This is a genomic window from uncultured Fibrobacter sp. (assembly GCF_947166265.1).
Taxonomy (GTDB): Bacteria; Fibrobacterota; Fibrobacteria; order Fibrobacterales; family Fibrobacteraceae; genus Fibrobacter.
The window spans coordinates 1-44,983 of the sequence record NZ_CAMVDO010000024.1 but is presented as its reverse complement, the minus strand read 5'-3'; the positions used below and the strand labels follow the sequence as shown (position 1 = coordinate 44,983).

At 47.9% G+C, this 44,983-nt stretch carries 36 protein-coding genes; 16 read left to right on the top strand and 20 right to left on the bottom strand.

Annotated elements, in window-relative coordinates; all coding sequences use genetic code 11:
- On the top strand, positions 1 to 257 hold a 257-nt coding region (locus Q0W37_RS11425; protein ID WP_297701694.1), incomplete at its 5' end, for a 3-methyl-2-oxobutanoate hydroxymethyltransferase.
- On the opposite strand, the gene Q0W37_RS11420 is transcribed toward Q0W37_RS11425, so the two are convergent.
- Positions 246 to 2,225: an immune inhibitor A domain-containing protein gene (locus Q0W37_RS11420; RefSeq protein WP_297701693.1), complete on the bottom strand. Its 1,980-nt coding sequence runs from the start codon at positions 2,223 to 2,225 to the stop codon at positions 246 to 248. The two genes, Q0W37_RS11425 and Q0W37_RS11420, sit on opposite strands and share 12 nt — an antisense overlap.
- Before the next feature lie 215 nt (positions 2,226 to 2,440).
- Here Q0W37_RS11420 and Q0W37_RS11415 point away from each other — a divergent pair, with 215 nt between their 5' ends.
- From Q0W37_RS11415 to Q0W37_RS11405, 3 genes are all read left to right on the top strand, one after another.
- Positions 2,441 to 3,265, top strand: a complete 825-nt coding sequence (locus tag Q0W37_RS11415) for a TIGR02147 family protein (protein ID WP_297701692.1) — start codon at positions 2,441 to 2,443, stop codon at positions 3,263 to 3,265.
- Positions 3,266 to 3,403: 138 nt separating this feature from the next.
- Positions 3,404 to 5,044, top strand: a complete 1,641-nt coding sequence (locus Q0W37_RS11410; protein WP_297701691.1) for a carboxypeptidase-like regulatory domain-containing protein — start codon at positions 3,404 to 3,406, stop codon at positions 5,042 to 5,044.
- 129 nt (positions 5,045 to 5,173) lie between these two features.
- Positions 5,174 to 6,565, top strand: a complete 1,392-nt coding sequence (locus tag Q0W37_RS11405) for a sugar porter family MFS transporter (protein ID WP_297701690.1) — start codon at positions 5,174 to 5,176, stop codon at positions 6,563 to 6,565.
- Positions 6,566 to 6,657: 92 nt separating this feature from the next.
- On the opposite strand, the gene Q0W37_RS11400 is transcribed toward Q0W37_RS11405, so the two are convergent.
- The 6 genes from Q0W37_RS11400 to Q0W37_RS11375 all read right to left on the bottom strand — a co-directional run bounded on the left by Q0W37_RS11400 (position 6,658) and on the right by Q0W37_RS11375 (position 14,124).
- Positions 6,658 to 7,776 (bottom strand): histidine phosphatase family protein, encoded by a 1,119-nt coding sequence (locus Q0W37_RS11400; RefSeq protein WP_297701689.1) that lies wholly within the window; start codon positions 7,774 to 7,776, stop codon positions 6,658 to 6,660.
- 64 nt (positions 7,777 to 7,840) lie between these two features.
- Entirely contained in the window at positions 7,841 to 8,989 is a 1,149-nt protein-coding gene (locus Q0W37_RS11395; RefSeq protein WP_297701688.1) for an acyltransferase, read from the bottom strand.
- 25 nt (positions 8,990 to 9,014) lie between these two features.
- Complete coding sequence (locus Q0W37_RS11390; RefSeq protein WP_297701687.1) at positions 9,015 to 10,091, bottom strand: CNNM domain-containing protein; 1,077 nt, start codon at positions 10,089 to 10,091, stop codon at positions 9,015 to 9,017.
- A complete protein-coding gene (gene sppA, locus Q0W37_RS11385) occupies positions 10,091 to 12,436 on the bottom strand; it encodes a signal peptide peptidase SppA (RefSeq protein WP_297701686.1) in 2,346 nt (781 codons plus the stop codon). Before sppA ends, Q0W37_RS11390 begins: the two co-directional genes overlap by 1 nt.
- The gene (locus Q0W37_RS11380) at positions 12,417 to 13,364 is read right to left on the bottom strand and encodes a Gfo/Idh/MocA family oxidoreductase (RefSeq protein WP_297701685.1); all 948 of its coding nucleotides are present in this window, start codon (positions 13,362 to 13,364) and stop codon (positions 12,417 to 12,419) included. The genes sppA and Q0W37_RS11380 overlap by 20 nt, the downstream gene beginning before the upstream one ends.
- Positions 13,342 to 14,124 carry a hypothetical protein gene (locus Q0W37_RS11375; RefSeq protein ID WP_297701684.1) on the bottom strand — a complete coding sequence of 261 codons (783 nt, stop codon included), beginning with the start codon at positions 14,122 to 14,124 and terminating at the stop codon, positions 13,342 to 13,344. The genes Q0W37_RS11380 and Q0W37_RS11375 overlap by 23 nt, the downstream gene beginning before the upstream one ends.
- Before the next feature lie 138 nt (positions 14,125 to 14,262).
- Here Q0W37_RS11375 and tagD point away from each other — a divergent pair, with 138 nt between their 5' ends.
- From tagD to Q0W37_RS11315, 12 genes are read left to right on the top strand one after another with little or no spacing between them, the layout of a single operon-like run.
- Positions 14,263 to 14,661 carry a glycerol-3-phosphate cytidylyltransferase gene (gene tagD, locus Q0W37_RS11370; RefSeq protein WP_297701683.1) on the top strand — a complete coding sequence of 133 codons (399 nt, stop codon included), beginning with the start codon at positions 14,263 to 14,265 and terminating at the stop codon, positions 14,659 to 14,661.
- 10 nt (positions 14,662 to 14,671) lie between these two features.
- Entirely contained in the window at positions 14,672 to 15,937 is a 1,266-nt protein-coding gene (locus Q0W37_RS11365; RefSeq protein WP_297701682.1) for a CotH kinase family protein, read from the top strand.
- A 21-nt stretch (positions 15,938 to 15,958) separates the two neighbouring features.
- Entirely contained in the window at positions 15,959 to 17,404 is a 1,446-nt protein-coding gene (locus tag Q0W37_RS11360; RefSeq protein ID WP_297701681.1) for a lipopolysaccharide biosynthesis protein, read from the top strand.
- Positions 17,405 to 17,410: 6 nt separating this feature from the next.
- Positions 17,411 to 18,520, top strand: coding sequence for a DegT/DnrJ/EryC1/StrS aminotransferase family protein (locus Q0W37_RS11355; protein ID WP_297701680.1), 1,110 nt, complete (start codon positions 17,411 to 17,413; stop codon positions 18,518 to 18,520).
- A gap of 18 nt (positions 18,521 to 18,538) precedes the next feature.
- On the top strand, positions 18,539 to 19,627 hold the full coding sequence (locus Q0W37_RS15445) for an acyltransferase family protein (RefSeq protein WP_367186275.1): 1,089 nt from the start codon (positions 18,539 to 18,541) through the stop codon (positions 19,625 to 19,627).
- Positions 19,627 to 20,829: an ATP-grasp domain-containing protein gene (locus tag Q0W37_RS11345; RefSeq protein WP_297701678.1), complete on the top strand. Its 1,203-nt coding sequence runs from the start codon at positions 19,627 to 19,629 to the stop codon at positions 20,827 to 20,829. Before Q0W37_RS15445 ends, Q0W37_RS11345 begins: the two co-directional genes overlap by 1 nt.
- Positions 20,830 to 20,833: 4 nt before the next feature.
- Positions 20,834 to 22,036: an ATP-grasp domain-containing protein gene (locus Q0W37_RS11340; protein ID WP_297701677.1), complete on the top strand. Its 1,203-nt coding sequence runs from the start codon at positions 20,834 to 20,836 to the stop codon at positions 22,034 to 22,036.
- Positions 22,026 to 23,252: a hypothetical protein gene (locus Q0W37_RS11335; protein WP_297701676.1), complete on the top strand. Its 1,227-nt coding sequence runs from the start codon at positions 22,026 to 22,028 to the stop codon at positions 23,250 to 23,252. The genes Q0W37_RS11340 and Q0W37_RS11335 overlap by 11 nt, the downstream gene beginning before the upstream one ends.
- A gap of 22 nt (positions 23,253 to 23,274) precedes the next feature.
- Positions 23,275 to 24,987 (top strand): glycosyltransferase, encoded by a 1,713-nt coding sequence (locus Q0W37_RS11330; RefSeq protein ID WP_297701675.1) that lies wholly within the window; start codon positions 23,275 to 23,277, stop codon positions 24,985 to 24,987.
- Between the two features lie 10 nt (positions 24,988 to 24,997).
- Entirely contained in the window at positions 24,998 to 25,954 is a 957-nt protein-coding gene (locus Q0W37_RS11325) for a putative nucleotide-diphospho-sugar transferase (protein WP_297701673.1), read from the top strand.
- Positions 25,951 to 26,793: an endonuclease/exonuclease/phosphatase family protein gene (locus Q0W37_RS11320; protein WP_297701671.1), complete on the top strand. Its 843-nt coding sequence runs from the start codon at positions 25,951 to 25,953 to the stop codon at positions 26,791 to 26,793. The genes Q0W37_RS11325 and Q0W37_RS11320 overlap by 4 nt, the downstream gene beginning before the upstream one ends.
- 12 nt (positions 26,794 to 26,805) lie before the next feature.
- Positions 26,806 to 28,143 (top strand): O-antigen ligase family protein, encoded by a 1,338-nt coding sequence (locus Q0W37_RS11315; protein ID WP_297701669.1) that lies wholly within the window; start codon positions 26,806 to 26,808, stop codon positions 28,141 to 28,143.
- On the opposite strand, the gene Q0W37_RS11310 is transcribed toward Q0W37_RS11315, so the two are convergent.
- The 13 genes from Q0W37_RS11310 to Q0W37_RS11250 form a co-directional block, all read right to left on the bottom strand.
- Positions 28,118 to 29,155 (bottom strand): glycosyltransferase family 2 protein, encoded by a 1,038-nt coding sequence (locus Q0W37_RS11310; protein ID WP_297701695.1) that lies wholly within the window; start codon positions 29,153 to 29,155, stop codon positions 28,118 to 28,120. The two genes, Q0W37_RS11315 and Q0W37_RS11310, sit on opposite strands and share 26 nt — an antisense overlap.
- Before the next feature lie 8 nt (positions 29,156 to 29,163).
- A complete protein-coding gene (locus Q0W37_RS11305) occupies positions 29,164 to 30,003 on the bottom strand; it encodes a phosphorylcholine transferase LicD (RefSeq protein ID WP_297701667.1) in 840 nt (279 codons plus the stop codon).
- Complete coding sequence (locus Q0W37_RS11300; RefSeq protein WP_297701665.1) at positions 29,987 to 30,859, bottom strand: phosphorylcholine transferase LicD; 873 nt, start codon at positions 30,857 to 30,859, stop codon at positions 29,987 to 29,989. Before Q0W37_RS11300 ends, Q0W37_RS11305 begins: the two co-directional genes overlap by 17 nt.
- 2 nt (positions 30,860 to 30,861) lie before the next feature.
- The gene (locus tag Q0W37_RS11295) at positions 30,862 to 32,232 is read right to left on the bottom strand and encodes a nucleotide sugar dehydrogenase (RefSeq protein WP_297701664.1); all 1,371 of its coding nucleotides are present in this window, start codon (positions 32,230 to 32,232) and stop codon (positions 30,862 to 30,864) included.
- Positions 32,233 to 32,371: 139 nt separating this feature from the next.
- A complete protein-coding gene (locus Q0W37_RS11290; RefSeq protein WP_297701662.1) occupies positions 32,372 to 35,152 on the bottom strand; it encodes a CotH kinase family protein in 2,781 nt (926 codons plus the stop codon).
- A 27-nt stretch (positions 35,153 to 35,179) separates the two neighbouring features.
- Entirely contained in the window at positions 35,180 to 36,019 is an 840-nt protein-coding gene (locus Q0W37_RS11285; RefSeq protein ID WP_297701660.1) for an EamA family transporter, read from the bottom strand.
- Between the two features lie 3 nt (positions 36,020 to 36,022).
- A complete protein-coding gene (locus Q0W37_RS11280) occupies positions 36,023 to 38,395 on the bottom strand; it encodes a lytic transglycosylase domain-containing protein (protein WP_297701658.1) in 2,373 nt (790 codons plus the stop codon).
- Positions 38,396 to 38,466: 71 nt separating this feature from the next.
- Positions 38,467 to 40,299, bottom strand: a complete 1,833-nt coding sequence (gene ptsP / locus Q0W37_RS11275; protein WP_297701657.1) for a phosphoenolpyruvate--protein phosphotransferase — start codon at positions 40,297 to 40,299, stop codon at positions 38,467 to 38,469.
- A complete protein-coding gene (locus Q0W37_RS11270) occupies positions 40,271 to 40,543 on the bottom strand; it encodes an HPr family phosphocarrier protein (RefSeq protein ID WP_072979301.1) in 273 nt (90 codons plus the stop codon). The genes ptsP and Q0W37_RS11270 overlap by 29 nt, the downstream gene beginning before the upstream one ends.
- 7 nt (positions 40,544 to 40,550) lie before the next feature.
- Positions 40,551 to 41,387 carry an MlaD family protein gene (locus tag Q0W37_RS11265; RefSeq protein ID WP_297701654.1) on the bottom strand — a complete coding sequence of 279 codons (837 nt, stop codon included), beginning with the start codon at positions 41,385 to 41,387 and terminating at the stop codon, positions 40,551 to 40,553.
- Between the two features lie 189 nt (positions 41,388 to 41,576).
- The gene (locus Q0W37_RS11260) at positions 41,577 to 42,236 is read right to left on the bottom strand and encodes an RNA methyltransferase (RefSeq protein ID WP_297701652.1); all 660 of its coding nucleotides are present in this window, start codon (positions 42,234 to 42,236) and stop codon (positions 41,577 to 41,579) included.
- Positions 42,233 to 43,279, bottom strand: coding sequence for a hypothetical protein (locus Q0W37_RS11255; protein ID WP_297701650.1), 1,047 nt, complete (start codon positions 43,277 to 43,279; stop codon positions 42,233 to 42,235). Before Q0W37_RS11255 ends, Q0W37_RS11260 begins: the two co-directional genes overlap by 4 nt.
- Positions 43,280 to 43,296: 17 nt before the next feature.
- Complete coding sequence (locus Q0W37_RS11250; protein ID WP_297701648.1) at positions 43,297 to 44,871, bottom strand: pitrilysin family protein; 1,575 nt, start codon at positions 44,869 to 44,871, stop codon at positions 43,297 to 43,299.
- Positions 44,872 to 44,983 lie beyond the last annotated feature (112 nt).

Sequence of the window (44,983 nt, the reverse complement as noted above, 5' to 3'; positions counted from 1 at the left end):
ACAGCCTGGGATGCTTCGAGATGGTGCTGGAACACATTCCCGAAGAGCTCGGCACCAAGATTACCGGCATGGTGAACGCGGTGACGATCGGTATTGGCGGCGGAAAGTTCACCGACGGCCAGGTGTTGGTGATGCACGACGCTTTGGGCATGCACCCGCGCAAGCTGCCACCGTTCGCAACGAAGTTCGTCGACATGTACAGCCTAGGTGTCGAAGGCTTCAAGAAGTACATCGAAAGCGTTAAATCACCGATGTAGGCGTATTTTAGAGCTTTCCAGAAGACGATTATCCGCCATAACGCGGACGACATAAATTCCACTGGGAATAAAGCTCAAATCAAACGACATCTGCGCGTCTGAGAAGGCGTTCGTATAGACAAGGTTCCCCTGAAGATCGAAGAGCTTCAGTTCCTTGCACCCCGCCAATGGTGTCGAGACGTTGAGCCTATGTCCATCCAAGGCTATTTGCACATAGGACAGAGTATGCCGCATGGTTCCCCGTACAAATTGCAGACTATCCGAAGAATTCGGGCCATCATCATCAACACTCGAAGAAGATTCCGGCACGAACTCACTCGAACTTGATTCCTCACTACTCGAGCTTTCCTCTTCTAGAGTGGAATCGAACGGGCACTCACTCAGGGGAATATCGCTTGAAGTCGTAAAGCACGCCCGCCGGTGTCCGTCGAGCACCACATTGTAAATCCCAGACACTTTCGGGACTCCTCTACGATTCACGTAGGAAAAGTCCGCATAATAGCCCTCAGAAAGAGCCGCATTGACCGCCACACGCTGATGAGTGGTATCACGATTCGCCTCATTCATCATAAAGACCGTTCTGTCGTAATCGATATACCAGATGTATACCCCGTTCGCAGTTTTCCCGGCATCGACATTTACACAGGATTCGTACTTTTCGGCAGGACGATATTCAATGATATAGTATTCATCCGTTTTATTCGGATTCGTGACAGAATAGGCCTCCATCTTACTGAGCTTACGAAGCGAATAAACGCTATCGGGAGCAAGCTCCCTTAGCGTCATCCACCCAAGAGCCTCTTTTTCGAAGGCAGAATATCCCATGGGAACATTTCCTTCATTCAGGGTCGTTCCATTGTACATTCCAAGCGACATGATGTCGTATTCGGCAGGACCGTCGATCTGATTTTTATTCTTATCCTTGCTGTAATGGTCCATCAACCCCATAATGTGACTAAACTCGTGTATGACAGTCCCCATCCTGCAAATTTTCTTGTTGTTGGACTTGTTTGCAAACTGCGATGTAAAAAGGTACTTGTCAAAATAGTAGCCCCCCACATTGTACGGCATACCGCTCTCCGAAGAACCGTTTGTCTGCATATAGTACTGATGGCTCCAAAAATCAGAGCTCTGCTTCATTGCATCCTCTTCCATGCCGGGGTAGAGGAAAACAAACCCATCCACTTGTCTTCGATTGTAACAGTACTTCGAGGCGTTCTTCAAAAAATCCTCGCGCTTCGCAAGTTCATCGAGAACCATCGAGGTGAATTTTCCCTCGTCATAATTATCGCCAGAACCAAAGCTTTCAAGAGTCGCATCGATCTTTATAGGATACACGTCAAAATGCGGTATAAATTGGCTATCCGACTGGTAAACAAAGTAATCCCGTACGCTTCCGATATTTCGATTTACGTTGTAGCCCGGCTTGTTGAAATAGTCATAAAACGCAGCCGAATCTCCATAATCCATGTCCGACGTTCCGACCAGCAGCACGGGGAACCAACGCTCCCCCTTTGTCCAACTTGCGGGAGTCGGACGCATCAACATCGAGGATCCCTCCTGATTGTACGATATCAGGGGCACATGATTGAATTCCAGGTCACCGTTCAATCCAGCTTCATCGGGAAATCGTTCCCCTTTCAGTTCTTGGTACTTCTGATGAACCGCCTCCTGATTTAACTGTTTCAAGAAAGACTTTTCTTCGGGACTGCGATCAGCGACATTTTTTGCAATAACCCCGCTCGCAAGACCATCTTCACCGACGTAAACATAGTTTCCAAGGCTATCCAATGTTACAAGAATTCCGTCGGAAGTTTCGGCATAATGATAGTGTTCGTCACCAAAATAACGAATAGAAACGGAGCTTCCGTCGCGACTAGTTACCGACTGAAAACCCGGCTCAGCCGGAGCCGCCACAATAAGCGAAGCGCAAAAGCCGATCAGGGCCAGAATAAATTTAAGTTTCAACGGAGCCCCCATATTACTGTTACAAAAATAGCCCTTTTTCAAGCAAATATTCCAAATTGGAATAGTAAAAAAGCGTTATCATCGTGCAAAAAAGCGGGCTTCAACCAGTAAATGGACTAGCCGCGGAACAAATGTTCTCACATTTTCAACATTTACTCTTAAATTTTCAATAACCTCCCCTTTCATGTTCTCAAAAATTTATGTATATTAAGAACGTGAATCGCTTTTTAGACATATACCAGTTTACACACTTTCGCAAGTTTCTGGAAGAATACCAGGCCGTTCGCGTAAAGGCGGAGCCTAGTTTTACACGTACCGAAATCTGCAACTTGCTCGGCCTCGAAAAAAGCCGCAGTTACTTCGCCGATGTTCTCAGAGGGAAAAAGGTCAGCCCCCGCATGGCGCAAAAGTTTATCGAGATTCTTGAACTCGACAAGAAAGAAGCCAAATATTTTGAAACTCTGGTGGAATTCGACCAAGCTAAAAGCGATTCGGCACGCCAGACGGCGATGCAAGAAATACTGAAACAGCACCCGAACCCGCAGCACATCGTCAACGAAGACGCCTACGAATACTACAGCCACTGGTACAACAGCGCCCTATTCGCAATACTCGACGCGATGGACGTAGATGACGACATGACTCCCGTGCAAAAGAGAATCTTTCCGAAAGTCCCGCTCGGCAAGCTTAAGGAATCGCTCTCCCTGCTAGAGAGGCTCGGACTTATCCGCAAAAACGAAGCGGGTTTCTGGAAACCTACACAGGAAAGCATTAGCAGCGGACCTTACAACAATGCGGAACTCATCAAGCAATACCAGCTACAGTGTTTCGAGCTTTCGAAACAGGCCCTGATGACGCCTCCGAAAAGACCAACTGTCATGAGCACACTCACCTTCAGCATTTCAAGCGAAGCGTACAAGAAACTCGAAGAGGAATTACAGGAATTCAAGAAGAAGGCAAGACAGATTATCGCTGGCGACAAGGAAAAAGCCGACGGAGTTTACCAGATGAACATCCACCTGTTCTCAAATCTTGAATAGAAATTAAAAATGAAGAATTAAGAATGAACAGAAGCTAGAGCATCCTAAGCAAGGTTCGACAAGCTCCCCAACCTTATTAAGGTCCCTGAGCAAGCGAAGCGCGTCGAAGGGCGAAGTCGAAGGATCCAAGAGGTTTTTATGTTTAGACGAAAGACGAGAGACGAAAGACGAGAGAATACATCAGGAATTATCCTCTTTATCGCGGCTACATTCCTGGTATTCCTTGCGGCCTGTAGCGACAGCACGAGTACCGCGGGCGTAATATCCGAAACCGAATCGGGGCAGACGGCCTCGACAGACACCCTTAGCGGGCACATTTACAACAACTTCGACTATTCTATCGAAGCCAAGAAATACCCCCACGCTATTGTCGCCCTCACCAAGGTCGTCAACGGCCGCACTATCATCGTCGACTCCACTACCTCGGATGACAACGGAGATTTTACCTTTGTGGCAGCCCCCACCGATGCCTACAGCGTTGTAGCGACCTTTGAACGTCACGACACCACCTGGGCAGGCATGACGCGCCTGACGCCGGAAAACAAATACAATTCCATCGCCATCGGTCCGGCAGGGACCATTCTGCTATCGCCCCGTTACAACGGACTTTCCGTCGGTGACACGCTCTGCATCACCGGAACACTTTCGTGCGCCGCCATCACCGAAGAAAACAAAGACGAGGAATACATCACCATCACCGGAATTCCCGCCAATCACGACGGATACACCTACACCACGATTACACAAATTGAAATTGCCAACGAAAGCGGAGTAAAGAGCATTCCCGTCGAATGGGACCTGTACTCCGACGGAACACTCGTCGTAAAAGACAGCGTTCTTGCAAAAGTCATCGGCGAAGAAGTCATTTCGCTTCCCAAGATAAGCGAGATGGATTCCCTTGACGACAAGACTCTCGATTCCCTGATTGTTCCCGTATTCTTCAACACCGACCGCACCGTAAGCTACACTCACGACGACGGATTCATGGGTCCGGACGGATCCCTGTTGCCATGGGCAAACGCATACGAGCACTCCATTGACACCTCATCGACATGGGTCTTGGACAACATCAAGAGTGTGTTCTTCGTGACAGTCCCCAGCATCAGCAAGTCCATCACCATCAAGAAGCTGTACGGCGCACCGGGCTCCATCGACATTTACCCCGAAGACAGGATCCGCTTCGTCAGGAACTTTAACGGGAGCGACTCCCTTAACGTCAGGGCTTCGACCATACGTGACAGGTTCAAGGAACTGAACGTATTCTCGGACGACAGCAGCTTCGCTATCGGTTTCTGGATTACCCTGAACGGAAATGATCTTACAGCAGATAATAGCGTACTCGCATCATCCCTTTCAAGCAACGGCAAGCTGGGCTTTGAAATCCGCCAATGCGAAAGCGATAAAAAGTCGCTATGCACCAAGATTTACAATGGCATCGATTCCGCATCCACCGCAGAAACAGAATTCGGCAAGGCGAAAATTCTGGACGGAAAGCAGCATTATTATTCACTCGTCATCCACAAGAAGCACCTGGACATTAGCGTCGACGGAAAGAGCATCCGCTCCACAGACCTCAAGCTTTCAAATAAGTTCTACGGATTGAATGGTTTCGAACTCGGAAATCACGACCTGGATCAACTCATCATCTATTCCTTCGGAAATTTCATCCGCAAGGAAAATGAAAAGAACTGGATGCGCCTCAAGGCATGGCAACGCGCTTTCTACGAGTTGCAGAAGAAAGCGAAAGAGACCACCTTTGAGCACTACCAGAAGTTCTAAGGGCACTATTCCAATTTGGAATAGTCCAGTTTGGAATAAAAAAATCCTTCTATTTTGATTATTTATTCTAGGATTTTTTGCATTATTCGAATATATTATAAGGGATTACCTTAGCAATATGAGATATATATGACTAATGCAAACTCCAATTTCAAGCACATCGTGCTGATTACCCTATCCGCAGCTATCGGCGGATTCCTCTTCGGTTTCGACTCATCCGTGATTAACGGTGCAAACGGAGCCCTTAAAGCCCACTTTAACGCGACGGACTATGAACTCGCGTGGTCTGTTTCGCTAGCACTGATTGGCGCTGCCATCGGTGCTTTTTTTGCAGGGCGAATCGCCGACGCATTCGGTCGCGTAAAGTGCATGCTGTTTGCATCTGACCTGTTCCTGCTGAGCGCCATCGGCTCGGGCATTCCATTCGGCATTCCAGACTTTATCATGTGGCGCGTGATCGGAGGCCTAGGCATCGGCATGGCCAGTATTGTCGCCCCGATTTACATTGCAGAAACGGCCCCCGCCCATCTACGCGGACGACTGGGATCGATGCAACAGTTCGCAATTGTGATCGGTATTTTCGTAGCGCTCCTTTCAAACTACTTGATTGTGCGCATTGCAGGTTCCGCAAACGCCCCCATGATTGGAAACATCAAGGCTTGGCAGATTATGTTCTGGGTCGAAATCATTCCATCCGTTCTTTACGGCTATGCCGCCTGGAAACTCCCCGAATCGCCCCGATACCTTATTCGCAAGGGCCTTCTTGACGAAGCCAAGAAAGTCCTCGCCCAGATTAACGCGGATACCGTCAACGAGGAAGTCGAAGCAATTCAGTCTACTTTCACGAACAAGAAGCGTGCCAAATTCACAGACCTGATTGTCATTATCAACGGCAAGGAACGTATCGCCCCCGTCATGTGGGCAGGCTTCGGGCTCGCCATCTTGCAACAGTTCGTAGGCATCAACGTGATTTTCTACTACGGAACCATGCTATGGCAAAGTGTAGGATTTGGTGAAAGTGACGCCTTCCTCACGAGCGTGATTTCGAGTGTTGTGAACATGGTAATGACGGTTGTCGCCATATTGCTGATTGACAAGATTGGTCGTAAACCGCTCCTGTTGATCGGTAGTATCGGCATGGCGATCACCCTGAGTACACTCACCATCTGCTTCATGAGCGCTGGCGCCGACGGAACCATTCCTGGACACGCAGCCATCGTCGCACTGATTGCCGCAAACCTCTACATCACCTTCTTCGCTGCAACGTGGGGACCGGTCATGTGGGTGATGCTTGGCGAAATGTTCAACAACCGCATCCGCACCATGGCAATCGCCATTTGCGGACTGGCCCAGTGGTTCGCAAACTTCATTGTCACCTGGACATTCCCGGTGCTTACCGGCAAGGACGGCATCGGTGTCGGCCCCACCTACGGCATCTACTCGCTCTGTGCCATCTTCAGTATCTTCTTCGTAGCAAGGTTCATCAAGGAGACGAAGGGCAAGGAACTCGAAGAAATGTAAAAGCGACATAGTCGCAAATTGGCAGAACTTAGAAAAGGATGCGTATAAAACGCATCCTTTTTCTTAATCCACCATTTCGAACGACTTTTAAATCAGTTCGTTCCCGAATGAAGTCCCTTCACCGGAACAAGCGTCTTTTCGCCATTTTCACCGATGATAACCGCCATACCCGCTAGGTAATAAATCCAGGAGCGATTGTCATAAAAGCGCAAGCCAATCTGGCGATTCGAAATAGAAACTACCAGCGGAACGATGAACTGGTCATGCGAGCAAACCACGCTTATACGGGCTTTCTTTGAAATGACATCCACCAGAAAATCGTCCACGAACTGCTTGGTGCGTTCATCCAGATCATAGAACGCATCCGCATAATTTCCTTCGTAGGCCCACTCCGTAGTCACCGTGAAATTCATATCCGTGCCGGTCGACTTGTATTCGTTATACTTGTCATTATCCTTGATATACCAGCTGCCATTCAGAATCGGATACGCATCATGCGTAAACTCTGTTTCACCACGACCTACGGCAATATTTTCAAGCGTTTCGCGTGTACGGACATATTCGGAATGAGCGTAATACGCCGGCTCCGTAGACGCAATCTTTTTTCCGACACTCTGCGCCTGGAAGATACCGACATCTGTCAAGTGGGAGGTTTTTCCGGCACTTTCCTGCCTATCGGCATGACGCAAGACAAATACAACCCTGTCGTTCGGTTTCAATGCTTCAAAAACCTTGTTGATGCTGACGAAATTGGCCCCATTGTCGGCGGTCGGGTCATAGACGGATTCATCCGTATCATAGAAAATCGGCCCCGCATAGGTAGTGTCGCACCACACGCCGTCACCCTTACCGTTTTCTAACGGAGTCACCTGGCAGGTGGACGTGTACGACGGTTCATCGATATCCGTTCCGACCGCATAAGGATCCGACGGTTCCTGATTTTGAGGATCCGACGGTACGGAATCCTGCGGAGTCGGCGGAAGGCTATCCGTGGGATTAGACGTAGTCGTATCCTGCTGAAGGGAATCCTTAGACACGGAATCCGCAGGAACAGAAGCACTATCGGGATTGACCGTAGGCGTATCGGTCACAGAAGAATCCTGTGCCGGCAGATTGTCGGAATTCACATTCGATGCGCTCGACGAGTCATCGCCGCATGCCGTAAGGGCAATCGCAAAACACACCGGAGCTGCCAGGTAGAGTAATTTCATACGAACCTCTTGAAATAATAATCCTTTCAAGTTTAACTATTTATTCCGTAATGGCAAGTAAAAATCATTTTGCCTTCGCCTTTTTACGCCGCCAAACCTTAAATTCGCTGTAAAGAGTACTCACTGTGTAAATAAAAATAAGAATTAGGACCGTATTCTTGGGTTGGTTCAAGTTACAAATTCCCCAGGCGATCGTGATGATCGGCAAGTGAATCAGATACGGATAGAAGGACGCACGGCCAATCTTACGGACAATGCCAATGCAGAAGAATCGAGCCATGAAACCTTTTCCCGTAAGGAGCGAAACCAGAAAAAGTCCGTACAGCATAATCGGAAGCGAATGATGGAAGAAATAATTGATGCCGGGATTAAGTTCCGGACGCATCAGAAAAAGGCTTCCGTACAAAGTGGCAAGCATCACAAACTGAGCAACGCCGCTTGCAAAATTCCGTTTCAGAAAATCGAAATGACCTTCCTTGAAAAGTCTAAAAAGCACCATACCGAACAGGTATTCAAAGATGCGAACCGGTGCAAAGATATGGAAGAAACGGTACTTGGCATCGTAACTGTCGAACCAGAGGTTATCGGAAAGACCAAATAATGTAGCCCAAAGAATTCCTGGAATAAAGAGCGTCCCGAACAATACCCAAAGTGTACGGTTACTCTGCTTGAAAAGCCAACGGCTAAACCAGGGAGTCACTGCATAGCACACAAAGAAACTGGTGAGCGACCACGAGGGTTCATTCAGTTTCATTCCCAAATCAGGAACGATGGACCAGGTGAGCGAAAGGTGCAAGAGAAGGCTTCGCCACGGGTGAGTCATCTTGGCAAGGCCCGCCGCGGCGCAGTCCCCAATTTCGTTCAAGGCGGGCAAGTGCGTGTAACCGCTGAATTTGAACACCAGTACCACGAACATCAGAAGCGTCATGAAAAAATGCAGACGGTAAAGTTTCGCGATGCGGGAAAACATGAAGGGGACCACCGGGATTCGGCGCTCCGGGTCGCTGAATTTACTTGCAAAAAGGAAACCCGCAAGCACATAGAAGATACCTGCCGCAAAGGCGGGAGCATTGATAATGGGGATAATCCACTTGTAGTCTGCCATGTAGTTGAGGGCAGACGACGAACCCAAGTGAAGCATCACAATGTTTATGCTAGCGAGAAGACGAAGACCGTCAAGCGCAGGGAAATAGTTTGGTTTTGTAGAAGTCATATTTTATTCGAGAGTCCAGGAAGACTCAACGTATCTGTTCTATGTTCTGTTTCTTATTCTGTTGGCGAATGCGGGCAAGGGCTTTGGAGCGGCGGCGGGCGGTTTCCTGAAGGTCAATCGCTTCGTCATATTCATCGACGATTTCACGGCCGAGGATTTCTTCGAGCACATCTTCTAGGCTTACGATACCGGCAATCGCCCCCCATTCATCGACAACCCCCACGATATGGCCACGTTGCTTTAAAAAGCGGAGCAGAAGTTTGTCCAAGGTAAGGCTATCGGGAATCAGCTGCAGCGGGCGCATCATCTGCCGAAGTTTCACGTCGCGCAACCCTTCGGCAAGCTTGTTATAGGCGTCACGGCGTAGCACAATTCCAATCCAGTTGTCCTTTTCCTTTTCATAAAGCGGAACACGCGAAAACGGCCAGTTACCGCGTTCATCCAAGGTTTCACCGATTGTAGAATCTGCCTTGAGCGAAAATACCACCTGACGCGGAGTCATCACCTTGCGTACCGGCACAGACTTTAGCGCAAGAATATTCTTGATGACTAAAGACTGCTGACGGTCAATGACATCTTCGCGAAGCCCGAGGCTCACAAGGCTGTTAATGTCATCGATGCTCACATCCTTCTTGTCTTCCTTTTCACGAGTCCAGTGTTTCGTCAACGTCAGGCAAAGCCAAATGACCCCCGTCCAGGAAAGAACGATTGTAATATAGTAGAAAGGTACCGCCACTAAGGGCGCCACAATTTTTGCCTGCTTCACGCCCAAAGTCTTCGGAGTGATTTCGCCAAACAACAGGATCAAGATCGTAAGAATAATCGGAAGCGATACTTGTCCAATCGGAGGCAAGTTCTTTACGGCAAGCGCCGTTGCAAGGGATGCCCCCACCGTATTAGCTATCGTATTCACGACTAGCACCGATGCGATATATCGGTCAATATTTTCCTTGACATGCACCATGTAACGAGCCGTAAATTTCTTATGTCTCTGAAGCGACTCAATGATTGCCGGCGGCACGCTATAAAACGAAGCCTCTGTCACGGAACAGAATGCCGAAATGGCTAGACACCCCAAAACCGTAAGGACTATATAAAGCATTACTCAACACCCAGTAAGGAAGATTCCAAAAAGACCGGCTCGATTGCCCAAAGCTGCGGGCGACTCAGGTCGTAAATAAAATCCTTCCAGTCAGAAAAATCCATGTTCAACTTAGAATTCAAAGCGGGAATAGAAATCGAACTGCCCGAGCCCAGAATTTCAAGATCAATATCGGTCGATTCATCGATATTCGCAAGTTTCTTAGCCGCAGCAATTGCATCGTCGATTCCGCCAAGGCCATGCACCAGCCCCGCCTGCAAAGCCTTGATACCAATCATCACGCGACCTCCGCCGTACGCGGTATCTACCGTCGCCTTAGGAATTCCAGTCGCATTCGCCACGACTCCCGTAAAGCGATCGTAGAACTCATCCATATATTCCTGCAAGGCGGCCTTTTCACGATCAGTCCAGGGACGGGTAAACGTAGTGGCATCCGCATATTCATGCGTCTTGACCGGTTCCGCCTTGAGTCCTAATTTCGACATCAGTCCCGAAACATCAATCTTTCCGCCATAAATTCCGATACTTCCGACAATCGCCATCGGCTCTGCCAATATAACATCCCCCGCGCAAGCGATATAGTACCCGCCGGATGCGCCCATATAACCGATACTGGAAACTACGGGAATTCCAAGTTCACTGACATGACGAAGGGCCGCCCAAATTTTATCGGAGGCGATAGCAGATCCACCCGGAGAAGAAATGCGTACAATCAAGGCCTCGGCGCCAGTCGAAGGCAACTTACGCAACGATTCCAGCACGGAGCGTTCCATTTTGGAATCAATCGTTCCGTCGATATTGAGGAGAGCAATCGATGTCCGGTGCGCCCAGCTTTCATCGAAAATCTTCTTGTCGTTTGGAGCCCACGTGCGATACGCCGCATTCGGGTAGTCAATTCCAAAGAACGTCTTTAACGCATACGAGGGCACCTGATCTATATAGAGCAACGTGTCGACAAGCCCCGCACGCTTTGCAGCAGACGCCGTCACCAAAGGTTCGCTTGCAAGCGAATCCAAATGGGCAAAAGCCTTCCCTGCACTCACCGTAGCGTTGACATGGCGCATCGATATGTAACTTTGCAACGCAGTCCACAAGTCGCTATACAAGGTATCCATATTTGCCCGGGACTCCGCCGACATAGAATCGGCAATGTACGGTTCAACCGCCGACTTGTACTTGCCATGGCGCAAGAATTCCACCTTCACGCCGAGCTTGTCGAAAAATCCCTTGTAAAAAAGAACGTTACCCCCAAGGCCACGCCAATTCATGTGCGCCGAAGGCTCAACCACGATACGGTCCACGTGGGCAGAAGCGAGCAACACCGCAGGGCGGATATCATCCATATAGGCAACGATCTTGCTTCCGCGAGCCTTGAGCTTTTTCACGTAACGGTCAATTTCGCTAGAGATTCCAATATTTCCCTTGTATCCCGAAAAATCGAGAATCACGAGGCCACAGGCAGGGTCACGCAGCATGTGTTCGAACAGGTTGCGAACGTGCCAAATGCAAATGGAACTCTTTCTAAAGAATGCAAATTCATCTTCGGTTTCGGAAACATCCATATCGAGCGGAACGCGAATAATCTGCGCGGCCATGGAGGCATTGGGATTACGAGCGCTGTGATACCCCCAAGCCCCGCCCTTTGGCAGCAAGTCATCGTATACATGTACCGCTACGTTATTGTAGCCCCCCAGGGATAGCGACAAAGTCAACCGGTACTCGTCATCACCGTAAAGAGGAATGCGGAGCCCCCAACGGGCGCCATACAAGCCCAATTCCACAAGCAGCCGATGGTTTTCAAAATCCTCCACATCGTAGCTTACGCTCATCAGCGGGCCAAAACGAAGAGTCGCCCCTAGGTTCTGTATGCGGCTTGGAGCCTTAGGTCCCCCATAAAGCACATTGTCGCAAGAATACCCCAACGAAAGGAACTGAAACGGACGCAAGAGAACACCAAGATCCAGGCTCCATTCCGTTCCCGTGAAAGCGGCGCTGCGTACGGCATTAACACGTTCTCCGACAAAAATCATCCGGTTCCACAAATCGTTCCCATGAGTCAAGCTCCAATGGGAAACGTCAAGACGATTCGGGCCTTGCACGTAGTCGAACGCGGCCGCCCAATGTTCCAGGTTTCCGCCAATACGAAAATTCTTGACTTCGTTATCATAGTCGTAGCCAACAAGTGCTCCCTTGGAATCAAATGCCGTGAGCCCCGCTGGGTTTCCCCAAATACCGTGTTCATTATCGAGCGAGACAAACCCCGATTCTCCGGGAATATAGGCGAAGGCAAGCGCTGCACAGAACAGGACAAACGCAGGCACAACCTTATTTTGCATCAATTTCATTCGCTCTCCCATTTTTGTACACTTCATCAATCAAAGAGACCATTATGACCGCATGGCAGGCATCGTAAATGCTACCATACCAATCGTATTCGGGATCTTCATCTTCCGCAGTATTCTTATAAGAGTTCAAATAATTTAGAAAAGCCAGGTGCTCCTTTTGTAGCGCATACGCCGGATTGCCATTGCGATAGGCCCCCAAATCCAATATTACGGAGCGACCGTTCATCGAAATTTCAACCGTGCGGGAATCAGAGGCGGAGTTTCGGTCTGCTATAAATTCAGCAGTCAACGTTCTCAAGTCATAGAAAGCATGCACACGGTCCTCAGACAATTCTTCGCAGTGAAATGACTGGTACATCATGGCGTTCTTGTCCACAAAGTAACAGAGCAAGTCCATGTCGTGGATCATCAGGTCCAGTTCCACGGGGACATCGCGGTTACGCGGCGAAAATCCATGCGTTCGCGTAAACTTAAAGCAGACCGGAAAGGCATCTTGTTTCTGAAGGTACCAGAATTTCAAGCGATTCTGCATTTCCTTGCAAAAGTCGGTCTTTACAAATTCTTCAATTGCAGGGTTGTAGCGTTCCGAATGACCGACAAATACAAAGGCGTTACGTTCCAAGGCAAGTTTCTGGTATTCCATGGCTGCCATTGCCGAGATCGACACCGGCTTTTCCACAAGCACCGGGAGCATGATTTCAATGCATTTCTTGACGTATTCGTCGTGCGTTTCGGCAGGCGATGCAATTACGGCGAAGTCAGGCGAAATTTTTCCTGCAACGACTTGTTCGAACAGAGTCGCCGCTTCGACTGTAGTGTCCGCGACTCCGATGAATTCGACTCCATCTTCTTCGAACAGCCGCCTATGCCGCTGTCCCATAGTTCCATTACCAATCAGGATTGCCTTATAAGAACAAGAATTTTGCATAAAGTCCCAACGTATGCCCCGTTTCCATTCCAAACAAGTAGCCGCGAGCCATTTCATAAAACAAGGCCACTCCGAGAGAATTACCTCGCAACGAAAAATAGCGTCCGGCATCCAGCCGCATCTTGAAACCACGATACAGGTCATCCATTTTTCGATACGGCCGATCCATATTCAAGTTTTCCGATTCCTGGATACGCAAGCGATATAGAAACACATAATCTAGCCGGAATCCTGAACGGTCTGCACGGTCCCAGAGCAATTTCCAGGAAATGGAGGCCTTCGCACCGAGTTCATCACCCGACTGGAAATTCTGCTTTTCAAGAAACGTATAGTATTCAAGAGCCGCGCCAAGTTCCATATTTCGCGAAACTTCATAAAGTCCGAAAGGCGATATTCCGAACCGGTGAAATCGATTTTCCCGCGAGCCTTCACGGGGAGGAAGTCTCCAACTGACATCGACGCCCCAAAAAGGGAACGGCATCATTTTGACTCCCAAGTAAGATTCATTCAGTCCATTGACATGCAGATTCAAAGCCTCATGACGTTGATCATGAAATTCCGTATCCCACAGGTAACTTACAAGACGGTAAGAAAAATCGCCGTACACGCTAAAGCAGTTACAAGGGGCAAACTCACCCGCCATATTCAAATCCGCACTGTAAACATCGTCGCGAAGTTCACCCACTCCCCCCAATAGGGCGTAGCTTTCGGGAGCATGAACAGGGGTAACAGTCTCGCGGGCGTGGACAAAATGCCCCAAGGCAAGGGCACAAGCGAAAAATATTCTTAAAAAAAGGTATCGATTCACAGTAATATAGCTACAATTTAATAAAAAGGGCTATCCTACAGGTTCAGTTGGTTGGAAAATCCATAACGATTATCTATATTTGTACACATCATGAAAAAGATAATCACTTATGGAACATTTGATTTGTTGCATTACGGCCACATCAACCTGCTGAAACGAGCCAAGGCTTTGGGTGATTATCTTATTGTAGCACTGTCGACCGACGAATTCAACTGGAACCAGAAAAAGAAAAAGTGCTATTTCAGCTACGAAAAGCGCAAACAACTCCTGGAAGCGGTCCGATATGTAGACCTCGTCATCCCCGAAGAAAACTGGGATCAAAAGAAGACGGACGTCAAGGAATATCACGTAGACACTTTTGTAATGGGCGATGACTGGAAGGGCAAATTCGATTTTCTCAAGGACTACTGCGAAGTCGTCTATTTGGAACGGACCCCCGAAATTAGCACCACCCAAATCAAAAAAGATCTGGAATCTTTAAAGAAATAGCAGATAAACAATGAAGCGCCTGTTTCAGAAGCTTCTGTTTGTTCTTTCTCCCCTATTCTTCATTTTTACCGTATATACCCTTAGTTCCTGTGGGACCTGGGACAATTATTCGTCTACTGCTTCAGAGGAATCTTACCTGCCTTTAGATGATTCGGAATACCCCTACGCAGGGTTACCTCGTCTAGTCATCGAGACCGAGAATTTCAAGCAAATTAACGACAAGGAAACAAAAATTCCAGCATACCTGCAATTCTACGACAAAGATAAGCCTTCCGGACCTATTTTGAGCCACACAATCAGAGGACGCGGTAATTCCAGTTTCGTCATGACGAAATATGGATACAAAATCAAACTTGCCGAAAAGGATTCCCTGCTCGGGATGCCCAAGGACAAGGAGTGGGACCTGATCTCCAACTTTCGCGACAAGTCCATGTTGCAAAACTACATCACCTATCAGCTTGCAGGAATTCTCGGTGATGAATACTATCCCAAATGCCGTTTCATTGAACTGTACCTCAATCGACAATACCTAGGAATATACCTTCTAGTCGAGCATGTCAAGGTTTCCGAAAGCCGAGTCAACATCCCTAAAGACGACTCGAGTTTTCTCTTTGAAAAGACTTCCGAAACAACTACTGACGGAATCCTCTTCACCTCTAGTCTAAATTATATTTTCAAATTCAACCAGCCCAAGGAACCCAGTACATATTCCCAAAAACTTCTCGAAGACCACATCAATCATTTCGAGCATTTTCTACAATCCAAGGATATTTACGACATAGACAGCATCGCCCACTGGATCGACATCGAAGATTTTGTAAGATACTACTGGATACAGGAATTTACAAAGAATATCGACGGACATCGACGAAGCATTTTTATTACCTGGGAAAAAGACTCCCCCCTAAAAATGGGACCGGTATGGGATTTCGACCTAGGCTACGGAAATTCGAGAGATGAAAAAAGCGGACCTGACCAATGGTTCATTCGTAAATACGGTTGGGACCGATTCCTTTTCAAGAACAAGGCTTACGAAGCGCAAGTAAAGAACTTTTGGAAAAAGAATCGAGCAGCGTTTGCAGCCACCCTGGATTCCATTGATTCCATATCGAAAAAGCTATCAAAAGCATCGCAAAACGAGTTCAAAAGATGGCCTGTTCTCGAAACCGACAGCGGCTTTCCCTTTTTTAGAAAGTTCAGTAATTACCAGGAAGCCGTAGACACTCTAAAATACTGGATAGAACAACGAATCCAGTGGATTGACGAGAACATATAATTCTATATTTTGAAGACGCTTATGTCTTTGAAGCAAAAAACATTCAAAGGTGTCATCTGGAGCGCCATAGAAAGATTCTCTACGCAAGGCGTACAATTTCTTTTCGGCATACTCCTCGCAAGACTGTTGACGCCAAACGACTACGGCATGATCGCCATGCTCGCCATTTTCATGGCAGTAAGTCAGACCTTCATCGACAGTGGTTTCGGCAACGCCCTCATACGCAAGCCAGACCGCAACGAAGCCGACAAAGCGACCGTATTTTTCTTCAATATTTTTATGGCAGGCGCATGCTACGGAATAATATTCCTAGCGGCCCCCTTCATCGCCCAATTCTACGGAATGCCTCAGCTCTCAGACATTCTGAGAATTCTCGCCATCAACTTAATTATACAGGCCTTCGGGTCAATCCAGCGCCTTAACCTGACGATTGATCTGAATTTCAAAACACTTGCCAAGGTTTCCCTCATCGGAGCCATTATAGGTGGAACGGCCGGCCTTGTCTGCGCATACAATGGGCTAGGCGTATGGTCACTCGTCGTCCAACAAATAACGACAACATCCTCGAGAGTGGTGCTATTCTGGACTTTGGTTCATTGGCGACCCAAGACCTTTTTCAACAAGTCCTCTTTCAAGAATATGTTCGGTTTCGGCTCTAAACTTTTGGTTTCGGGTTTACTGAACACCCTGTACGAAAACATCTACGACTTAATTATCGGCAAGGTCTTCTCTGCGGGCACATTAGGAAACTACAGCAGGGCAAATCATTTTGCGAACTTCCCGTCTTCCAATATCACGGGCATTTTCCAGAGAGTCACCTACCCCGTCTTGAGTAAAATTCAAAACGACCCTGACAAGTTGCGGACAGGATATTTAAAGTTTTTGAATATGGCAACCCTAGTCATATTTCCCCTAATGATTGGCCTTAGTGCTGTTGCAAAGCCGTTCATTCTCTTGGTCCTTACGGATAAATGGGTCAACGCCATTCTCATTCTACAAATCATCTGCCTTGCCCAAATGTGGTATCCCGTACATGCGATCAACTTAAATATTCTGCAAGTTATGGGACGGTCCGATTTATTTCTGAAACTAGAAGTTATCAAGAAAATTGTAGGAATAATCATTCTTTGCATCGCCATTCCTCATGGGATTATCGCCATCTGCTTTAGCCAATGGGTCGGCACCTGTTTTGGACTTGTGATAAACACCTATTATTCCGGAAAATTGCTAAATGCCGGCCTTTGGATCCAGCTCAAGATGTACATTCCGACCCTTTTGAATTCCCTGGTCATGGGCGCTATTTGCATGGGTGCCACAAGAATTCTCCCCGAACAGGAATACACCCTACAACTCGTACTCGGAATTGCCGCAGGAGCCATTTACTACATCGCAAGCAATTGTATATTTAACAGGAAAACAGTCAAGGAACTGCTGGAACTTTTGAGTAAAAAGAAAAACAAGTCGTAGATTATTATGAGCGAGAATAAAACAATTACAGTCACTTCCCCCCTTCTTCCAAAACTGGAAGACTTTATCCCCATGCTTCAGGATATTTGGGATAGAAAATGGTTGACCAACAATGGTCACTACCATGAGGAACTTGAAAAAGCACTTGCTGACTATCTCGGTGTTAAATATATCAGTTTATTCACCAACGGGACTCTCCCCCTCATTACCGCTTTGCAGGCAATGAGAATTACCGGAGAAGTCATTACGACTCCCTATAGCTTTGTAGCGACAACGCACTCTATTTGGTGGAACGGTCTAAAGCCCGTCTTCGTGGATGTAGACGAAGAAACCGGCAACATCGACCCCGAGAAGATCGAGGCCGCCATCACGCCGCACACCACGGCGATCATGCCCGTACATGTCTATGGCACCCCCTGTAACATGAAACGTATTCAGGAAATCGCAGACATCTACGGTTTGAAAATTATCTACGATGCAGCCCACGCTTTCGGCGTCAAGAAGGATGGCGAATCAGTTTTGAAAGCCGGCGACATGAGTACGCTCAGTTTCCACGCCACCAAGGTCTACAACACCGTTGAAGGTGGAGCCCTCATCTGTCATGACGAAGCAACCAAGAAGCGCATCGATTTCCTTAAGAACTTCGGTTTCGCCGGCGAAACGACCGTCGTTGCCCCGGGTATCAACAGCAAGATGGACGAAATCCGCGCCGCATACGGGCTCCTGAACCTAAAGCAGGTCGATGACGCCATCGCAAAACGCAAGGCTATAGCCGAAAAGTACCGCGCAGCCCTCAAGGACATTCCTGGAATCCGTTTCCTCAAGGACATCGAAGGCGTGCGTCACAACTACGCCTACTTCCCGATTTTCATCAGCGAAGAATACGGCATCAGCCGCGACGCCCTTTACGCCAAACTGCGGGAGCACAACATTTACGGTCGCCGCTACTTCTACCCCCTCATCAGCACGTTCAGCGCCTACAAGGGACTGGAATCTGCCGACCCGAAGAACTTGCCTGTAGCACACAAACTTGCCGACCAGGTGCTTTGTTTGCCGATGTTCGCAGGTCTCGATAACGAAGGCACCGACAGGATTATAGACATTATTCGAAAATAGAATAGCAGAATATTTCGAATGCCCCAAATAGAAACTCAACCAAAGAAAGTCCGAGACTCTAATCTAGAGTTGTTCCGCATAGTGACGATGCTTATCATTGTCGCACACCATTATGTTGTCAACTCCGGATACCTCGAGCTTATAAAAGAATTTGGAGCAACATCATCAAATTCACTTTTTTTACTGCTATTTGGTTGGGGTGGCAAAACCGGTATCAATTGTTTCGTCTTGATAACCGGTTATTTTATGGTCAAGTCACAAATAACCCTAAATAAATTTTTAAAGCTTTTCCTAGAAATTGAGTTTTATAGCATCATTATCGCAATCATTTTCTTCATAACGAAATACAACAACTATTCAATCCAATTTCTTATTAAAGATATTTTGCCCATCTCTAGTATCACAAACAGCTTTACAAGTTGCTATTTGCTATTCTTTCTATTTATTCCGTATCTAAACATCCTATTAAACAAAACTAGCGAGCGACAACATCGCTATTTAATTGCATTATGCGTCCTCATGTTCACAATTTTGCCTCTAATTCACATAAAGATATCATTCAACTACGTGCAGTGGTTTATTATCTTGTACATCATTGCAGCATACCTAAGACTTCACCCTATAAAAAAATTCCAAAGCAACAAATTTTGCGGGTTGGCTTTATTGATTTCTTTTGTTTGCTCTTGGGCAACCGTTATATGGGGAGCATGGAGATATGACATTTCCGGTAAAGTCACTTGGTACAAATATGTAGCGGATTCCAACGCCATTTTCGCCCTAACAACAGCAATTTTTGCATTTCTTTTCTTTAAAAATTTGAAAATCAAGCATTCAAAGATTATAAACACCATCAGCGCATCTGCATTTGGAGTCCTACTCATTCATGCAGCTAGCGATACAATGCGGCAATGGTTGTGGACAGACACCTTGCAAAACACATTATTCTTTAACTCCGATTATCTCGCAATACACGCAATAGTGTCTGTATTAGGAATCTATATTATATGTACCCTTATTGATTTTATGCGAATACACCTTTTAGAAGTACCTTTCTTTCATTGGTTTGATTCTAAAAAAAATAAAATGCATGTAAAAGAGAGACGCTAATGAAAAAGTTGATGCTCCTTGGCGGACTCCGCTACTTGCTCCCCGTAATCGAAGAGGCTCATAAGCTAGGAGTCTATGTGATTACGGCGGATTACCTCCCCAACAACATTGCACACAAGTATTCCGATGAATACTGCAACGTGAGTATCATTGAAAAGGACGCCGTCTTGAAGGCCGCACAAGAACTGCAAATTGACGGAATACTTTCACATGCCGTAGACCCGGGAGTCGTTTCCGCAGCCTATGTCGCCGAGAAAATGGGACTGCCGTTCCAGTGCAGCTACGAGGCCGCCCGCATTCTGCAGGACAAGTCGCTGTTCCGCAAGTTTCTTACCGAGCATGGATTCAACTGTCCCAAGGCAAAGGGCTACAACAACATCGAAGACGCCCTAAAAGATACCGCCTACTTCAACTGGCCCGTGATTGTAAAGCCTGTCGATTCAGCAGGCAGTAAGGGCGTCACGAAAGTTGAGAACAAGGAAAATTTACGTAACGCCATTGAGACCGCTCTCTCGTCGTCGCTTTCAAAACATTTCATAATCGAGGACTTTCTCGACAAAGTCGGTGCTCAGTCCAGCGCAGATATCTTTACGGTAGACGGCAAGCTCGTCTACCCGGCGTATTCCGACCAGCTATTCGACAAGAACGCAGCAAACCCATACACGCCCGCAATCGAAATTTGGCCCGCCTCCATGGAGCAGAAGTTCCAAGACGACCTGACAGCGCAACTGCAGCGCCTGTTCACGCTTCTCGGCGTGAAATCCGGTATCTACAATGTGGAAAGTCGTGTGTGTTCCGATGGCAAGGCCTACATTATGGAAGTGAGTCCCCGCGGTGGCGGAAACCGTATCGCCGAACTGCAGGACATGGCGACCGGTCAGGACCTCATTGTCAACGAAATCAAGAAAGCGCTCGGAATGCCACTAGACAACATAACAGTCCCAGAATACGATGGAGTTTGGTGCAACTACATTCTGCACTCATCCAAAGAAGGGACTTTCGTTTCTATCGACATCAACCCAGAATTCAAACGCAAGTATGTCCGCGACGTGGGCCTTATTGTAAGTCCTAGCGACCATATCGTCCCCTTTACCGGTGCAAATACTTCCTTGGGAACGCTATTTCTCAGGTTCGACACCAGAGAAGAAATGACTAATGCTCTGAGCCATGACCGTGATTGGTTAAAAATAAACGTGGAATAGGATTATGAATAAACGGATTATCTTTTTTGATGCAAATCTGTCTGTTGTACCAGCCATTAAGTACGCCAAATCTCGTGGCTTGCATGTTATCACATGCGACAACAAGCCCCAAAATCCCGGCCACAAGGAATCGGACGAAGCGCTCATGATCAGTACCTACGACACTGATCTTATTGATGCCTACATCGAAAAGAATCCCGTTGATGGCGTAGTCTTTTTCGCTTCTTCACACGGATACTTCGCAGGATGCCACGTTATAGAAAAGTTTCATCTGCCGGGTATTTCCGAAACCACGAAAGAAACACTGTCTTACAAAAACAATTTTAGACAGTTCCTTCAACGCAATGGTTTCACCTCTTTTCCAAAATTCATCCTCTTTAACGGAACGTCCATTCCGGAATCGATTGATAGTCTGACATTCCCTGTAATCGTGAAACCAACGGACCGCGGCGGAAACAAGGGAATAACGAAAGTTTTCCAAGAAAGCGAACTTCAAAGCGCTGTCGACAAGGCTCACGAGGAGTCTAATAGCGGAAATGTTGTTATCGAAGAATTCGTGGATGGAAACATTCAAATAAACGGTGATTGCATCATCGAAGACGGAATTCTAAAGATTGCTTTCCTTGGACGATATTTATATCCAGCAGTCAACGAAATTCTGCCTTGCGCAACGATTTTTGGGAAAGGAATCATTCCAGAAGATCTTTACAACAAGGTCAAGGATGAAATCCAAAAACTTGTATCGGCTCTTAAAATTCAATCTGGAGCCATCAATGTTGAATTTAGGGTATCCTCTTCAGGAAAAATTTATTTTATAGAAGTCAACTCAAGGCATAGTGGGAATTTCATCTACAGCCTCATGAACAGGGCCTATAAAATAAGTACCGAAGAACTTGCTGTAAAAATGGCTCTTAACGAGCCTCTTGACATAGATAAAGCAGAAGCCAATGGTTATTTTGCCTACTGTTTGCTATATTCAGAAAAAGACGGAATCCTTGAAGACATTAAAATCGACGATTACATCAAAAAATATATCGTCAAGGAGCTTTATTTCAAACAGAAAGGCGACGCTATCAACAAGTTTAAATTTTTGACAGACCGAGTCGGCTTATGTCTTCTGGAGTTCCCAAGCTACGACGAACTCATTTCGGTTACACATAATTTCAAGAACTATTTCCATATAACGTTACAAGATCATGATATCTAGATTAAAAGAAATTGCAAATGAAGTCGGAACCCCATTCTATTTGGCATACCCCGATAGATTTCAAAAGAACTTGACCGACTTTAACAACGCCTTCAAAAATCGATACAATCGATTTCTTCTTTCGTATTCATTCAAAACAAATTACACTCCTTTTTTACTAGACATCGTCAAAAGTAATGGTTTTATTGCAGAAGTTGTTTCCGAAATAGAATACGATTTGGCCCAGCAAGTCGGATTTAAAGGGGATCGCATTATTTTAAACGGTCCCATCAAAAGTGAAGCTCTAATCGAAAAAGCAATCCTCAATGGATCTATTGTAAACTTAGACTGTCTCTACGAAATTGATTTCATCATCAACATTCGAAAAAAACATCCAGTTTTACCGATCAATATTGGCCTTCGCGTAAACATGGAAATAAAGACCGACAACGGATCATCCGCCATACAAGGTGGATTAAAAGAAAGCCGTTTCGGATTTACGCAAAAAATTCTTGACGAAATCATTCCCAAATTAAAAGAGAATAAGATCAGTGTCGTATCGTTACATGGGCACACATCATCGACTAACCGCGTTGTCGAAAACTACAAAATTATCTCTTCGCGCCTTTTAGAAATAGCTCAAGTGCACGCCCTAGATGAAATCAAATATTTTGATTTAGGCGGTGGATTTTTTGGAGCAGCCCCCAAGGAAGTCGATATTTCAAAGCGGCCCTCCTACCAAGATTACGCCAACGGAATTTGTGACGTTTTACTCAACAATGAATGGTTTCAAATTCACAAGCCCCATATTGTAATAGAACCAGGGGCATCCGTTGTAACAAACGTCTTTGAATTGGTTACAAGAATTCATCAACACAAAACTATAAACCAAAAGGATTTCGTCATTGTAGACGCAAGCATCTATCAGGTACGGGCTCAAACAAGTAAAGTAAATTATCCCTATGATGAATACAGCGAAAGAGAAGAGGAACAGCCCATTACCGCTGACATCGTAGGCGCGACCTGTATGGAAACAGATGTTATAGCAAATCAAGTAACATTGAAGCACTACCACTATGGAGATTTTTTGGTTTTCAAGGGATCTGGAGCCTACAGGCACAACCTCACCCCATTCTTTATCAACCCACGCTGTGCCATTGTTAAAATGACGGAAGACGGGTACGAGGTTCTCCGCAAAAGACAGGACGCCAAGCACCTACTGGACATGTTGCAATAACAATTTTTCTATGCTCTCAAATATGAATCAGGCTCCTCTTGTATCCATTCTCTGCGCCACCTACAACCAGAAAGACTTCATTGCGCAAACAATTGAAGGCTTTTTGATGCAGAAGGTGAGTTTTCCCATCGAAATCATTATTCACGACGACGCTTCAACCGATGGAACAGCCGAAATTGTAAAAGAGTACGCCGCAAAGCATCCTGATATAATCAAGCCAATCCTTCAAACTGAAAACCAGCATTCTAAGCGCAACCCCATCTGGAAGAATTTCATTTATCCTGCCGCCAAAGGGAAGTACTATGCCGATTGCGAAGGAGATGATTACTGGACCGATCCTAACAAGTTGCAGCGACAAGTTGACTTTCTTGAAAGCCATTTAGATTATTCGCTTTCTACCGAAAACGGGACCGTATTATACACCAACACAAATGTAGCCCGTCCTTTTTCGGATGAACCGGAACACGATGTATCTTTGGAAGATCTTCTCATTCGAAGAAGATTTCCTACGGCGTCCGCTGTTTACCGCAGCGAATTTCTTCCCGAGTTTCTGCAATCAAAACAGCCCGGTTTCGATACCGCAATGTGGGCCTACCTCTCCACCAAGGGCAAAATTCACTTTAATCCAGTGATTTCATCTGTATATCGCCGTGGCTGTGGAATTACGGAAAGCAATAAAATCAAATGGGCCTACACAAGCGAGCGCTTCAACAAAGGTCTCAGCCAATTTTACAAGCTGAGCAAGAAAGTTCGCGACGCACGCAACAAAATTTTATTTACCGATTTTCGCAACGCTTTCAGGGCAGCCAAAAAGGCACATGACAAGAAAGAAGCAATCCATTTTCTATACAAAATGATTCGCCTTAGCCCAAGCCTTGCGGCAAAAACTACCATCAAAATCGCCCTTGAAAAAGCAAAAACGAGTTGGAACAATTTCAGGTACAATTACCTACCCATCTCTTATGGCATTGCAAAACAAAGATTCGAGACTCCGATAATTGTCTCGTTAACAAGTTATCCAGCGCGATTCCCGACGCTTCCTATATGCCTGAAGAGCATTCTCAATCAGACTTTGAAGCCCACCAAGGTCATCCTTTGGCTAGACAAAGACGTTTCCTTGGAAAACATTCCCCAAGAAATTCTCAAATTGCAAAAGAAGGGCCTAGAAATCCGTTGCGGAGGTGAACCCCTAAAGCCTCACAAGAAATACATTCACGCCATGAAGGAATACCGAGACGCATGCATCGTGACCGTAGACGACGATGTCATCTACACACGGGATATGTTAGCCTCTCTGTACGCAAGCTACAAAAAGCATCCCAACTGTATTTCGGCAAGACGCGTCCATAAAATCCTGTATGACATGAACAAGCACGCTGTCGACTATAATTCCTGGGATTACGATTGCAAAAAAGACCCAGGGCCTTCCCAGCAGCTCTTCGCTACAGGAGTCGGAGGCGTTCTCTACCCCCCCCATATTTTCGATATGGATTCAGAATTTTTCAACCCGAAGAATATAATGGACAACGCATGGTCCGTCGATGACGTTTGGCTAAAATTTATAGAAAACAGCCTCAACATCCCTGTCGCTTGGGTTCCCAATAAACAAACGCACCCCTTCTACATCACAAATAAGGAACTCGCAAAAACATCCTTATACATAGCCAATGTGCACAACAACCGTAACGATGTCGCCATCGAAAAGTGCGAACAATTTTTCGGCAAAGGCCTATAAGAGGTTTTCCATGACTTTCGTCTACGTACTCGTCAGCAATGAAAAAGACACTTATTATGAACAGACCATGATAAGTGCGTCTAGCCTGCTTGCGCACAATAAAGGAGCCCAGGTCGTGATTCTCGTTGACCAAGGTACTGCGGCAACATTCACGGGAAAAAGAACCTATCACAATAAAATTGACATACAAATCTGCGAAATCCAGGTTCCCGAAGAGTACAACAACCGCGACCGTTCCCGTTTTTTAAAGACCACGATGTACCATTACATCGACGAAGACTTTCTCTTTATCGACGGGGACACGCTTGTATGCGAAGAACTGAAGTCCGACTTTAGCGAAGATATATCTATCGGAATGGTACTTGACCGTCACCAGAAAATTTCTGAAGGCAGCTATCAGAATTTCTACGAAGAACGTTCCAAGCCTTTGCACTGGAGTGCCGGATACCAGGACTTACATTTCAACAGTGGCGTCATCTGGGTCAAAAAATCTCCCGCTGCCCAAAAGTTCTTTGACGAATGGCACAAGCTGTGGAAAGAAACGCTTGAAAAGTATTCTGTCGTTTATGACCAGACCGCACTCAACGAGGTCAACGTCCGCCAAGGTGGCATCGTGAAAGAAATAGACGGCACCTGGAATTGCCAGGTGACGCGCAGGTCTTCATTCCTCAAACATCTAAACTGCGCAAAGATCATGCATTACTATGCAAGCTTTGGCCTCACCTGCTTTGACCTTGCGGACAAAAACATTCAAAAAAGCATTCTCGAAAAGACTCACGAAAAACTGGATGCCATCTTGGCAAACCCCAAAATCGCATTCAGCTCCGTACAAGACGTAAACGCAGACCTGATTTCGGTCAAAGTCCAAAGGACAGCTTTCTACAGGACGATCGTATTCATGTACAAGCGTCTGAAACCGATTTACCGAACCATCGACAAAATTTGCGGGCTGATTATTCGTAAATGATTAAGCAAATCGCCATTTTTTTCGTTCTCCTTTTATGCATTCCGTTTGTTTCTTACGGAGTGGAGCTTCGTTACGCCTCTTGGAACATCCGCTGGGAAGACCCCAGGGATGTCGAAAACGGCGATGCATGGGAAAAGCGGAAAGAACCCATCGCGAACGTCATCAAATATCACGACTTTGACATTGTCGGCCTTCAGGAGGGCAGTCCCTACCGCTTAAAACAGTTAATGGAACTTCTTCCTGAGTATGACATCATCCTTTCCGACACCATGGAATACAACCCCATTATTATAAAGAAAGGATTATTCACCGTTGTCGACTACGGAAGGTTCTATCTGTCGAAAACACCCGAAAAAAAAAGCAAGAGTTGGGATTCCAAACATGCCCGCTACTGCACCTGGGCGAAACTTAAATTTCAACAGGATTTTCTGTACATTTTCAATGTTCACTTTGACTACCATGGCAAAGATGCTCAAGCCGAAAGCGCAAAGTTGATGAGTCGGAAAATCTACTCCATGGCAGGAAACACGCCATTCATCTTTGCCGGAGACTTGAATTTCACTTCAACATCAAAATCGTACAAAAACCTGGAAACCTCTGTCATGGTCGACGCACAAAAGATCGCCGAATTTACAAGCACACCCAACGGCAGTTACAACCACTTCGACCCATCACGTTTCGGCATTTGGCAGCTCGACCACATATTCGTCGCCCCAGGTACAAAGGTCAAGCGTTTCGGAATACTCAACGAGACCTATTACGACGGAGAAAAGTTTCGCTACCCCTCCGATCATTCCCCCGTTACAATCCGCTTTGAACTAAGCGGGGAAAAATATTAGTATATTTGGAAAATGAGCATCGCTGTCCTGCTATTCTTTTTTGGATTACTCATTACGATAATCTACTCCAATTCTGAAAAGCGATTTCTTACGCTCGTTATAGGAACGGTTATTTTCCCCAATGTAGCTCTGTTCACGCTCAATCCCTCTATATCGCCACAGCACATCATACTGTACGTTTATTTCATCGTTGAGTTTTTCAAGGATCGCGAGAACTTTAACAGAAGCATATTTTTCAACATCCTGACCATTCCCATATTACTCAATATTATCAGCTACTTTTTTACAGCCATTTACAACTCGGGAATCGCCTCCAAAGACATGTATTACGGCGTTCGCGACGCCATAGACTGTCTGGGATACATTTACGCTGCCTATCTGTACGCACGTCATGTCGGGATCAACAATTTTGCAATCAAGCTCGTTCCCTTCGTCTACATCATATGCTTCTGCGGCATTGTAGAAATCATGCTCAGCGACAACATCCCTTACAGGATGGTATGTGCAGCCTTTCCACATTACAACGGATCCTTCGACTTGAATTCTAAAGTCAGCCTTATCGAAAGCTGGCGCTTGCGAACCTTCTTTACCACCAAGCATCCCACGGCCTTTGGAATGCTTTTAATGTCACTTTTCCTTTTTTACCTGCCCTATCTCAAGAAAGACTCGTTTGACCGGAAGAAAATTCTACTTGTTCTGCTACTTCTCACCCTAAACATCGTTCTCTGCGGTTCAAGAACGGCTTTGGTATGTGCCTTATTGGGCGTGGCGCTTTTAATTTTCGATAGAGTGGGGCCGTTCATTAAGTTCCTCATTGCAGGAATCGTCGTTTTTTCCTTTTCGGCATTATTCTCCTTCATGTTGGACAATTTCCAGACCAGTCACGCGGGCAAAGGATCGTCTCTCGATTTTAGAGAAAGACAGCTTCTGTTCACGCTGGTTTCCATCAGTAATTCACCCATTTTTGGGAACGGAAACAAGTTTACCTCCCATGTTATTTTTGCAGAAGATACCCGTGCACAAGACAGCCACGGTGATGATTTGGGAGGGCTAGAATCCGTTGTATTTTCCCTCCTGATAGACCGCGGATTCTTTGGGCTTTTCTCCTATTACCTTCTTTTGCTTTGGATGTTTATCATCCTATTCAGGCATAGAAAGGCGCCCCTTATTTCCGGGGGATTTGCTTTGATTGCCGCCGGCACGGTATTCGTCACCTTGTCCGGAACCATCGGAAACTGCTCTCAATTTCTTTTCTTACTTGCCGGTTGCCAGCTCGGACAAATCGCAAAAGAAAAGAACGATGAATTAGAGGCCGACGAAAATCCTAGCCTCGACGGCGCCAAAGAATAACGGCAAGAATAAGATAAAGCCTTCGATAGGCTAAAATTCCAAAAACCTTCTCCGTTCCCACCAAGCGCATCGAAGGGACGTTCGCAACGAAGGGCTTATAGAACGGATCGTTCAGCAAAAGTTTAAGGTTTCTGTATTTTTTCCAAAAAGACAAGGAGCTCGAAAAAAGCTGTCCGGCTTGTTTCTTCGCATAATAAAGGAAACGCGACTGGTAAGCATTCATCAGCTGATCCGCACCATTCGTTTCAATAAAGAGAAGAACTTCTTTCGAAATAGCCTTGTACACCTCTATGGGAGATATTTCATGTGCATGGCACAGAGATGTCGACAGCACTCGATAACGGCAAATCGGCTCCTGCACATAGCAAACTCTATTAGAGTGCTGCAACACCTGCAACACGAAAATGCCATCTTCAAACAAGCTTATGGACAGGGGGAATTTAATTCCGTATTCCACAATCAATTGACGGCGAAAGAGTTTTGCCCACGGGGTCGCCAAAAGATATCCACTGCGTTCCGAAAAGTACGGAGAAAAGCCCCTATACAGCACCGTCTGCTGAATTTGAACAATCGTTTCACGATCAGAAGCAACAAAAGGCTTGTTAAAAAAAATGTATCGACGATCTTTCTCAGGGCCGTCATTTCCTTGGAATGATAAATGGTCTCCAAAAACGATATCAGCGTTTTCTCCAGATATCTTTTTATACAAGACATCAAGTGCATTTACAAGAAGCAGGTCGTCAGAATCCGCAAACAGTACATATTCACCACTGGCAGCATCAAGGCCATCGTTACGGGCCGCCGACACGCCACCGTTCACTTTATGGATAACCTTGATGCGGAAATCTCTTGCGGCGTATTCATCGAGAATGGCAGGCGAATCATCTACGCTGCCGTCATCGACAGCGATCATTTCCCAGTCAGAAAACGTTTGCGCAACAACGCTATCCAAGCATTCGCGCAAATACTTCGCCGAATTATAAACAGGAATAATGACGCTTACTGCAGGCATAAACAAACCTAGCTGTTTTGTTCGGTGCCTTCGACCGTTTCGAGCCCATGATGGTTGCGGTCATCCATTTTCGGAGGAGTCATGTAATCGCCATAGAGTTGCTTGCAGACAAAGTCGTAATCTTCAGGGCCACAAATTTCGGTATCTTCGAACGGATACATGCGTCCCTTACCGTAATATTTCTTATGGAACATCTCACGGAACTTGTAGGCGCCCATGGCATTCACCAGGTAATCCGACTTTTCGTAAGAAGTAGACGTCAACGCACGTTCAAGCGCGCGCAAGCAACTTTTGGTATTAAAGAGTTTCTGGATTGGCGTATGGAGTCCGATCCACACCAAAATTTTTTCGTGCAGAGGGCGCCCTTTTTTATGCACATCTACTAAAGTATCAAAGCAAGAAAAACGGAAAAGCGCGCGCAACACAAGCACTTGAAAGACCTTCAACTTACGAAGCAAAGCATTATTCGGCATCGCATCCAGCGGAAAAAGATCAATCCACGCATAAGTTTCTTCGGCTTTCAGCTTGTCGTGACGCACGACCTTGAACGTCGTATCTTCAATATGACCAAAATAGCGAATGTAATCTTCAGAATTTTTGTACGAGCGGAACTTGATTTTTCCTGTTCCGGACATTTCTTCTAGAATCTTGCAGAGGCGTTCGTAATCCGGACGCGGGATTCCGACATCGATATCATCGTCCCAGGGAATAAAGCCCTTATGGCGTACTGCTCCAAGCAAAGTACCGCCTAGAGCGTAGTACTCGATATCATGTTCCTTACAAACTTGCTGAAAGAACTTCAAGAGTTCCAGTTCTTTCAGTTGCAGCTGTCTAAGCGAGTTTGCCATGCATCAATTCAGCCTTCTGATCCTGAAGATACGCATCGTGCACGTTCTTGTCGCAGTCGTCAGGTTCCTTCATGTAGTCCCCGTACATCTGGGAAAGCACTCGGTCGTAATCTTCCGGGCCCATCAGCTCCATGTCCTCGAAGGTGTAGAGCTTGCCTTTTCCGTAATAGGACTTCGGGAACATTTCCTTGAACTTGTACTGTCCCATAAAGTTCACGACCCAGTTTGAATCCTGAACCTTGTAGGCCCTCAGGAGCTTATCGAGCTTGACGAGCCATTTCTTGTAATCGCGATGGCCGCCCAGATGGATGTTCTTAACAAGGGAAATAATGATACGTTCCGACAGCGGTCTGTTCGGGCGTTTCAGGTTCACCTTGTCGAAACACGCCACATGATAGCACAGACGCACCCACAAAAGACGGAGCATATGAATGCGACGCTTAAGCCAATTGTTAGGCATTCCATCTAGCGGGAAAATATCCACCCAGAGATTTTCCTTTCTGGAAACGAGGCTTCCCTCTCGGCTCATCACGTACCGTTTGTCTACAATTCTGGAGAAATAGTAATGATGGTCGGACTCGTCGCGATACGAACGAAGTTCCAGATGATCCGGCAGATTCTTGGATACCGTATCCAGGAAACGTTCGTAGTCGTCACGAACGATACCGATATCAATATCGTCATCCCAGGGAATAAAACCCTTATGCCGAACAGCCCCCAACAGGGACCCTCCCAGCAAAAAATAAGGTATTGAATTATTCTCCAGGAATGGTTTAATTTCCTTGAAAATATTCAAAATAGACAACTGTGCCTTCGAAAGAGGCACCGGCTGTCGTGTTTTTGAATCAAGCCCCATGGCTACTCCGCTTTTCCCTTGCCTATGCTAGACACTTCGAAACCGATCTTCTTCAAAGCGTCTGCATCCAGGATATTGCGTCCGTCGAATACGAAGGCAGGCTTTGCCATGCCCTTGTAAATACGGTTCCAATCGAGTTCCGCAAAGCACTTCCATTCCGTGCAGACTACCACTGCATGAGCTCCTTCGGCAGCCTTGTACGGATCCTCCTCGAACTGAACCTGGTCAAGCACGTCCTTCAAATCGCGCTTGGCATCAGGAATAGCCTTCGGATCGGTTACGACCGGCAGTGCATGTTCGGCGAGCAAGTCACGCACAACCAGGTTTGCCGGGCTTTCGCGAGTGTCACCGGTATTGGCCTTGAAGGCGAAACCGAACACGGCAATCTTCTTACCTGCAATCGTGTTGAACATGGTCTCGAGCATACGGTCCACCACACGGTGGGTCTGCCATTCATTGATTTTCACCACCGATTCCCAGTAGGCGGCCACTTCAGGGAGACCATAGTAGCCACACAGGTACACGAGGTTCAAAATATCTTTCTTGAAGCAAGAACCGCCAAAGCCGATAGAGGCCTTGAGGAACTTGGAACCGATACGACGGTCCTTGCCCATCACGTAGGCAACTTCGTCCACATCGGCACCCGTCTTTTCGCAAAGGGCGCTAATCGAGTTAATAGAGCTGATGCGCTGGGCCAGGAAGGCGTTCGCGGTGAGCTTCGTCAGTTCGGAACTCCAGAGGTTTGTCGTGAGGATGCGGTCACGCGGCACCCAGTGTGCATAAACGTCGACCAGCTTCTGGCAGGCGGCAAGGCCCGATTCCGTCTGGTGGCTACCGATGAGCACGCGGTCCGGTTCAAAAAGGTCGTTAATGGCGGTTCCTTCGGCGAGGAATTCCGGGTTGGAAAGCACTTCGAAGTGCAGTCCCTTGTCGTTAGAGTTCAAGATTCGTTCCATGGCGGCGGCGGTACGCACCGGAAGCGTGGACTTTTCCACAATGATCTTGCCTTCGTCGGCAATTTCGAGGATATTGCGGGCCGTCTTTTCCCAGTACTGCAAGTCGGAGGCCTTACCGGCACCATGACCAAAAGTTTTCGTCGGCGTATTCACCGAAACAAAGATGATATCCGCTTCCTTGATGGCAGCAGGGATATCCGTGCTAAAGAAGAGGTTACGGCCACGGGCGCGCTTCACCACGTCATCGAGGCCGGGTTCAAAAATCGGGAGGTTGTCGCTATTCCAAGCGTCAATACGGGACTGGTTGATATCAACCACAGTCACTTTTACATCGGGGCACTTGTCGGCGATAACGGTCATAGTGGGGCCACCGACATAGCCCGCGCCAATGCAAAGAATCTTAGTATTGTAACTCATAGTGTGCCCAAATTTAGAAAATTCAGGATTTCCCATATACACTATAGTAGCTAAAAAAAAGTCAAAGAGCGGTTCTGTAAGATATACATCACATTTTTTTGTTCCCTTGGTGTTCGCAAGAGAGCGCTGTATACACAGACTACTTAAAAATCGCTTTTAATTCGCTTATTTCACCGGGCACAACAGTCCGCGAGGCTTCCTTCACCCCGTCGCTCCACCCCTTCCACACACCCCCAGCCGAAGGCGATGCAGTCAAGGTGACCGGGAAATTTTCAAAGAACGGGATTGTCATCGTAGACCGATCTAGAGGCAAGCCGTGTACAAGAATCGTCCCCGATCCCTGAACCGTCAAGGTCAACGGAGCAGACTCGCCTAGTTCAAAATACTCGCGAAGTTCCTGATACAAGACCTCCGGACGCTTTTGGGCGAAGTCCTTGATCGACTTCAGCTGATTTTCCATCCTAGACGCATTCAGTTTCCAGCGTTTCTGGTCTCGGGGAATTTCGGATTCGATTTCAGCCATCATGTTCTTAATTCGAGCAAGGACTCGGGAACTTTCGAAATTCATCTGGAGAAGCGCTGTCATACGATTGATAAAAGTGGCCTTGAAATCGGCATTTTCGAACATTCGCCTAAACAACAAAGTGCTTTCAGGCCCGTTAGGCCAAGTTTCGCCATTTTCCGCCAACGCGAACTCAAATATGTTGTTCGTATACTGGCTAAAGTTGTTTCCCATTCCAAAATCCATATCGTACAAGAACCACTTCCACAATGTTTTCGGATTTGTGCCGCGCCATTTTTTTAGGTTGTTGCTCGGCCAGTCACGATTATTGGAATAAAGTTCCACCTGCATATAGTTCATCAAGTTATCCACATCGATTTGCGACTTCACGTAATCGTAGTCCTTGTCGCTCTTCAGGTGATGCGTTTCCAGCCAATCCATCAGGGCTACATAGTCAGTCGCAGACCCCGCCGACACGGAATTGTCCGCCTTGAGCAAATCGATTTCGTCAGGATCAAGCCCGTAATGCGTCTCGAAATAGTACTCCGTCGAACGTTCACGAATGCTATGGATGCCATAATACTCCCCGTTGTAATACACAACCGCGAACCTTCCGCGTTGGTAATCGACACCGAGCCCCTCGCTAACAGAACTGGCAAGGCGGTCGCGAATGTAGTCCTGTCCGAAGTTGCTTCCATTGTTGCGCAGCAGGAACACCTTGAACTTGTTCAGTTCCGGAAACTCGGGGAAAAGGCTGTAGTGCAGGCGCTTGTCACCATACTTTTCGCGGAAAGTAACCGCGACGGACTTCTTGGCATTCTGACGACTGTAATTTCCAAATATCTTGAGTCCCGCCCGCTTAGAAAATGCAGGCAATTCGGACTCCGATTCCGTCAATTCCACAAACACGGGAATTTCCTTATCCTGCCAATAATTCGCTCCATAATGAGGTTCCTTCTCCTGAGCGTTAGGGCCTTCCATGTAAATTCCCGAATCAGGGTCAAAGAGTGAATTCGGATCCGCCGTCAGGAATACAGCTGGCAATTTCGGCTTTTCACCAATAATGTAGGTGCGAACCAACTCTTCACCCGGAAGTGCCCCCGGCACGAAAGAGGCGCAGCGAATCGTCGCAGAAGATTTTATCTGCACAAGAGCCGTTTCCGTAGGACCTTCCGTAGGGGCAATTCCGCCAACAACACAACGAACCGAATGATTCCGCGGAATTTTCACTTCAAAAGGAGCCGCATAAAAACCAGACGGCGGGAATTCGGCCAACGTATCAACCGCAGGGGAACGGCTCTCCATCACGGACGATTTCACCTGACCGTAAGGAGACGGCAAGGCAAATCCAAATCCGGTCGTTCCATCGGCCAGGGATCCCAAATTCCAAGTCTTTCCTACTGGAATCTCGGGATACTCCACCGAATCCGCAAGAGTCGTATCGGCATTTACCAGATACAGTCGAGCCCCCTTCTCCGAAAGTCTGAAACCCGCATGCGGTTCATGTCCCCGGTTTCGAGCAATGTAGCTGAAAACCTTGACCGTCACCTCCTGCGACTCATTTGCTTCCGGACTCATGCGCGTTCCGTAAATATTCTTAAGGTCCGGAAAAGTCTTCCCGATCGGAAGAGGCAACCGGTACACCGTAGAAGAATCTCCCGTCCCCGTTAGAATCATCTCGTACCCTTTCCAGTCATCGATATCAGGCTGCGTAAGCCTAAGCGAAACTTTGCGGTCCTTAGTAATGAAGGCGTGAACCAGGAGCTCGTTAGTCGCCGCCATATCGAGGACGTCACTCGGATCGCTATTTCCTGTTCCTACAAACACGGCAATTGAAGACCAGCCAAGGTCTTCATTTTCTCCCAACTTCATGACGGCACCAAATTGACGTTGTTCCTTATCCTTAAAACAGTTTTTCTTTTGACCGGGCAAGGGGTCCGCATAACTATAACCTGGTGGATCATTCTGCGCGTCGGTCCAAGTCCAGCAGCCAGGACCAATCAGGTCAAGCGAATCGTGCGGGTAAACATAATCAGGAACATCTTTTCCCGACATAAAGACCAACAAGTACGAATCCGGAGCAATCTTTACATTGCCGAATTTCCACTTGAACGGGCGTGCAAGCGAATCCGTAAGCGCCATCCCCGAAAGGTCTACCGTATCGGAAGACTTGTTATAGAGTTCAATCCACCCCGCATCACCCCCTTCATGATCTTCGTAAACGATGTTAATCGGATCAATTTCCGAAATCACCACGTTGCCCCCTACAAAAGGAAGCCCCGGCTCATTTTCCGGCACACTATCTTCCGAAGCAGAACTGACTTCGGTAATATCGGAAACATCATTCGATGAACTGGACGAATCATCGGAACAAGCCGAAAGTCCTAAAACCAACAGCAACAACAAACAATAGTACATGATACGTCTGCACACCATAAGACGCAACTAGGAACGTTTTTTTCGGCGCGACCTACGTACAATAAACAGACAGGCGCCAACCAGCACCAGGGTCACCGAAATCACCTTGCCCACAGGGAATGCTTCCGAAAAGACGAGAACACCGGCCAAAGTCGGCACAGCGGCACCGACAGCAGCGCTAAACGGAACAATGAACAGAGCGCGCCCACGGGAGAACGACACCTGCGAATACAGGAAGGCAATTCCATAAGTCGCAATGTATCCGAGAGTCCTGAAATCCATTAGCAAACTCGCGATGGACGAAAGCTCGATATGGTCCAAGTCAAAGTCCATCGCGAGGCTCTTGTAGAACGCCGCCGAAAGTCCAAAGCCAACGCCCATAATCAGGGAGTCCACCATTTCGCGATCCTTGACCCAGAGGTGCGCAACAAGCGTTACCGCACTGAGTCCACCCGCATACGCCCAAAGCATTCCGATATTCTGCACCGCCGTCGATTGGCCCATGCTTTCCACCGAATAAAGAAGGCCCGCCACGACAAAGCAAATGGCGACAACAATACGCTTAGTCAAGGTCTCCTTCAAGATGCAGAAACCCATCAAGGCGGTAAGCACCGGATTCAGCACCATCATCGGCTGCACCTGACTAAGGTCATAACGAGCCATGGCAATATAGTAGCCCAGTGTAGCAAGCCCCGAGCAACCGATTCCCAGCCACCAGAACTTATTCGTAATCACGCCCTTGAAAAATTCCCAAGGTCTGGAAGTTCCACCCGTGCGCTTGCCGACCGTGGACACACCCGATTTTTCGAGAATGTTCCCACAAGCAAAAAGGAACGCCGGAACAATTGTAAGGAGGAGGAAAAGCATCCGCTAAATTCCGTCGTAGATTTCCTGGTAAATCCAGTAATTTCCCATGACGCGTTTCACGTAGTCACGGGTTTCCCAGTAGCTGATTTCTTCGGCACGGATATCCCAGGGTTTGCCCTCGCCAGCAGTCTGCCAGCGCTTAGTAGGCTTGGGGCCGGCATTGTAGTTTCCGAGAACGTACATATAGTCGTCGTTGTATTCGGCCTTCAAGTCAACCAAGTAGCGAATTCCCAGACGGATGTTCATGTAGGCGTTAAAGAGTTGCATCGGTTCGAAATTTTCGAGGCCTTCCTTGCCGGCGAGCATCTTGCCCGTCGCGGGCATAATCTGCAAAAGTCCGCAAGCACCTGCCGGCGACATGATTTCGAAGTTGAAAATTGACTCCTGGCGCATCACGCTGTACACGAAGAACGGGTCGATGCGTTCACCCGAATGGAACTTGACCTGGTCCCTGTAGGGGATCGGGTAAAGGTAATGCAGCACGTCAATGGGCGGAGTCATCAGGCGGCGACGATCGATATTGTTCTGGAACTGACGAGCAAGGCGGTACCCCGCAGCGGTCTCACCCATTTCGTAGAACAACTTGCCGTACTCATACAAGAAATCTAGGCGTTTCGCGTTCTTCTTGCGAGCCTCGTCGTAAAGCGCAAAAGCCTGTTCGCTGAAACCGTACTGGAACAACGTGCGGATTCTCTTGTAACGATCCGCATTGTAGCTCGTATCGGGCTTTCCCACCTTCTGCGAGGCACGCACCCAAGCGAGCGTCTGCTCCGGCGCCATCAGCACCCCATGCGCATAGGGAACATCCTTTTCGGCCATCAACTTGTATTCCACCAGCTTTAGGCGGCTGCGGTGCGCATAGTAGGCCAGCGGGAAATCGCGGATACAGTCAAGGTAAGCTTCGCGGGCAAGCGAATCCTTGCCGAGCTTCATGTAGGCATCGCCCAGGAACATTCGAGCGCCACTTCCACTCCACAGGAACGGTTCCTTGGACGCATCGATAAACGCATCTACCGCCTCGTTCCACTTTTCCTGCTTAAACAAAACAAAACCGATGCGGAACTTCGCCCACTGTCTCTTGACGTTATTCTTGAAGCGCTTGTGCGAAAGCGTCCTGTAACAAACGATGGCGCTGTCGTAGTTTTCCTTCTGCTCGTACTCAAAGCCTTTCACCCAAAGGTTGTTCGCATTTTCCTTGCTGTACTGGCTCGCATCCTGCAAGGCGGCATCCATCTTGCGGATTTCCTTTTCGTAACGCAGCGCATTGTTGCGGTACAAGCGCAGAATCGACTGCATCCACAAAGGACGCGCTTCCACGGAATCCAGAAGGAACTTAAACTGCTTAATCGATTCATCCTCGCGCTTCAAGGTACGGAGCGTCACGGCGCGTTTTTCCCACAGGTTGATGCGGGTCGCCATATCCAGCGAAGAAGGCGGCAAATTTTTCTGCAAGGAATCTTCGGGCGGGGGAAGAACCGCTTCTGGTGAAAGCGACACCAGCATCGAATCCAGGACATGAATGGAATCCAGCAGGACAAGGCATTCGCCGGCATTGTCCTTTGCGCAGGCCATCTTGGCATACGCCACCTTTTCTTCCAGAGTTTCGGGGGCTCCACGCACCTTGCGGAGTCTCCGGATAGCGGCAAAAGCGGAATCCTTATAATTCGAAGAACTCGTAAGCAGCTTCAGGTAAATGCGCTTCGCATCCTTCATCTGCTTGAACTGTTCCAAGTACTGCGCATAACGGAACCGAAGAGCCGCAGCGTCGTCAGACTTCGGATACTTTTCCACGAAAGCCTTCAGCGAATCCGCATGGGCGTGATCGCTTAGCGTAGAATCCGCCATGGCGGCCTCGATTCTCAGCCGCGATGCAGCCCTATCGAAGGATGCGTCATTTTCATAATTCTTATAGGCGGAAAGAGCAGAACGCATCTGCGGGAATTCACCGAGCTTGAACTTGGCGGTTGCCATACGGAGAATGACGGCTCCGTCCAACAAGGTATCGCGTCCACGCAAAATATCGTACGCGGCATAAGCGCTATCCCACTCTTCCCTATAAAAAAACTGGGCGGCACGTGCAAATTCGCGAACATTCTTCGGTTGGGACTGATCTTCACTCAGCGATTTCAACCGACTGTAACGCACCACCATATCCTGAAAGTGAGCCGGAAGAATCTGTTCGTCAGCAGCATACGGATCGGGAGGCGTCAAGGGCATCGTCGCAATCAGGCTGTCCGTCGAAAGGGTCGGACGCGGATTCTCGGGAGCCGCAACAGAATCGCCCTGCGGGGCCTTTGGTGCTGCAGGTACCGTCGAAAGCGAATCCGCCAAGGCGAAGACACTCAGAAATACCACCAAACAAACAATTCTACACATGTACTCTTTCCCCTAGAAAATATCAATGAAGAATGAAAAATTAAAAATGAAGAATCTATTCGGCATCATTTTTAATTCTTAATCTTCTTGCTACCGTCCACCTGACCCACAAAGCTCGATATTCCCAGATCCCTAATCGTCTGAGCGTACTTTCCGTGCATATAGGCATTCACGCTTTCCGCATCTTCCATCTGGAGTACCGTCAAGGCAGAATCACGAACATCTTCAAAGTTGATCGAACGAATAATCTTCTTTGTAGACATCACGCTCCAGGGAGTCATCGAAAGTTCATCGACCCCAAGCCCCACCAGGAGCAGCACACTCATCGGGTCCGCACTCATTTCGCCACAGACCGCCACGGGAATCCCCTCGCGGTGAGCCGCCTGGACTGTCTGGTAAATCATGCTAAGCACTGCCGGATGGTGCGGCTGGAACATATCGGTAATCAACTCGTTCGTGCGGTCTACAGCCAGGGTAAACTGAATCAAGTCGTTGGTGCCGATGCTAAAGAAATCGACTTCTTTCGCTAGTTTGTCTACAATCATCACGGCGGCGGGCACTTCTATCATCACGCCCATTTTCACCTTAGCTACATTATGCCCTTCGGCCACCAATTCCTTATGGCACTTTTCAATGCAGGCCCTTGCACGGCGAAGTTCCGCCATTCCCGAAATCATCGGGAGCAAAAGGCGCAGGTTGCCCTTGGTGTTCGCCAGCAACAAGGCCTTCAACTGGGTACAGAAAATATCTTCGCGGTCCAGGCATACGCGAATCGAGCGCCAGCCCATAAAGGGGTTTGACTCGTTCACCGCGGTAATGCCGCTTACAAGCTTATCGCCACCGGCATCCAAGGTACGGATCGTCACCGGGCACGGTGACATCGTTTCAAGAATGTAGCGGTAGGCATCGCGCTGTTCATCCTGAGTCGGAGCTTCGTTACGAAGGAACAAGAATTCCGAACGATAAAGACCGATACCGGTAGCACCAAAATCCGTCACCTTCTCCGATTCCGACGGAAGTTCGATGTTTGCATGTAGGGTAATGTACTTACCGTCACGGGTCATCGGCTCCAGCTGACGCATCGTAAACAGTTCGCGTCGTTGCCTTTCGAACACATCCTGACGGGCATAAAATTCCTTGACATCGTCCTGAGTCGGATTGATGACAACCTGTCCACTGGAACCGTCCACGATAATCGTGTCGCCCGACTGCACCAGGGCCGCAAAATTACGGAGACCCGACACGAGCGGAATCTGCAACGAGCGTGCAAGAATCGCCACGTGGCTTGTTCGGCCACCGGTATCCATCGCAAAACCAGCCACCTGGCCAGGCTTAATGGACATCAAGAGACTCGGCAAAAGTTCGTGACCCACAAGGATGACGCCATCTTCCTGAGCCACATCCTCCAATACAGGTCCGGAGTCTTCCATTGCCGCCATCAGACGGTTGTAGACATCCCTCAGGTCCGCCGCCTTGTCACGCATCGCCGGCGAATCAATCTGCTCAAAGCGATCGATGTATGCCCCCAGGACAACATGAACCGCCCAACGAACATTCTTATGATCTTTCTTAATCTTGTCTAGGACCCCATTTATAAGCTCGGGATCCTGTAGAATCATCAAGTGCGTCGCAAAGATGAGGCTGTCCTTCATCCCTGTACGACTTTCTGAAATTTCCTTAATCTGCGTGACTTCCTTAATCGTCTTGTGGACAGCCTTCAGAAAAAGCTGTTCCTCGTCTGCAAGTCGACTTTCCGGAAGTGTTTCCTCGACCACCGAAATCTTTCGGTTAATCACCGGGAAAACGCGCCCCATGGCAAAGCCAGGAGACGCAGGCACGCCCTTCAAAGCCATGCGGGCGGGAGCCTTTTTCTTACTAGCAGGGTTCTTCGTTGAAGTGGTCATTAAACAGACTTTCCAACTGTGAAGCTACACTTTCTTCGTCTTCGCCGTCAATTTCGAACTTGACCTCGGAGCCTGCCGGAATAGCAAGCATCATCACGTTCAAAATGCTCTTGGCATTCGCTTTCGAGCCCTCGAAAACAATCGAGATGTCGCTCTTCGCCTGTCCGGTAATATCAACTATCATACCGGCCGGTCGAGCGTGAATACCCAACTTGTTCGTTACCACCAGTGTTTTTTCAATCATTTTTTCCTCAGAAAAAATCCACGTTGATATCAAGACCATCATGCAGAATAACGCGCACCAGGCTGTCCGCCGAATGCACCGTCTTCACCAAATCATCATGCAAGGTTCGATCGTTCAGCAAAATTCCCACCGTATTGTCCTTGGATTCGATTTTCGTCTGAACCTTGACAATCAGCTCGTCCAGATGGTTGGTTACGCCTTCAAGTTCGCCAATCAGCTTGTCGGCATTCCCCATCACCTTGTCCGTATTCGCAAACATATTGTCGATAGGCGGCTTGACTCCGTCTAGCAGCTCGTTCACCTTCACCACCACCTGGTTCAGTCCTTCCAGGCTCTTCTTTAACTGCGGGTCGGTCGTATTCAGCATGGTTATGGCACGGTCTTCGAGTTTTTCAGCCTTCACAAGCAGCGTCTTGAAGCGTTCCTGGAAATCGGGATTCACAATCGTCTGGTTCAGGGCGTGCTTTACCGATTCCAGAAGAATCTTGGTACTGTCGCACAGTTCACCCGCAAGGCCAATCGCTTCGGCAATACCCGCATCGAACTGACCCGTGATGGTATCGCCCGGTGCGAAGTAGTTTTCCTCGTCACCCAGGATAATTCCGATCTGGCGTTCACCCATGATACCGATGTTCTGTACACGGATTTCGGAATCCTTCGGAATCTTCACGTCGGTCCGCAAGCGGATAGTCACCACCACGCGGTGTCCCGACAGTTCAATGGACACAACCTTACCGAGCTTTACACCGTTTACCTTTACAGGGTCGTCCAACACCAGAGTGCTCACCTGGGTAAAGCGCAAATGGAACGTGTTAAATGTTTCGCGGGGATCCTTCTCGTTCAAAAAGAATACTCCGAAAACAAGAATTATCAGGGCCAGTATGACCACTAGGCCGACTGAAAAATAAAGAGCCGTATACTTTTTCATTTGAGTGCTAATCTAGCATTTTTTACGTGCAACATAGGAGAAAGCCCCCTAAAAAGGGGGCTTTGAAGCATCTTTAAACGAAAGTTTATTGGGCGGTTTCGCCGCTTACTCTTCCACTCGCGTAATGGGGCTATTGTTCTCGATGCCGTTTACGTGGCGGTCGAGCCAGTCCCAGAGCAGGGCGTCGCGTTCTTCCTTTTTAAGCAGGAACTTTTCGCGGCCTTCCTTCTGCATGAACACGTCGAGGTAGGTCATCAGAACGCCCCCGGCAACAGAAACGTTCATCGATTCGGTAATGCCGTACTGCGGAAGCTTGAATTCATAGTCGGCATGGGCAAGCGTATCGGGGTGGTTCCCGTGGAATTCACTTCCCAGGTAGAATGCCGTCGGCTGGCTCAGATCCAGATCCAGAACAGAATTCGTCGTATTCGTACTTGCAACCGCAATCTTGTAACCCTTCGCGCGCAGCTTTTCCATGCAGAGCATGCGCTTCTTGTAAAGGTACAGACTCATCCACTTGTAAGAACCCTTCAGAATGGACTTGTTCACGCTGTAGGCATTGTCTTCTTCAATAATATGAACATCCTGAAGCCCAAAGACTTCTGCGGTGCGGATCACGGCAGAAATGTTGTGCGGATCAAAAAGATCTTCCAGCACCATACAGAAATGTCTTGTACGGCGGTCCACCACAGACGTCAAAAGCTCACGACGACGTTCCGTCACCCGCGCAAGCAGGGATTCCATAGATTCTCTTTCAGCACTCATTTCGATTCCTTGATTTTCTGAATATCGTTCACCATGATGGGGACCGCCTGCATGTCCTGCTCACGCTTTTGCTTGCGGGCCTTCTGCAGACGTTCAAAATCGCCCAGCTCCCAATGCGCACCGTTCACCACCTCCTCGAAATCCAGTACATACTGGACATTCTCGGTAGACTTTAGCGATGCGCTCTTGAGCATCGGTTCCTTGTTGCCGTCAAAATACATCTTGGCAGCTTTCTTGACATCGTTTACGATATGTTCAATTTTTGAATTCACCACGCTCCGGAACACGTTCATCTGCATAATGGAATTCAACACCGAATTACCCGGGAACACAATCGCCGTTAACTTATACTTAATCCTGTTGCCGGGAATGGGATCCATATCCAGGTAGGCAATCGCGGTTCCATGCAAGGACCACTTGAGAACCTGGGCATGTCCATAGCCAAAGAACGTATTGCGCATCCCAAGCTTTTTTCCAGCGCTATCCTGCAAGGCCCAGTAGAACTCCCCAGAAAGGCTACGCCCGTTGCTCCCGTTAAAGAAACGTCTACTCGGATGCGTGTATTCGAGCGTATAGTTTTCTTCGAGATAGGCGTTGATGAGTTCCGCCGTGAAAGGCATATTGTCGAACAAGTAGCTAATCACATTTTCGTTCAGCGGAAGCGTACCGGAATAAACGTACTGAACTCGGTACTGTCGTCCAAGCCTCGCATAAATTTCGGGAACCATGGGGAACTTCGGTTCGGGCGGGTATCCTCGGCGGCCTATTTCCTTGTAGGGTTCGCAGAACTCGTCGTTATACTTCACCTTGGACCAAGGCTTCTTGTCTTCTTCGAAGCAACCTTCGAAATCAACATTCAGACAGATTTTGAGACCCGAACAAAGAGAACGCAAGTCATCGTTGTTTCCAAGTTTCTTGCGCAAATTATCATGCAACTTTTCCCTTGCCACCGTGTCGATACTTGCGGCCACAGCAGCATCTTCTGCCCACAGAGAAACAGGGCATACAACGCTGACCAGCAAGGCAAGAACTAAAGAAACCATCACGTTCCGCAACATATTCACCTGTCCCTAAATTCCAAGCTATCCTGAGAAACAACGGTAAAAGGCTTCAGCGATTCAAGCTTTGCAACCGGCGCGACAATCGAGACCGTCATCTTGTCCATGTCGAAATACTTCTTCACCATCGCCTTCACCTGCTCCGCCGTCACCGCATTGATTTCCTTCACGTAGTCCAGATAATGGTCAAACGATTTTCCGAGCAGTTCACCTTTTGCAAAAATTTCTGCCGTCGAAGACGGGCTGTCGAACAGGCTCGGGAGGCTTTCGATCAGCGACTTTTTCGCCTGAACAAGTTCATCTTCCGTCGGACCGTTCTTCGCAAATTCCTCCACCACCTCGCGGATAAGTTTCAGAGCAAATTCAACCGACTCTACCTTGGTCTGCAAGGCGATTGTCACCATGGCCGTATCGCGGTAGTCGTTCCCGACCGAACTGTAGACACTATAGGCAAGACCCTCGTCACTGCGCACACGGTTCATCAGGCGGCTCGTAAAGCTTCCGCCACCCAGAATAAAGTTCGCCACTGCAGCAGGATAATAGTCCTCGTGAGGTCTACGAACGAACGGTTGGTTCATAGAGATATTCGCCTGCGTAATATCCTTGTCCACCACATAGATCCCCGGCTTGCGCACAAACGACAGCTGTTCTGGAGCAGGGGCTTTCGTCTGGGCGGTCTTCGTCGGTTTTGAAGGGGCCTTCAACGCAGCTTTCCAGCCTTCGAAAAACTCCTTGAGCACCGCGACCGCCGAATCCCGATCGACATCACCGGAAAGTGCAAAAATAATGTGATCCGAAGAGTAGACGCCTTGTGCAAGACGCTTCACATCAGCAACCGAGACCTTCTTATAGTCATCGGCATTGGCGTCCCAGAGTCTTGGATTCGGAGCGTAATTCACCTTGGAGCGAAGCGCAGAAAGCACCTTCGCGGGAGTATCGTAGCGACGGTCGTATGCCGTCAAGAAATTCGCACGTAAAATTTCAAACTGTTCCTTGTCGAATGCAGGAGCCGTCAGGACCTGCTTTGCAAGATTCAGCATTCCCGGGAAATCCTTCGACAGGCAGTCGATATCGAACATCGACGCAAACGTACCCACCGAAGAGCTTAAGCCGGCACTGATAAACTCAAGCGAATCATCCAGTGCGCGAGCGGAAATACCGCCACCGGCACCGCGACGAAGCATACTCCCGACCATCGAAGAGGCAGCCTCGTCCTTAAGGACTGCCGGAACACTCGACTCGTCGAAGTAAACCGTAAAATTCACCAAAGGCAGGCTTCGGTCACTCACGATGTAACCCACAACGCCGGGAGCAATTTCAACACGATAGTCTTTCGGATACGGAGCCACGTAGCGGTATTCAGGGAATTGAATATCCTTGTAACTCTCCGGAATAGAAGGCGTTTGCGCAGCACTTGCAACCGGAGCCGCCGCGGAATCCTTCGGAAGTTCTGCGGCTATAGCCTGTTCAGCCACGGGCTCAGTCTCTGGTTCAGGCGCACCGGCACACGCAAGCATCAAAAACAGAGATGCAAGCAGCAACGGTAAAGAAAACCTGCAAATTTTCACGTTAATCATCGTTGTTAAAAATAGAAAAATAGAGGAGCATCCGTTGAAATATAAACGCCCTATCATGGGGGGAAGCCTCCCCCTCGCGAAAGCCCTGCCAAATCCGGCACGGGCCTCCTTG

Bases quoted from the DNA above. Each gene is read 5' to 3' on its own strand.
- Q0W37_RS11410 (WP_297701691.1), top strand. From the start codon at position 3,404: ATGTTTAGACGAAAGACGAGAGACGAAAGACGAGAGAATACATCAGGA.
- Q0W37_RS11405 (WP_297701690.1), top strand. From the start codon at position 5,174: ATGACTAATGCAAACTCCAATTTCAAGCACATCGTGCTGATTACCCTA.
- Q0W37_RS11400 (WP_297701689.1), bottom strand. From the start codon at position 7,776: ATGAAATTACTCTACCTGGCAGCTCCGGTGTGTTTTGCGATTGCCCTT.
- Q0W37_RS11395 (WP_297701688.1), bottom strand. From the start codon at position 8,989: ATGACTTCTACAAAACCAAACTATTTCCCTGCGCTTGACGGTCTTCGT.
- Q0W37_RS11390 (WP_297701687.1), bottom strand. From the start codon at position 10,091: ATGCTTTATATAGTCCTTACGGTTTTGGGGTGTCTAGCCATTTCGGCA.
- sppA (WP_297701686.1), bottom strand. From the start codon at position 12,436: ATGAAATTGATGCAAAATAAGGTTGTGCCTGCGTTTGTCCTGTTCTGT.
- Q0W37_RS11380 (WP_297701685.1), bottom strand. From the start codon at position 13,364: ATGCAAAATTCTTGTTCTTATAAGGCAATCCTGATTGGTAATGGAACT.
- tagD (WP_297701683.1), top strand. From the start codon at position 14,263: ATGAAAAAGATAATCACTTATGGAACATTTGATTTGTTGCATTACGGC.
- Q0W37_RS11365 (WP_297701682.1), top strand. From the start codon at position 14,672: ATGAAGCGCCTGTTTCAGAAGCTTCTGTTTGTTCTTTCTCCCCTATTC.
- Q0W37_RS11360 (WP_297701681.1), top strand. From the start codon at position 15,959: ATGTCTTTGAAGCAAAAAACATTCAAAGGTGTCATCTGGAGCGCCATA.
- Q0W37_RS11355 (WP_297701680.1), top strand. From the start codon at position 17,411: ATGAGCGAGAATAAAACAATTACAGTCACTTCCCCCCTTCTTCCAAAA.
- Q0W37_RS15445 (WP_367186275.1), top strand. From the start codon at position 18,539: ATGCCCCAAATAGAAACTCAACCAAAGAAAGTCCGAGACTCTAATCTA.
- Q0W37_RS11345 (WP_297701678.1), top strand. From the start codon at position 19,627: ATGAAAAAGTTGATGCTCCTTGGCGGACTCCGCTACTTGCTCCCCGTA.
- Q0W37_RS11340 (WP_297701677.1), top strand. From the start codon at position 20,834: ATGAATAAACGGATTATCTTTTTTGATGCAAATCTGTCTGTTGTACCA.
- Q0W37_RS11335 (WP_297701676.1), top strand. From the start codon at position 22,026: ATGATATCTAGATTAAAAGAAATTGCAAATGAAGTCGGAACCCCATTC.
- Q0W37_RS11330 (WP_297701675.1), top strand. From the start codon at position 23,275: ATGAATCAGGCTCCTCTTGTATCCATTCTCTGCGCCACCTACAACCAG.
- Q0W37_RS11325 (WP_297701673.1), top strand. From the start codon at position 24,998: ATGACTTTCGTCTACGTACTCGTCAGCAATGAAAAAGACACTTATTAT.
- Q0W37_RS11320 (WP_297701671.1), top strand. From the start codon at position 25,951: ATGATTAAGCAAATCGCCATTTTTTTCGTTCTCCTTTTATGCATTCCG.
- Q0W37_RS11315 (WP_297701669.1), top strand. From the start codon at position 26,806: ATGAGCATCGCTGTCCTGCTATTCTTTTTTGGATTACTCATTACGATA.
- Q0W37_RS11310 (WP_297701695.1), bottom strand. From the start codon at position 29,155: ATGCCTGCAGTAAGCGTCATTATTCCTGTTTATAATTCGGCGAAGTAT.
- Q0W37_RS11305 (WP_297701667.1), bottom strand. From the start codon at position 30,003: ATGGCAAACTCGCTTAGACAGCTGCAACTGAAAGAACTGGAACTCTTG.
- Q0W37_RS11300 (WP_297701665.1), bottom strand. From the start codon at position 30,859: ATGGGGCTTGATTCAAAAACACGACAGCCGGTGCCTCTTTCGAAGGCA.
- Q0W37_RS11295 (WP_297701664.1), bottom strand. From the start codon at position 32,232: ATGAGTTACAATACTAAGATTCTTTGCATTGGCGCGGGCTATGTCGGT.
- Q0W37_RS11290 (WP_297701662.1), bottom strand. From the start codon at position 35,152: ATGTACTATTGTTTGTTGTTGCTGTTGGTTTTAGGACTTTCGGCTTGT.
- Q0W37_RS11285 (WP_297701660.1), bottom strand. From the start codon at position 36,019: ATGCTTTTCCTCCTCCTTACAATTGTTCCGGCGTTCCTTTTTGCTTGT.
- Q0W37_RS11280 (WP_297701658.1), bottom strand. From the start codon at position 38,395: ATGTGTAGAATTGTTTGTTTGGTGGTATTTCTGAGTGTCTTCGCCTTG.
- ptsP (WP_297701657.1), bottom strand. From the start codon at position 40,299: ATGACCACTTCAACGAAGAACCCTGCTAGTAAGAAAAAGGCTCCCGCC.
- Q0W37_RS11270 (WP_072979301.1), bottom strand. From the start codon at position 40,543: ATGATTGAAAAAACACTGGTGGTAACGAACAAGTTGGGTATTCACGCT.
- Q0W37_RS11260 (WP_297701652.1), bottom strand. From the start codon at position 42,236: ATGAGTGCTGAAAGAGAATCTATGGAATCCCTGCTTGCGCGGGTGACG.
- Q0W37_RS11255 (WP_297701650.1), bottom strand. From the start codon at position 43,279: ATGGTTTCTTTAGTTCTTGCCTTGCTGGTCAGCGTTGTATGCCCTGTT.
- Q0W37_RS11250 (WP_297701648.1), bottom strand. From the start codon at position 44,871: ATGATTAACGTGAAAATTTGCAGGTTTTCTTTACCGTTGCTGCTTGCA.